Consider the following 57,671-nt stretch of genomic DNA (forward strand, 5'->3'; position numbering starts at 1 on the left):
GGCTACCAGCCAAAGATACACGACGCCAAAGATGAGCGAGATGAAAAACGCACCATCCGCGATCAGGGTCACGCCCATCGCCAGCACGGCAGGCGATGTCGCGGCCTCTGGATGCGGCGGAACGGACAGGCCAAGACCGATGGGCAACGGTCCGTGATCCCTTGGCTGGCCTGCCGATCGGGCACCCCAGACAAACAGGCAGGCCACCACGATGCTGGCGAAGACAGCGAGGGCGTAGTTCTTGAACAGCATCGACAGCACCACGAGTCCGGTGGTCAGTGCCAAAACCAGTGGCAGATATGTCGGGCGGGGCAGGATCACGATCTGATCGGGTTCTCCGGTCGTGATGTTCACGCCCAATGTCTCTTGCCAGCCATTGCGTGCAAAGCCGAGATAGCCCTCGCCAGCCGCCAGTGTCCTGCCGATTTCGCCGGGTGACAACCTGTCGGCCCGTTCGGAGATCCGCGGCAAGGAGGCAAACCCATAGGCCGCCGGTGGCGTTGGCGTGGCCCATTCAAGCGTTCCGGCCCGCCACGGATCACGCCGGAACCGCGGCCCGAAGCGGGCCTGTAGCAGGACATCAATGGCAATCAGCGCAAACCCCATCGCCAGCACAAAGCTGCCGACCGATGACAGCAGGTTGAGCGCGGTCCAACCTTCATGGCCAAGGTAGGTATAGACCCGCCGAGGCATACCTAGAAGGCCGGTCAGATGCATCGTCAGAAAGGTCAGGTTGAAGCCCGCGAAGATCAGCCAGAAGGCAGGAACCGACAGCCGGTGCACCGACAGACGCCCGGTGACATGGGGCATCCAGTAATAGAGCGCCGCAAGGATCGGAAAGACGAATCCACCGACCAGAACATAGTGGAAATGCGCGATCACGAAGTAGCTGTCATGGGCCTGCCAGTTGAACGGGACCATCGCCAGCATCACCCCCGTCAGTCCGCCGCAGACAAAGATGACGATGAATCCGAAGATGTAGAGCATCGGCACGTCCCAGCGGGGGCGTCCATGGGCCAGCGTCGCCAGCCATGCGAACATCTGCACCGCCGTTGGCACCGCCACGATGGCCGAGCCCAGAGAAAAGAACGCCAGCGCCATATGCGGAATTCCGGTCGTGAACATGTGATGCACCCAGATGCCGAAACTGACGAATGCCATTACGATGATCGAGGCCACCACAGCGCGGTACCCGATAAGCGGGCGTTGCGCGAAGGTCGGGATCATCGTCGAAAGGGCCCCTGCGGCGGGCAGGAAGATGATGTAAACCTCCGGGTGACCGAAGAGCCAGAACAGGTGCTGCCACAAAAGCGGATCTCCGCCGCGTTCAGGGTCGAAGAACGGCAGGCCAAAGGCGCGCTCCATCTCGAGCAGGACCGAGCCGAGGATCAGAGGCGGAAACCCCAGGACCATCATCAGCGCGGTCACAAGTATGTACCATGCGAAGATCGGCATCCTCGCCAGCGTCATTCCCGGTGCGCGCAGCTTGAGGATGGAGACGGTCAGTTCCACCGCCATCGTCAAGGCCGAGATTTCGACGAAGGTGACCCCCAAAAGCCAGACATCGGCGTTGATGCCCGGCGAATACACATCCGATGACAGCGGCGTGTACATGAACCATCCGCTCTGCGGTGCAACGCCTGCGAAAAGTGCCCCGATCAGGATCATGCCGCCAAACAGAAAACACCAGTAGCCATATGCGCTCAGGCGCGGGAAGGCCAGATCGCGCGCGCCGAGCATCTTGGGCAGCATGTAGAGTGCCAGCCCCTCGAGCATCGGAATCGCGAACAAAAACATCATGATCGTACCATGCATGGTGAAGATCTGGTTGTAGATCTCGGGCCCAAGGAACGCCGATTCCGGCGTGGCAAGCTGGGCACGGATCAGCATGGCCAGCATGCCGCCGATCCCAAAGAACACCGCCGCGGTGACCATGAATCGCACACCCACCACCGAATGGTTTACCGCAGCCAGCCGCTGCCAGCCCGGACCAGTGGCCCAGATGCGGGTCAACGCCTTGTGCAGGCGGATGGGGTCGATATCGGGCCGCGGCGCAGTCATGGCTCGGGCGCGAAGACGGGCGTTGACAGGGCCGCGGCCAAACCTTCGGGGTCATGTACCTGCACGTCAAAGCGCATGTGGGTGTGATCCAGGCCGCAGAACTCGGCGCAGAGCCCCTCCATGACTCCGGGCGCGCCTCCGATCAGCCGCAAGACATTCTCGCGTCCCGGCACCGCATCCATTTTCCCCGCAAGGCGTGGCACCCAGAAGGAATGGATCACATCGCGGCTTGTGATGACGATATCCACGGCCTGTCCGCTTGGCAGGTGCAGGATATCCTCGGTCTGCGCCCCGCCGTGGTCGGGGTAGTGGAAGGTCCAGGACCACTGTCGCGCCTCGGCCTCGATCCTTGGCACCGGGTCCGATGGCGACAGACGCTCTCCGGCGATCAGGGACACCAAGACCAGCGGTGGCAAGACCAGCGCGGGCAAGACCAGCCCCCCCCAGATGATCCAGGTTCGCCCGGACATCCGCGCGGCCCGGTCCGGTCGCAGGATCACCAGCGCGAACAGTCCGGTGATCAACGCCAACAACACGCCACTGCCCACGATCATGGTCCATCCAAGCTGGGCGAGGGAACGTGCGACGGGGCCTGCGGGTTGTAAGGTGGAAAGCGGGCCGTCGCAGGCACCAAGTGTCAGTGCCACGGCCGCCAAACCTGCATAGCGCCACATTTTGTTCAGATCTGCTCCGAAAGACTTGCCATGCGCGCCGAGAAAGACCCCTCCGCAGCCACCCCCGATCACAGCGCGCAAACGCCCGTACTTGACGCCGTGGCGCTGCACGCAACCGGGTCCGCCGCAGCACTGGTCGGCCACCCGGTGCACGCCATGCTGGTGCATTTTCCCATCGCCTTTGTCGTCGGCAGCCTGGGCGCGGATGTGTGGTGGTGGTTCACCGGAGATGCGTTCTGGGTGCGCGCCGGGCTCTGGGCGTCGGGATTTGCGTTTCTGGGAGGCATCGCTGCTGCTATCGCAGGCACGGCAGAACTGCTGCTCGTCAAAGGCATCCGCATCCGGGTGGCAAGCTGGACCCATGCCACGGCGGCGATGATGCTCATTTCGATCCTCGGCACAAACTGGGGCTTTCGCCTGACCGGGGGAGAGGTCTTGCCGCACGGCCTGGCGCTTTCCGGTCTTGGCGTGCTGTTTGCAGTCTTTGCTGGCTGGCATGGGGGCAAGTTGGTGCTGGATCATGGTGTCAGCGTCATGGCTGCGCCCAAGAGATGACCGGGGCCAGAACCTCAGAGAGCCCGCCAGGATGAAACAGGTCAGGAGCCAGCGCCAGCGCGTCGATCTGTGGCTTCCACAGGACCACCAGCAGCACCCCTGCCACGGCAGCAAGCGTCGCCATGGTCAGGGACATCGCGCCTGCCTTGCCGAAGTGCCCATCGGCATCGAACACCTGCAAGACCAGAAGCCCCAGGCGGACATGCAGGGCCGCCAGAACGCCCACGATGACCAGCTTGATGCTGAACCATTCCACGAAGGTGCCACGCAGGAAGACAAGCGCCGTACCGCTGGCGATCGCCACGAATGCAGCAGGCGACAGGATCGACACGTAAAGTGCCCGCACCAGCCGGTGCAGGCGGTGAAGATCTTCGCCCGTCAGGGAACGCCGCTGGAACAGCAGGAACGGCAAGGCGACAAGACCGCCCAACCAGATCGAGATCATGGTCAGATGCAGCAGCTTCATCATCCAGATCATCGCGCGAGCTCGGTTGCAAACAGGCGGCGCATGACCATCACCAGTGCCGCGCCGAGATAAGGCAGGATCGCAGGTACCCACATGATCAACCCGGCAAGCTGCTGATCCTCGAGCGGGCTGAAACCCCAGATCTCGGTTGTGTAGAAATGCGTGGGGTAGAGTGCTTGGGGGGCAAAGGCGATCAGTGCCCCCAACATCCCCATCTGCGCAACCATTGCAAGCAAGGCGGCAATGCCCGCACCTGGATCGGAATTCCGCCGCAACACCTCGCGCCACAGGGCCAGAGCCGCACCCAGCAGGCTGACCTGCATCAGCCAATATCCTGCAATCGAACCGATGGCCCAAGTGTAGATCCCCGGCACATGCCAGAGCCACAGCACGATCACGTTGATCGCGACCAGAACGCTCAAGGGCAGCGCCCGCCGCGACGGAAACGCCAGCGCCAGCAGCGGCGCCACGCCTGCGATCAAAAGGACATGATGCACAACACGGGCCGAGAACAACGCCGCGCTGAGCGCGCAAAGGGGCGAGAGAAAGACCACCCCGAGCAGTCCCACAGCAACATAGCCGGACCGTTGGGCGTCTCCGACAGTGTGCACCCGAAGTGTCACCGCCAAGGCACACAAGGCCAGCATCACCACCGGATCGAGGTTCCAGCTTGTCCAGACCTCTGCCGGGATCGCAGGCGTCCCGCAATAGGCAGTGACAGGCGCGATCATGTCTCGGCGATCAGGGTCTCGGCCAGCCGCAGGGCCAGTGCTGCGATGGTCAGCCCGGAATTGACCGTACCGCCAGTGCAGAACACCGACGGGCCTCCGATGTAGAGATTGGGGTGGTCATGGCTGCGGCACTCGGCATCCACGACAGAGTTGGCCGGATCCGTTCCCATGATCGTCGTGCCCATGATGTGGTTGTTGCCTCCGTATTCGTCATTCACCTCAACCTCCGTGCCGCCCAGAAGTTCCGCGATGCGGGCATAGTTTTCCAGTGTCGCCGCGGCGGCGCGCGCGACATAGGGTTCGATCTGGTAGGTCAGCAGCGGCTTGGGCAGGCCCATCGCATCCACCTGATCGGGGTGCGGGCGCACGCGGTTGTGCGCCTCGGGCAGTTGTTCGAGGAAACAATTGATCCCGACCTTGCGCACGACGCGGGCGCGGATCTCGGCGTCAAGTTCGGACCCGCGCAGCCCTTGGTCGATCAGTCGTTCGGTGATGCCGTCAAGATCGGACATGTTGCCCAGATGCAGCTTGCGACCCGCCATCTCGCCCCGGAAATCGCCGTCGCGCAGGCTGACGACCGAGGTCATTTCCTGCGGCCCCCGGCCGGGAAACACCGGCTTGTCCCACAGGAAGGAGACGGAGATGCCTGGATGGTCCATCAGGTTGCGCCCGACCTGGTCTGAGCGGTTCGCAAGCCCGTTCGGCAGCGCCTCCGAGGTCGACATCAGCATCAGTTTCGGCGTCTCGATCCCGTTGGCCGCCAGCACGATGCGTCGTGCCGTCATGCGGTGTCGCGATCCGTCGGGGTGAAGGTAATGTACAGCGGTGACCATCAGGCCATCGGCATCGGTTTCCACCGCAAAGGCCACGGCATCCGGGATAAGGCGTGCGCCTGCGTGTTCGGCCTTGAGGGCGTGCACATTACCGGAGTATTGCGCCGCGATAGGACAGATCGGCATGCAGTTGTTGTTGCCGCAACATGCCGCCCGCCCGTCATAGGGGGTCGAGTTGCGCGCGACGGGTTCGGTGACCACCCGAAACTCGCCACTGCCGTTCAACCGCTCGGCGAATTCGCGGTCCATGTAGCTGAGCGGCAAGGCCGCCATCGGGTAGGCGCCAGACCGCGGAGATCCCAGGTCCTCCTCCGACGGATCGGGGCCGGAGACACCGAGCTCGACCTCTGCCTGCGCATACCATGGCTCCAGAACCTCGTAGGACAAAGGCCAGTCACGACCGACGCCATAGAGGCTGAACAGCCGGAAATCATTGGGCAAAAAGCGCCAAGTCGCCGCGGCCCAATGCCATGTCGTTCCGCCCACCGCGCGGATATACTGCACGTTGTAAGGGTCATCACCGTCCTGCACGATGTAATCGCTGCCTGCCTGACCTTGTGGCGCATGGGTCGCGGCGACATAGGGCGCCATGAAATCGCCCTTGTTGGTGGCGTTGCGGTAGGCTTCGACCAAGTGATGTCTCTCGATGCGCGGCCCGGCTTCGAGGATGGTGACCGATAGACCCGCCTGCGCAAGCCGGTGGGCGATCAGGTTGCCCGACAAACCGGACCCGACGACAAGAACATCCGTGTCATGGTCGCTCATGGCCGCGCCTCGCGAAGCGGCAGCGGGCCGACATCGGGCGGGGATGCCCAAAAGCCCATCGTGCCGCCACAAAAGCTGCGCAGCGGAAGGATGTCTGTCGTGACCCGGCCCATCAGGGTGTGTTCATACCCGGTCAGGTGCGTACGACCGTCGATCTCGATCCGCCCCAGATACCAGCCGTGCAGGATACGCCGAAGAAGGTCATCCTGATCCGCCGTCACATCGGGCGTGGCGTCGGAGGCCGTGTCGTAAAGGGCTTGCAGTGCCTGTGACTGGCCTGTGTCTGCAAGCACGGCGAAAATTCGGCCGCCCAGCGTCAGTGACAGGGCATCGTGCCCGGTGAGATGTTGCGACAGGGCCATGAAATCCTCCGGTGCGATCGGTCCCGTTCGGGATGGCAGCGCTGGCTGAGCCTGCGCGATCCGCGCCAGTGCCAGAGCCTGAAGCGCGATCATTCCACCCAGAACGATGCGGCGATTGGGCGTGTGTGTCATTGTGTTGCTCCGGGATCTGGGGGCATCGCACCCGTGACGGGTGATGCGAACCCCGATAGCGGACCGGCCCCTGCCCCGGCCACCGGCCCGCTGGCCCGGAGCCGTGCAACGGTGTCGAGGGTCACAGTGTCGTTGCGCAGGTGGGCGGCAATGGCGGCAATCTGCGCGTCGCTCAGCACCTCGGAGAACCGCGGCATGTAACCTTTCAGAGATCCCGCGTCCGGTCCGATCCCCCACAGGACCACCTGAACGAGATTGCGCGGGTCCGGACCCGCAATGGTCGTGATTTCCGACAGGTCGGGAAAATCCCTGCCACGGGATGGACCACCCTTGTGGTGACAACTTGCGCAATTGGCAGAAAAAAGCTGCGCGCCGTCCTCGAAAACCGTGCTGCCCATCGGCGGGCGGTCTGTGTCCAATGCAGCGCGGGCGAGGCCTTGACCTGCGACTTGCGTCGTCGGTGACTGGGAGGAACGCGCCATCTGGTCCGCAAGGTAATGCGCAAGTGCTGCGCGGTCCGCCTCGGGGGCCAGCGCCAGACTGTCATGCACCACGGATCCCATCGGTCCTGCGGCGACCCCTTGGCCGGACGCACGCCCCGTCTCGAAATACGCGGCTAGCGACATCTCGGTCCAGACGTTCGGTGCGGGATTGGCCGCCGTCAGCGGCGGTGCCCACCAATCATGGGCCTCGCCTCCCTGATCGGCCCGATTTTCCGCAGCGCCACCCAGCAGATTGCGCGGCAGATGGCACGCCCCGCAATGGCCAAGCCCCAGCGTCAGGTAGGCCCCGTCATTCCATTGCTCGGAGTGCGACCTGTCAGCGGCGAAGCGCGTGTCGGAATGGAACAACAATTTCCACCCGGCAAGAAGCAGACGCAGGTTGGCCGGAAAGGTCAGGTCATTCGGCGGTGTCCGGGCGGCACTGGCGGTTTGCGCCATGTTCCAAGCATAGAGATCGGCCAGATCAGCATCGCTGACGCGTGCGAAATATTCGTAAGGAAAGGCCGGATAGAGATGTCGCCCTTCCCGGTCCACGCCTTCGCGCATGGCGCGGACATAGGCCTCAAGCGACCAATCGCCAATGCCGGTGGCACGATCGGGGGTGATGTTTGTACTGTGGATGACGCCAAAGGGTGTGTCGATGGGCAGCCCGCCGGTCAGCGCGTCGCTGCCTTCCACCGTATGACAACTTGCGCAATTGCCCAGCAGGGCAAGTCGCGCGCCTGCCGCGATCCGGTCCGGATCGCCCGGGGCCTCGGTCGGCGAACCTGCGGGCAGCGGCGCAATCTCGCTCCGCCAGGCGAGGATGGCAAAGCCGAGAACCCCGGCAAGCGCCACGCCTGCAATGCTGTAGAGAACCCTCCTCATCCCCCTGTCCGTTTACACAACGGACGGTCCAAGCGCGGACCGGTAACCGATACGGCCCCGTCGCCAAGATGTTTCTTGGCCGAGGCCGGCGGCGCGCGTTTGCGCGGGTTGGAGGAGTGGTGCGCAACCTCGGTCCGCACGCGGCGCAGCGCGCCAAGAAGATCGGCAAACACGAAACGCTGTACATGTGCAATGACCATGGCGGACTGACCACCCGGGTCGCGCAATGTCCGAAACGCCTGTCGCCCGGCGGAGTCCAAAAGCCCTGCTCGGTCCGACATCCGGTCAGGTCGCACTGACTTGTCCTGGTTCATCTCGAGATCCACTTGCATTGCCTATCGGATGGCTCACGCCCGAACGGCAGTCACCGGGACTGTCATCGCCAAGAACGCGGCTTGACCTGCGTGGCCCGTCGTTCAATCATCCGTTCCCCGGCAAAACGGCTTTCAAAGATGCTATGCCACGCCGGATATTCTGTGCAGGGCCGGAATCTACTCAGGCGACCGGCCGGGGGACGATTGGGGCAGATCACCGGGCGCACCCTCTGCAGTTGAAACAAGGGAATGCGGGAAACAGGCCGAAACCTTCGTCAGCGAAGGCAACCCCAACACGCAACCCGTGACGACCGCACCATAACCACCACGGAAACCCCGAAATCCACCGGCGCGATGATGTCCGACATTGGACGAAGGCGGAGTGATGCGCTTCGTCGCTCCGCATAGCGGTGGTGTGTCGTGCAGCAACGACAACCTGCACGCGTCGACGGACCAGATCGCCGGTGCGCCGTCGGTACCGTTCGACACCGTCGCCGTTCTGCCCGGCACGCACAGCCTTGCCGACACTCCCAGCGCCATGGACTTTCTGTCCAATGCCTTCGTTCATTGCCAGTTCGTCGGTTCGACCGAGCAGGCGTCTGACTTGATTAACACTCGATACCTGCCATATACCATCCCCATGGATGGTCAAAAGGATTTTGGCAGTCATGACACAAACAGGCGCAGTGCCCGCAAAGGCACCCGAGTCCGAAAAGATCACCATCAACCTGGGTCATGTCGATCTTGGTCATATCGAGTTGCTGGTGCGAGAAGGGTTCTATTCCAACCGCACCGATTTCATCCGCACCGCGATCCGCAACCAGATCGACCGGCACGCGGACACGGTCCGCCAGATCGTCGTGCGCAAGAGCGTCGATCTGGGCCTGCGCCATATCACGCGAGACGAACTGGCAACTGCACAGTCGGCCGGCCAGATGCTGGACATCCGCGTCCTTGGCCTTGTCGTCATCGCGCAGGATGTCAGCGCCGATTTGGCCAAGGACACGATTGCCGGCCTGTCCGTTCTGGGCACGCTGCATGCCTCCGAGGCGGTCAAAGCAGCGCTTGCCGACCGCATCACCTGACACCCGAACCCCTGAAAGTAGCCAATGACCAATCCCTTCACCCGCGGTATGGCCCGCGCCACCGACCTGACCCGTGCCGGCAAGCTTGATGAGGCAACGGCGTTGATCCAGTCGCTCCTGATGCCGAACGCCACACCTGAGCATCCCACGACGACGGGCGACGACACCGCCATCGAGGGCACGTTCACCCGTCTGGACGACGCAGACCCCGCGCCGCCCAAGGAACCCCCGGCATCCTCCACCGCAAGGACCGCTACGGGCAAGGCCCGCAAGGGGCTGGGCGACACGCTGCGGGGGCTCGCGGCGGGTGGCATGCCGCTCCGCGATGCGTGGGCCTCGACAGCGGTCGCGCTTCCCGACGGGGCGCAATTCCTGTCGCTGACGCATTCCGGCCCACAAGGCAGCCGGGATTACCGCCTATACGTTCCGGCCACGAAGCCAGAGGGGCCCATGCCGCTGATCGTGATGCTGCATGGTTGTACCCAGACGCCCGAGGATTTCGCCATCGGCACCGGCATGAACGCGTTGGCCGAAGAGGTCGGCTGCCTCGTCGCATGGCCCGCACAACCAAGCGGGGCGAACGCGCAGAAATGCTGGAACTGGTTCCGGCCCGAGGATCAGGGACGTGACCGTGGCGAACCGGCGCTGATCGCGGGGATCGTGCGCGACATCCTGCGCGAGCATCCAGCCGATGACGCCCGTGTCTACGCCGCCGGCCTGTCTGCGGGCGGGGCTGCGGCGGCCATCCTTGGCGCGGTCTACCCCGAAATCTTTGCAGCGGTCGGCGTGCATTCCGGCCTGCCGGTCGGCAGTGCGCGGGATATGCCATCGGCCTTTGCCGCCATGCGCAGCGGTGCCATTGGCGGGGGGCGGTACGTGGCGGTTCCGACCATCGTGTTTCACGGATCAGCCGACACAACCGTGCACCCCGGCAACGGCGATGCGGTGCTGGCGCAAGCCCTGCGGGACAAAACCGGTCTGACGCGCGGTCTGGTATCGGGCACGTCGGGGGGCGGGCGCAGTTTCCGCCAAACCCGCCATGACGATGCCGAGGGGCGCAGCGTCGCGGAGCTTTGGGAAATCGAAGGCGCAGGCCACGCCTGGTCCGGGGGGCAATCGGGGGGCAGCTACACCGACCCCAAGGGGCCGGAGGCATCGCGCGAAATGCTGCGGTTCTTCCTTCAGCACCACCTCTCCTGACGGGCGGCCGACACCAAGAACCCGCCCCGGCCGTCCCGATGGAACGCCCCCAAGGTCTGCGGATTGTCTCTGTGACCATCCCCGCAGACAGGGGGCGCGCGTAGAACGTGCAGTATCTGGACAATTGATCCAGGCTTTGCCGCGGGTCTCATCACAAAATTCATGATGCCGCGCTCCGCCGCGCTGGATCCGGGGAATGTCAGATCATGTCCGAGCCCATGCTTCGGGCGCACGACGGTCGCTATGTCGGAAAGACCGACATCTCCGAGATCGGATCGGTCATTCTGCAAACGAATGGCTCCTTGACCGTCGTGCTTTGCGCTCGGTCCTGTGATGTTCATGGCACCCTGCCCACGCTGACCAGAATTCTGCTCGGCCGCAAACGGCGAGATGCGATTGCAAAAGGGCTCCAACTTGAAATCCCCTCCGATCCCGAGGAACGCCGCGCGGCCGTCAGGCGTTGGTGTGATGCAGTGCGCAGAGTGTCCGAAGCAACCCCGCAAACGGACCGCTGTGGCGCTGTTCGAGGAGGGTTCCCATGTCACTCGACAAGGACAGAGTAAAAGGCTCGGCAAAGACCGTGGCCGGCAAGATCAAGGAAGCGTTCGGAAAAGCCACCGGCGACAAGAAGACCCAGGCAGAGGGCAAGGCCGACCAAGCTGAAGGCAAGGCCCAGAACGCGCTCGGCAGCGCAAAGGACAAAGCCAAGGGAAAATAAGCGGCATTGGCCATTTCAGGACAGCGGGTGGCGTGCCGTTATGTGCCATCCGCTGTATCGGCGCAGCAATTCCAGAAACGTCGCTCCATCCTTGGTGCAACATGCCCTCCAGACAAAATCCAGACAAAAGGTGGCTCGAAACCAATCGATTCCGATAGAACGCTCTTGGAAACCACATCTTCCGTCCTCCGGCAGGGTGACACCTGTTGTCGGATTGAGACGGCTGACCGTTTGTCCGTCATCGTCGATGCGGCCGATTACTTCGGCATCCTGCACGAGGTCATGCAGAAAGCGCAGCACAGCGTCATCATGGTCGGCTGGGAATTCGACACGCGGGTCTCTCTTGATCCACGCAAGACCCGTATGGATGCGCCTTTCAAACTCGGAAAGTTTCTCAACTGGCTTGTGCGACGCCGCCCCGACCTCAGGATCTATCTGCTGCAATGGGACGTTGGGCTGTTATCGACGCTCGGACGGGGCTCCACGCCGCTCAGGCTCACCGACTGGCTGATCGGCCGACGCATCCGCCTGAAGCTGGACCATGCGCATGCCAGCGGGGCGGCGCATCATCAGAAGATCATCGTCATCGACGACGCGCTGGCATTTTGCGGCGGCATCGACGCCACGGCCGAACGCTGGGACACGTCCGAACATGTCGATGACAACCCGTTGCGCGTCAGGCCCACGTCGAAGCGTCCCTACCAGCCTTGGCACGATGCGTCGATCATGGTGGATGGTGACGTGGCGCGCGCACTGGGGGAATTGGTACGGACGCGGTGGTCCCATGCCACGGGCGAAACGATCCCGCCACCGCCCGCCGTAGCGCCGATCTGGCCAGAGGCGCTCGAGCCGATGCTAACACAGGCAGAGGTGGCGATTTCCCGAACGGCGGCAGCCTACGCAACGCGCGAGGCGGTTCACGAGATCGAAGCACTCTACCTAGCCGCGATCGCGACCGCGAAACACGCGCTCTATATCGAAAGCCAGTATTTCGCCTCGCGCACGCTGGCCGAGGCGATCGCCGTGCGGCTGAAAGAGCCGGATGGTCCTGAATTCGTCGTGGTCAACCCGCACTCGGTCAAGGGATGGCTCGAGGAAAAGGCGATGGGAGCCGCACGTGCGCAGTTGCTGGACTTGGTACGGCAGGCCGACAGGCACGGCCGGTTTCGACTCTATACACCCGTGTCAAAGGGCGGCACGGATATCTACGTGCACGCAAAGATCGTCATCATGGACGACACGCTGATGCGGGTGGGTTCATCCAATCTCAACAATCGCTCGATGGGGTTCGACACCGAATGCGACCTGTCGGTCGAGGCGAAGCCGGACGAGACAGATCTGAGGTCAAAGATATCGGACCTTCGCACCGAACTGCTGGCCGAGCACCTGGATGTGGCGCCGCACACCGTCGAGCAGGCCATCACTGCCGCCAACGGATCGCTGATCGGCGCGATCGAAGCCTTGCGAGGCGATGGGCGCTCCCTGGTGCCGTTCGAGCCACCGGATTTCAGCGATGTCACAGACATGGTCCTGAAGGAAAACGATCTTCTCGACCCCGAGCGCCGAACCGGCTGGTGGCCCTGGTCCTGACGCGGTGTCGCGGATATCTGGGAAAAAGGCAGGCGGATCCGGCACAGGCCGACCGTTGGCGAAAGCACCAGCCAAGCCGACAGGTGTTTAAGGTGCGGAACGACATCCGCGCTTCAGACGTTCCCCTACCGAAGTCAAAAAGGATTAGACATGGACCGTCTCAGCATCATTCTAACACTCGTCGTGGGCTCGGTCATCACGGGCGGGCTCGTGATCACTGTCTTGTCCCTCGGCTGGTATTCGTGGCTTGCCATCGGCGGGGCTGCCGCAGTCGGCTTTCTGCTGAGTTGGCCCGCCAGCTATCTCGTCTCTCGCCGCATCAAGCGGCAAGACCCGGAGTGGGATGAAACCCGCGTCGACGATGTGGATGGCGTCGTCCCCGACACCTCCGCAAAAGAGGTCTGAGCCCAAATGGTCGCCAAGTCATCGGTGATCGAGAGGGCAATTTGGTACCGGGCGAACATGCGACGCGCCTCGGAGTTGGAGCGGGAAGGGTTCTGCAAAGGTCATGCTGAACCCATCGTCCAGTCTGTTTCGCTTCGGGCAATAGAAGCCATACCCATCGCGATATCCCAAGCAACACTCACCCAAGCGTGACGCAAAGGGCTTGCGACTGCCCGCCCCCCTGCACGGCAAGAGGCACACGCACGATCCCGTCCTCCTGCGGTATGGCCAGACCGTCCAGTGTCACAGACGCAATGCCACGACCCGAGCGGTTGGGGTTGTCGATGGTGATCGACAGACGCGCCCCTCCGATCCTGATCTGTGCCTTGACCTGCGGCCAGTGTTTTGGAAAGCAAGGATCGACGATCAGCGTGTCACCCGCTCGCGTCAACCCGATCAGACCTTCGATCCCGGCGCGGTACATCCAAGCGGCAGACCCCGTGTACCAACTCCAGCCGCCCCGCCCCTCATGCGGCGCTGTCGAATAGACGTCGGCCGCCACCACGTAGGGTTCGACCTTGTAGCGGTCCGCGTCCTGCGGGGTCAGCGCATGGTTGATTGGATTCAGCAGAGCAAACAGAGAACCTGCCGCGTCCCCGTCACCCCCTTTTGCATGGGCAAGGATCGCCCACATCGCCGCATGGCTGTACTGCCCGCCATTCTCGCGCAGACCGGGCGGATAGCCCTTGATATAGCCGGGATCCTGCGACGACGCATCGAAGGGAGGCGTAAAGAGCAGCGCAAGGCCGGGATCCGGACGGATCAGGTGGTCTGCCATGGCGGCCATCGCCATGCGGGCGCGCTCGGGATCGGCGGCACCCGATAGGACGGCCCAGGATTGCGCGATGCTGTCGATCCGGCATTCGTCCGAGCTCGAAGACCCGAGCAGCGCCCCGTCGTCATAGGTCCCGCGCCGATACCACGCGCCGTCCCAGCCATCCCGCTCGATGGCCTGTCGCACCGCCGCCGCATGATCGCGCCAGCGCCGCGCGCGATCCGGATCGCGGCTGTCGGCATGGGGCGCCATGGCGTTGATCGTCGCGATCAGCAGCCAGCCCAGCCAGACCGACGTGCCCTGCCCTGCTTCGCCCACGCGGTTCATGCCGTCGTTCCAGTCGCCCGTACCGATGAGCGGCATGCCATTGGCACCGGTCAGGGCGATGGCCTGATCAAGACCGCGCGCGCAATGTTCGAACAGGCTGGCCGTCTCGTCCGACATGGTTGGCAGGAAGAAGTCGTCATGCGCTCCGGGTGGCACTTCGGGACCGTTCAGGAACGGCACCATCTCGTCCAGAACAAGCGCATCTCCCGAGACGGCAACATAATGCGCCGTGGCATACCCCAGCCAAACCCGGTCATCCGAAATCCGCGTCCGCACGCCCTGCCCAGAATGTGGCAGCCACCAATGTTGCACATCGCCTTCCGGAAACTGGCGCGCGGCGGCACGCAGCAGATGCGCGCGCGTCATCTCTGGACGCAACGCCGCAAGCGCCATCCCGTCCTGCAACTGGTCGCGGAACCCGTAGGCACCGCTGGCCTGGTAGAAGCCGGCCCGCGCCCAAATCCGGCAGACCACCGTCTGATACAGCAGCCAGCCGTTCAGCAGGATGTCGGTGGCACGATCCGGCGTCGTCACCTGCACGGTTTCAAGCAAATCGGCCCAATGCCGTTTCACCAGGTCCAGCGTTGCGTCGGGATCGGCGTCGCGGTGGCGCAGGATCAGCGCTCGCGCGGCGTCGTCGCTCTCGGCCTGCCCCAGAAGCACAAGTATTTCGACCGTTTCGCCGGGCGCGAGCGTCACACACCGTTGCAACGCCGCGCAAGGATCAAGCGCAGGCCCTGTCCGCCCAGAGAGCGCCCCGGCCCCTATGCCTTTGGGCCGCGCCATGCTGCCGCCGATCCCCAAAACTTCCGCCCGGTCGCCGCTTTGGCTGGTGGTCTCGGGACCCAGGTCGGCAAAGGCCGTGCGGCCCTGAAAGGCGGTCGAAAAAGGATTGCGCGCAAAGATCGCGCCGGTGTCCGGGTCAAGGCTGGTGGTGACATGGCGAAGGGTCGCGCCGCGCGATGCCCCCAGAACCCACTCTGCGTAGGCTGTCACCGACAGCCGCCGCGCCCGGTTCGACCTGTTGCACAGCGTCAGGCGCGAAATGCGCAGGGGATCGTCCATCGGCACGAACTGGACCAGCGCGGCATCGATGCCGTGGGCGCTGTGCGCGAAGCGGCTGTAGCCGAAGCCGTGACGCGCGACGTAGAGCCCGCCATCCCGGATCGGCTGGGCGGTTGGGGTCCATGTATCGCCGGTATCAAGGTCATGCAGCCAGATCGCCTCACCCGCCGGGTCAGTGACCGGGTCGTTCGACCATGGCGTCAGCTGGTTTTCGCGGCTGTTTTCCGACCAGACATGACCACTGCCCAAGGCCGAGACCTGGAACCCGAAGCGCGGATTGGCGATCACGTTGATCCACGGCGCAGGCGTGGTCTGACCGTCCCGGAGCACGATGACGTATTCGCGGCCATCCTCGGCAAACCCACCGGTACCGTTGAAAAACTCCAATTCAGAGGTGTCGAAGGGATCGGGTTGAGGCGCAGAGATCGGCTGCGTCGGTCGCGCGCTTTGTGCCAAGGCCCCCGGAACCAAAGGTCGGGACACGGCGTCCATCTGATGGCCCATGCTGCCGCGTGCGGCGACGAGCACGACGCTGGCCATCGCCAGCAGCATGTCCCTCACCTCGGGCAGCAGATCGCTGCGCAGAACATGCACCTTGCCCAACAGTCTGCCCGTGGAGGAATCGGGATGCGAGCGCGCCCCGGCAGAGAGCACGGCTCCTTCGATCAGGGACTGCAGGTCCTGCACATAAGACGCCGCACGGTCGTTCAGGATCACCACGTCAAAGGCGCAACCCCGCATCCACAGGTATTCATACGCGGCCAGCACCTCGCGAAGGCGAGGCGCATCCTGCACGTCCTCGATCCGAAACAGCACGATCGGCAGGTCACCCGATATGCCGTAGGGCCAGAGCGCCGATTGCGGTCCGGCATCGCTCACGATGGTTGGCGCTGGCGCCCGAAGGCGCGCATCGGCGCGCAGCAGCATTCCCCCCAACCGCTGGAAATCGGCGGCTGCGGTCGGGGTGATCCCTGAATGGCGCAACCGTACCTGCGCCTGCGTCCAAGACAGCGTGGCCGCGCGGCCAAAGGCAGAGCTGTCGCGATGGCGGTCCACCAGGTCCAGCAGTTTCTCGGGATCATCCGCAACCATCGTCCAGAAGGTGACAGATGTCCGCCCCCCCGCAGGTACGAGGACCGATCGCCTGATCGAGAACACCGGGTCAAGCACGGTGCCCGTCGTCTGCGACAGGTCGGTACCGTCCATTGCCGCCCGTCCGATGCGACCGCCCTGACCGATGAACCGGGCCCGGTCGGTTTCAAACTGGATCGGGGCGACTTCCGTCCCCTCGACCACCGCGATATGCGCCGCCCAGATTTCGGGGTCGCCCGGTGCGCGGCTGCGGCGCGTGGCAATGAGAACGCCAAGATCAGGCAGGAAATCAGTGACGACAAAGAGCTTGGAAAAGGCCGGGTGCGCCACATCTGACGCCATCGGCGCCAGCACAAGCTCGGCGTAGGAGGTCAGGTCGATCTCGCGCGGCTTGCGACCGGTGTTCGTCAGGGTCACGCGCCGCGCCTCGGCATCGTCTTCGGCCGAGACGACGATTTCGGTCAGCGTCTTGAGCGAGGCGGCCTTATGCGTAAATACAGCCTCATGCTCGCTGAACACGGCCTCGTGCCGGTCTTGCTCCCCATCGCTCGGTTGCACAGCCGTCGACCAGCGTGCCCCCGACAGCCGGTCGCGCGCAAGGATGAACGCACCGTGTGGCGCGGTCGTCGGATCGTCGCGCCAACGGGTCACGGCAAGCCCACGCCAGCGGCTGTACCCGGCGCCGGTGGGCGTCAGCATGATGCCGTAAGATCCGTTTGACAGCAGATGCGCGGTCGGGTCGGCCGTGGCTGGCGACAGGAACTGGCGGACCACCGGTGTGCGGTTTGGCTCGGGATTGGTGACCGTCGCCTCCTCGGCCCGGGGCGGTGCTCCGGCCACGTCACGCGGCACGCGTTCCTGCAACAACAACTCCACCGCCATGATCATCGGCTCGGCATGGAACCGGGCGCGCAGGCGCCCTCCCTGCACGACGTTGGCGATGGCGGTGATGGTCATGCCCTGATGGTGCGCCATGTAGCTGCGGATGATGGCGTATTCTGTATCGGCGGGCAGGCGCGAACCGGTGTAGTCCAGCGCCTCGTAAAAGCCGAACTGCCCCTCGGCCCCAAGCCCAGCGAGCCTGTCGAAATTGCGCATCGCGGCCGCGGGCGCCATCATAGCGGCCAGTCCGGTGGCATAGGGTGCCACGACGCGGTTCTCGCTCAAACCCCTCTTGAGCGCGAGGCCCGGTACACCAAAATTGGAATATTGGTAATTCATATTGAGATCGCGGGCGTTGTAGGCGGATTCCGATATGCCCCATGGAATACCGAAAGCGGCGCCATGCGCCTGATGGCGCCCGACGATGCGGCGGTTGGTCTCGGACAGCAATGATCCTTCGGGCGCGCGCATCACCAGCGACGGCATCAGGTATTCGAACATGCTGCCCGACCACGAGATCAGGGCAGACCCCGCGCCCATCGGCAACGCGGCGCGGCCAAGTTGAAACCAGTGCCGGGTCGCGACATCGCCCTTGGCGATTGCAAACAGGCTGGCCAACCGCGCCTCGGAGGCCAGCAGGTCATAGCAGCTCGGGTCGAGCTGGTTGGTAGTGGTCGAAAAGCCGATCGACAGGAGCTTCTTCTCTTCGTCCAGAAGGAACCCGAACTCCATGCCGGTCGCGAACTCGCGGGCCAGATGTTCGACAACCGTGAGGCGCAGTCCATGGGACAGATTGCGGTCGGCGGCGTGGCTTGCGAGGCAGTCGCGCACGGCCACGACCCAGAACTCGGTCTCGGGGTCGGCTACCTTCATGGCACGAAACCGTGTGACGGCGGCAGAACTCAGGTCAAGAAGCCGGTCGAGCGGAGCGTGTTGCGCAGCGGCATCCGAAAGCTCTGCCCATATGTTGGTCCACGCGGCATCCGCGGCCGGCGCATCCTCCAGGGCGCGGCTGGCCAAGAGCAAGATGTCGGCCAGTCCAGCGCGCCAGTCGGTCTCGGACAGCGGGGTTCGTTGCCATTCCACGCAAGCTTGCGCCACGGCGATCAAGTGTCCTGCCAGGTTGCCGCTGTCCACCGAGGAGACATAAGCGGGTTCCAGCACGCTCAGGTCTTCCGTGGCATACCAGTTGTAGAGATGACCGCGAAAGGTCGGCATCCGCTGGATCGTGGCCAAGGTCCGTTGCAGGCGCGCGGTTGCCTCCGCGCGTCCGATCCAACCCAGATCATGCGCCGCCGTCGTGGCCAGCATGTAAAGCCCGATATTGGTGGGCGAGGTGCGCCGCGCCAGCAGGGGATGCGGGGTCTCTTGAAAGTTGTCGGGCGGCAGGTCGTTGTCAGCAGCCGTCACGTAGGTCTCGAAAAAGCGCCATGTGCGTCGGGCGACCAAGCGCAGATCCCGCCTGTCGGCATCCGACAGCAGGGCTGTCTTGGCCGGCAGACTTGGTCGGCTCACTCGCAAGGCGATCAAGGGGCTCAACACCCAAAGCAGCGCGATGGGCGCGACCAGCGGCCAGACGACCGGGTTCAGGGCAATCGCCCCGCCCACCACAACAAGCCCGAGCACGACACCAGCCGCCATGTCCTTGTATTGGTCCAACAGGCCAAGACGACCCCGCTGAGAAGCATTGGCAGCCGTCATCCATTCGAGCAGGTTGCGCCGGCTGACGCAAAGCCGCCATCCGGTGCGCAGGATGGCATCTGCCATGCGTGCGGCGGTGTCGGGCAGCAAGGCGATCTCAAGCGCGATGCGCTCTGCCGCCATTCGCGCGTCGTCGCCCAGGGCACCAACATGACTGGACGCCGTGATGCCGGCCCGCCCCGGCAGCAGTGCCAAGGGCAAAGGAAGCAGGAAGCGTAGCGCCAGCATGCCCAGCACAAGAGCTGTCCACGTCACAGCGGCGGGCACAGGCATCAACCAGCCAATGCCGAGGGCTGCCAGCGACAGCGGTGCGGTGAGCGAGCGGCGCAGATTGTCGATGATCTTCCAGCGCCCCAGCGCCGAGATCGGTCCACGCCCCGCCACGGCCAGCCCGGTCAGCCAGGGCAGAAGCTGCCAGTCACCCCGCACCCAGCGATGTTGCCGGCGCGCGGCAATGTCATGGCGTACGGGGAAATCCTCGACCAGTTCGATGTCGGACACCAGCGCCGCCCGCGCAAGATCGCCCTCGAACAGGTCATGGCTGAGCATGGTGTTGTCGGGCACCCGACCGACCAGCGCGGCCTCGAACGCATCGACATCATAGATGCCCTTGCCGGTGAAGGACCCTTCACCGAACAGATCCTGATACACATCCGAGATCGCAGCGGCATAGGCGTCGATGCCGCCGTGACTCGCGTTGAGCTGCTGGTAGCGCGTTCCCTCGTCTTCGACCGGCAAGCCGGGCGTCACACGCGGTTGCAGGATACCGTTGCCCCGCGTCACCCGCCCGGCCGCGGCATCGACATGCGGCGCATTCAGCGGATGGGCCATCTTGCCGATCAACCGGCGCACCGTATCGCGCAGCAGCCGAGTGTCGGCATCGAGCGTGATCACGAAACGTACGTCTTGCGGCACCGCGCAGGGGGCGACAAAGCTGGTGTCCGTCGCGCCGCGCAGCAGACGGTTCAACTCGGTCAGCTTGCCGCGCTTGCGCTCCCATCCCATCCAGACGCCCATTGCTGGGTTCCACAGACGGCGGCGCTGCAGAAACAGGAACCGGTCCTCCCCGGGGGACGGATAGGCCTTGTTCAACCGGGCAACGGCGCTGTGGGCATGGGCGATCAGATCGGCATCCTGCGGCAGGTTCTCGGTGGTGGCATCCGGTCCATCGGACAGGATCGCATAGTGGACTGCCCCTTCGGTGCTGGACAGGTGATGCACCTCCAGCCGTTCGATGCAGGCGGCGACATCCTCGACCGTGTTCAGCAGCACGGGCACCGCGACGAGGCAGCGCATGTCGGACGGGATGCCATGCGCAAGCTCCAAACCCGGCAACTTTCGTGGCGGAACGATCCGCGTGATCGCCAGGTTGACGATTGCGCTGCCCACCTCGAAGGCAGGGGCAAGGCCCGCGAGGGCAAGCGGCACCACAAGCCAGCCCTGCGCTCCCGATTGCACCAGCGCCAGCCCGAGAATGCCAAGCGCCACAGCCCATAGCACGGCGAGGTAGCCGCGAAGACCCATGCGCACGAGGGTCCGGGGCAGCTGGAGGCGCAATGACGCGTGGTATCCGATGTCGGCTTCCAGCGCCCGCCGACCCGGCCCGATCAGCCCATATCCGGGGTCACGCGCTGCAGCTGTCGCACCGTCCGCCACGAAAGCCATTGCTGCGTCCGTCACCGCGCCTTCGGTCATCCCCGAACCCCGCGCCAGCGTCTCGATCGCCGTGCGGTACTGGTTGCGCGACGCGAAATCCATCGCTGCGAACTCCGAGCTTGCACGCAGCTGCGCGTCAACCGCGCTGACTTCCTCGAAGACGTCGGGCCAGTCCATCTCGGAAATCAGCCGCATGCTGGTCACGATGTTCCGCATCGTGACGTTCGACGCGCCCTGCTCACTTTGGGCAAGCAGAACGACATCGTCCACCGTCAGGCCCTGCGCGATCAGGCATTCGGTCAGCCAGCCGTGCAAGGGTGTTTCGACCGCATCGAAACCGCGCAGCCGCTGGGCGATGCGGGCAGCAAAGGCATCCGGCAAAGGCCCCCCCTCCAAAGCCTGCGTAGCTTCGGCAAGAGCACGAAACGTGGGATCGGGCGCAACGGTGGCACTTCCGGCCCCGGCCTGGCCCATCACCCGGTCCACCAGATCATCAGCAGCCTGACGGTTGTTTTGCTCTGCCACGATCTGGTCCGTCACCCGGCGCATGTTCTCGATCAGCACGATGCGCAGGGTGATGGCCAGGGCCCAAAGCTCGCCGATCGTCAACGGATCGACGGTCTGATAGGCGCGCACGAAACGGGCAAAGACCGACCCGTTCATCAGGCTGTCGGTATGCGCCACGAAGGCCCAGGCAATGCCCAGAACGCGCGGATACCCCGTGAAGGGTCCGGTAGAGAGCTTCGGCAACTGGCGATAATACCCGGACGGCAGATCGCGCTTGATCTGCCGCAGCTGCTTTTCGACAAGGTGGTAGTTGTCGAGCAGCCACTCTGTCGCGGGGGTGACGGTCAGGCCGGCCTGCGACGCCTGCGTGCAGGAGCGATGGGCCGACAGCAGAACGGTCGCGTTCTCTTGGACGCGCTTGCTCAATGGGGGCACCCGCGCCGCACGGCCGATGACCGGTTGGGCCTGCGCCAGCGAGATGGCGTGGTATTCCAGCCGCTCGGCCCCGAAAAGACCGGCCCGGATCACCGCGCCATCGTTCCAGGGGGGTGCAGGATGTCGAAGCGCATTGAACCAGGCCCGTGCCGACAAAACGCCATGCGTGATAAGTCTTCGACCCCGGCGATCCTGCAGCGTCACCTGTGTGGCGTCAGGTCATGACCATTGTCGGTCGTCTTCACCGAGGTGGTTGGAGGCAATCTGATGCCCGGGGCGCTGTGGGGTCGTGTCGACGCCCCGGAACCGTTCGGTACGGCCTGCATCGGGCGGGCCCCCAGACTGGGTTCACCTTTTTGCCCGTCGTTGCGCAGACGCAAGGTCATCCTGGCCCAGTTGTTCGCGATTTTATCCCATTCCATGCATAGATCCTTCCAGAACCAGCCGCAGACAACATGTCCATGCCGTCGACGCGACGCACCACTTGAAACAACCGCCCAGTCACCGGAACGTTCCGTCCGGGTTCCCGGTCCGTGTCATTGCGCGGCACGCATGCAAACCGCGGCACAGATCCGCCGATGGCGCGACTGCCTGCACCCTTGCGGGCAGCGCTGCTGCGCCCCGGAAAGGGAACGGACTTGGCAGGCCCGAGTTGTCCTGATGTTGGGAGAGCAAGCGATCGGTTTTCGATCCGCCCCTCTCCCCCGGAGGATTTTTCGCATGAATACGCTGCTTTCAACGACCGCGCTGGTCATCGCGCTTGGCGTGCCGTCCCTGACCTTCGCACAAACCGAGGCACCTGCCGCCGACGCGGCAAATCAGAATGACACCACAGGCATGTCCGCCTTTCTCGACCAGCGCAGCCAATCCGACCTCTTCGCGTCGGAACTGATGGGCAAGGAGGTCTACGCACGCCGAACCATGTCCGACGAAACGCAGTCCCAGACTGATGCCAATGCGACCGCAGGCACTCCGCAGCCGGATGACACAGAAACAATGGCGACGATGAACCGGGATGATCTCGAGGACATGGACAACATCGGTGAAATCACAGAGATCGTGCTGTCCAACGACGGTGAGGTCCGCGCGCTGGTGATCGCCGCGGGTGGCTTTCTCGGCATGGGCGAACATGACGTCGCGGTGGCCATGGACCAGATCACCTTTGCATCCGACCCGGAAGACCGGTCCGAGACCTATGTCGTGCTCAACACCCGTGCCGAAATGTTGAAAGAATCCCCGTCTTATGATCGCATGGCGATGGCTCCGGCTGGCGACCAGCAACAGACGACCCAGGAAACCCGTTCAGACAGGACCGGTTTCTCGGCGCCTCAGATGGAGCGGGACGGCTACGATCGGGTTGAAGTCACGGATGTCTCGACCGACATGCTGATCGGAAAATCGGTTTATGATGTCGACGACAACGATGTCGGAGAAGTGACCGACATCATTGTTAACGCCGACGGAGAAGTCTCAAACGTGATCATCGATTTCGGCGGCTTCCTCGGGATCGGCAGCAGCCAGGCGTCGCTGTCATTCGAAGAGCTGACCATCCTGTCGACTGAAGGTTTCGGCGACGTGCGTCTCTATGTGGATGCCACCCGGGACCAGATCCAGAACCTGCCGCAGTACCAGGCATCTAACTGACACCTCCGAAGATCCGGCCTCCGACCCGCTGAACCAGGTCGGACACGTTCAAATTGACGCTGACGATGCAAAAGAGGCCGCACAATATGATTGTGCGGCCTCTTGTCTGTCGGGAGAACAAGGCTGTTCGGATCACGCGTCGTGATGCGGCATCGCCTTGAGCTTTTCCTTGGTCGTGTCGAGATGGACCCGCAGATCGGCGCCATCGGTCTCGCGCAGGACCGTCAGCTGGTCGAACGGCATCACCACGGAATGCGCCGCGATGCCGAGGAATCCCCCGACGTCGATTACGGCATCCGTGATCTTGCCATCCGTGCCGACCTTGAGGGAATGGATCGACCCGATGGTCTCGTCGTCCCGGCCGTAGACCTTGGCGTTCTCGACATCTGCGGTGGTTATGTCGTGCATGTTTTCTTTGGCATAGCCATCTCGTGCGAAACCGTAGGCATTGCCTGTGCCTGTTGCGTGGGTCGTGGTTGCATGATCTGTCATTGCAGTCTCCTTGATCCCGTCAGTCGGGATTTCTGGCAACAGGGGCCCCCTGCAGGGTCGTGACGCATCGTGGATGTTCGTCGGTCGTCCGGTCCCTTGTGGCAGGGTTGGCCTAGTCGACTCCCGATCAGCCACTTGATGAAAACGCGCAGTTGCAACTGGCGTTCCGGCGATCTGAACCGTCAGGCGGATTTCGTCAGGAAGACGCGGATCATCTGTGTCGACGCATCTGGCCCCTTGGGGTCGGTATAGGAACCACACGCACGCCCGCCAGACCAAGCGTGGTCGGATTTCACGATCATCCAGTTCTCGACAAGCGTCGCCCCCGTCGGATCCGGCATACTCGTTGCGCGCATAGTCACGTCCCTTGACCGAACGTGGTGCACCTGGTCGACACTGCGTCGTCGCCAACCACCGCCGCGAGAAGCGCTGCGGCATTGGACGGGTGCACCGTACTGTCATCGGTCCCCTGAAAGATGATCCAGCGGACCGGTCGCTTGTGCGTGGGGCCGACCGACCCCGAGATCTCGGAGGCACCGCTGTGCATCGCCGCCATGGCGCCGCCCGATGACAGCCCCGCCACGAAGACCGCGTTCCGAGCAAGTCCGAACTCCCGCATCAGCTTGCGCATGAGCGCGGCAAGAATGGCCGGTTCGCCCACACAACGGCTCTGGTGCCCAGGTTTGAACCAGTTCCAGCAGGATGCCGCGTTCTGCCGTCGCGTTTGGGCCGGACGGGCAACCGCAAGACCGTGTTTTTTTGACAAACGCGTTCATGTGCATTCCGGTCGCGAAATCATCCGGGGTCTGGTTGCAGCCGTGCAGCATCACGATGAGGCCAGCAGGCTGGCCTGCGGGTTTGCGCGCCTTGGCTGTCTTTGACGTGAAGGCGGCAAGGGGCGCAAACCCGCAGGCGATCGTCAGACCGGTGACCGCATTGTGCAGGGATCGGACAGCCATGGCCGGTTTGGCCGGTTTCTTCGGGCGAGCGGCCCGGCGCAAGGTGGCCAGAAAGGAGCGTGGCCTTGGTTTTCGCATCAAAATGAAGGGCGCGTCTGACCACGCCACGCAAAGAAAGCGGGCGGCAGACGCTATTTCCTGAGAACGCGCCCGTCGGGTTTTCGTTGCGACAGACCTGCCAATCAGGGCGCGGCACCAATGACGGTGTCACATGTCGTGGACGTTTGCCAAAAGCGCCAACCGCACCAGCGCGGGCAAGGAGGGCGCTCCCGTCTTGCGCATCACTGAGGCGCGATGGTTCTCGACCGTGCGTTGATTGATCCCCAGATCGGCGGCGATGATCTTGTTTGGCATGCCTTCAAGAACCTTTGCCATGACCTCGCGTTCGCGCTTGGTAAGACCGTCTAACTTGAGACGCGCGGCCCTGTGGTTCTCGGTCGGGGCGCCACCCTCCGTGTCTGCCTTGCCCGATTTGAGGGCCTGCCGAACACTGGCCAGAAGATCGGAGGCACTTGCCGGTTTCTCGATCAGGTCCGCGGCCCCCGCCTTCATCGCGGCCACGGCAATGGCAGCATCCCCGTGGCCCGTCAGCATGACGATTGGCAGACGTGTCTTCTTTGCGCGCAGCCGATCGATCAAGGTCACGCCATCCATGTTCGGCAAGAGGTTATCGACCAGAAGGCAGGCAGGGTCATCGGGTCTTGGCGCCGCCAGGAATTCTTCTGCCGAGGCATAGGTCACCACACTGTAGCCCTCGGCCTCGAACAAACGCCGCATGGATTCCCGGATCATCGGATCGTCGTCGATGACATGAATGGTCGCTGTAGACATGCGGTGGGTTTGCTCGTTTCGCGCCCTTGCAGCCCTGGCCTTGAGGATGAGATCGGATATCGTCGCCAGCAGGACTTCGGGCATCACCGGTTTGGTGATCTGATGACACGGCGACGCGGCAATGCTCTTGAGCGTCTCTTTCGTGATGTCCCCGGTCAGAATGACGGTTGGCACTGGATCGCCCAGAATGTTCGGCATGTCCTGGGCAAGCTTCAGGCCGTTGATCTCGCCATGCAGGTCGAAATCCGTCAAGAGAAGATCGGGCGCCGCGTGGTCGCCGCTGGCCCAGTCCAGCGCATCCTTCGCATTGCGCATGGCGATGACCGTGTGCCCTTCGTTTTCAAGCACTTCGACCAGAAGCCCCCGAAGCGGCTCTTCATCCTCGACCATCAGGATCGTGCCGGTCTGGCGCACGGCATCGGCCAGCGGAGCAGCGTGCTGCATCTTGTCGGTGCGCGTGGGCGCTGGTTCGATCATCGGCATGGTGATCATGAAGGACGATCCCTTACCGGGGTTCGACAGCACGGTGATCGGGTGCTCCATCAACTCGGCAAGCCGCTTGACGATCGAAAGCCCGAGCCCGAGCCCCGGCCCGGCCAATGCGGCGGCCTTCTTGCCCTGGTGGTAGGCGTCGAAGATCTGATCGGTTTCGGATGCCGCCAGACCGATGCCGGTGTCGCATACGCGGATCGCCAAATACCCGTTGCGTCGTTGGCAGCCAATCAGGATGCCCCCGCTCGGGGTATATTTCAACGCGTTGGACAGAAGATTGCGCAGCATCTGCGTCAAGAGCTGCGGGTCCGTCCTGACCCAGGCCGTGCTCGCCACGACCCGAAGTTTCAGACCCTTCAATTCACAGGCAGTCCGAAACTCATCCGCAAGGGCCTGCATCACCGGACCGATCTGGACCGGCCTCATGTCCGGCCGGACGATGCCGGTTTCGATGCGGTTCACATCCAGCATCGAGTCCAACATCGCAGTCATCGAGGTGAGCGTCAGATCCATCAGCGCCGACAGCCGTGCGCCCTCGGTCGACCGCTTGTTGCGGGACAGAAGGCTGTGCAGCAACGCCATGGATTGCAACGGCTGACGCAGATCATGGCTGGCCGCAGCCAGAAACCGTGACTTGGCGCGGGTTGCCCTGTCTGCCTCGGTCATGGCGGCCATGAGTTCCGCGTTGATGCGGTGGCGTTCGGTGACATCGACATAGGTGATGACAACGCCTTCCACCCGGCCACCTTCGGCACGATAGGGCTGCGCCCGCCGCAGGAACCTCAGATCCCCCTGGCTTTCGATCTCGCGCTCGGCAACCTCCGAAGAGGCCAGCACCTCACGGCAATCGGCTTCGAGGTCGTCGTCCCGTGACACCGAGGCAAGATCGGACAGGGGACGGCCCACATCGGTCTGGATCACGCGGAAGATCTGGCGCGCCGCCGGCGTGAAGAAGCGGATGTTGAGATCAAGATCGAGAAACAACGTGGCGACATCGGTGCTGTAGAGCACGTTCTGCAGGTCATCGGCAGTGGTGCGGTGCCGTTCAAGGGTTTCCTGCAACTGGCTGTTGAGCGCGGTCAGTTCTTCGTTCAGCGATTGCAGTTCCTCTTTCGAGGCCAGCAATTCCTCATTTGTGGACTGGAATTCCTCATTGACCGACAAGGCTTCCGCCGCGTCCGCGCCATGGGCTTCGACCTCCTGCTCCAGATCGCGCAGCGCATCGGACAGATCATTGCGGGTGGCCTCCAGATCGGCCTCCAGATCGCCGGTGTGGCGCGCCTGATCGGCGGCGGCTTCGGACTCGCTCGTTCGTGGCACCGGGCGCTGGGTGTCAATGAAGCACGCCAGCAGCAACGGGTCGGGTCCGGCGCTGACGTTATGCAGGGCGATGTCAAAGCCGACAGCCCCATGGATACGTCCCCCCGAAACGGTGACCAACGGCTTTTGCGGACCGCATTCTGCCGCCGCGCTGCGCACCCGCGCCCGCAGGACCTTGGGCAGCATCCCGATGATGCCGGGATCGGGGTGCCCTTGAGTGATCGTCAGGTATTTCTCGGTTGGCCCCAGAAGGTAGAGAACCTCAAGACGGGTGTTCAGCAACACCGCCGCCGGGGCATAGTGCTCCATCACGATGCGGCGGCACAGATCGGCCAGTGCACTGCGACGGACCGGCGCGTCTTCGGTCGGCACGGTTGGCTCTTCGCGCTTTTCCGTCCCGAAGTGCAGATCGGCGGGCAGGCTTTTGCCGACCCGGCGCCAAAGCCGCAACTCCTTGTCTTCGACGGCGAAGCACCCGTCGCTCGCCCCCGGCATTTCGGCTGCGCCAAGCAACAGCAATCCCCCCGGTCGCAAGGCAAAACAGCAGCGCGCGATGACGCGTTTCTGCGCCTCCGGCCCCAGGTAGATCAACACATTGCGGCAAGACACGAGGTCGATCTTGGAAAACGGCGGGTCCGACAGAAGATCGGCGACTGTAAAGACGATGACGTCGCGCAAGGCCGCGGTGGCTCTCCAGCCCTCGTCCTCGGGAACGAAGAAGCGCGCCAATTGCTCGGGCGGTATCGCAGCGGCGATGTCCCCGGAATAGAATCCCGCGCGCGCCGTCGCGATGGCTTCTGGATCGACGTCGGAGGCCAGGATCTGCAACCGGACACCGGTCCCCTCCATGGCATCGAGGCAGAGCATCGCCAGACTGTAGGCCTCTTCGCCCGTGCTGCATCCCGCCACCCAGACGCGCAACGAGCGATCCGACGGAAGCGTCTTGACCAGGTCCGGAATGACCTTGGCGGAAAGAGCCTCGAAAACACGCTCATCGCGGAAAAAGCTGGTGACATGGATCAGCAGATCAGCTGCCAGATGGTCGCGTTCCGCTCGATCGGACCGCAGCAGGTCGAGGTAGCGGTCGACGTCGTCCTGTCCAAGGCCGACCAGCGCCATCCGCCGGGCGATGCGGCGCTCGAGGGTGCCCCGCTTGTAGAGCGTGAGGTTCTGTTCGGTATAATCCCGCATGAACGACAAGACATCGTCATAGCTTTGAGGGGCCTGCGTCGTCGGCTCGGAGGGAGACTGCGTGTCGTCCGGCGCCGTCGCGGCGTCAGCGTCGGGTTTGGCACAGACAGTGGCGTCAGAAACAAATTTTTCGATCGCTGGGACCATCTGATCGGTGCTCAGAACCCGGGACACCAGGCCGGTTGCCATGGCGCTTTCGGGCATGCCGGGATACCCTGCTTCCTTAGGCTCCTGCGCGATCACAAGACCTCCGGCGGCATGGATGTCCGCAATGCCCAGGGTCCCGTCCGATCCGGTGCCCGACAACACGATACAGGCCGATGACGCGCCTGCGTCCTTGGCCAGCGACCGCAGCAACACATCAAACGGAAGGCGCACGGCCTTGCCGTCCTCGGGTTCGGACAGATGGATGGCCCGCTTGCTGATAGTCAAAAAGACACCGGGCGGAATGACATGGAGGACCCCGGCCCGCAATGCCATGCCGTCGGCAGCCTGGACCACCTTCAGCCCTGAGCGACGGCCAAGCAGATCGACCATCATGCTGTCATGGGTCGGGTCGAGATGCAGGATCAGGACAACCGCGGCAGGCAGATCGTCGGGCATGTGGCCAAGCAAGGCGCGACACGCCTCAAGGCCCCCGGCAGACGCCCCGATGGCGACGACCGGCAGGTGCGTGCTTGACTGGCCTTTCGACACTGGCTGCTCCTTCAGGGAAAACCGCCAAGCCCAAAACCCGGGCCAGAACACGTATCCGGCATCTCGTTTGGTCACCCTGCGGGTAATTACAGTCTCGTGATTAACATATCCCGGTGCGCCTGCACATAGGGGATTCCCTGTGCAAAGCATCTCACCAAAAACCAAGTATTCTCCCAAAGTGAGTAGATTCCGAGTCTACCAGCATCCCAGCCGGAGCCGTAATCTACTAATTCGAAGTGACCCTAATCCCTTCGAACCGTAAGTACAGAGTAAACCCTTTTAACTATCCCTCGTGAATGGCTGGGTGAGCAATTCGACGCGTCGTATATTGTCGAATCGCGGCCGCCCCAACGGCATTTCTTGCGCAAATTCGCATGAGACACCCAGTCAATTCTCAAAAACGCCGAGTGCCGACATGTGAAGTCTACAGTCTGCACTCTTTTTGTCTTTATCGAAACGTTCAACCATTCCCGTGGCTCGGCGACGGGATTGTCATGTTCAACCGAAAGAGAAACTCATGAATCAGATCGTTTATATCGTCGGCGCCGTTGTCATCGTCGTGGCCGTGCTCAGCTTTGTCGGCCTCGCCTGAAGACATGTCCCCATTGAAGGAAGACCTGCGATGATATCTCAAAACGTGCCACCGCGACAGAACACTTCGGACAAAGTCGGAGCCATCACGGTCGACGGGTCCTATCTTGATTGGTCCGCCATCATTGCAGGCGGTGTCCTTGCGCTTGCGATTTCGTTCCTGTTGATCAGTTTTGGCGCCAGTCTCGGACTGTCTCTGACCTCTCCGTATCGCGGCGAAGGCGTATCCGCAGCCTGGTTGACCATCGCCTCCGGCATCTGGTTCGTGTGGGTCATGGTCACGGGCTTCGGGGCGGGTGGCTATCTTGCCGGCCGCATGCGCCGCCGGGTCGGTGACGCGACCGCAGACGAAGTCGAAGTGCGCGATGGCGCCCATGGGCTGATGGTCTGGGCGATCAGCGCACTCGTCAGCGCGGTTCTTGCCACTGCTGGTGTTGGCGGAATGCTGGGTGCGGGCGCATCTGCTGTCGGTTCGGCCGCCGACACTGTCACCGATGTCGCATCAGAGGCGGCCTCGTCGGACTATTTTGCCAACCTGATGCTGCGAGGCAATGGACAGGCTGAAACCAGCACGACCGAGGCCGACGATACGCCTGCCGTCGGCGACACCGAGGGCACCGACAGCAGCCCAATTGCTGGTGATGCGACCGATGACACCACGAACACGGCCAATAGAGGTGGAGCAACGCCGCAGTCCAACGCAGGCGGCAACACGGATCTCCCGGGCATCGACCCCGACATACAGCAACAGGTCGCCAGCATCATCGCACGCAGCCTGTCAACCGGTGACATGGCGGACAGGGACAGCACCTATCTCGCACAGCTCGTCGCCGCCAATACCGACATGACCCCTGACGCCGCACGTGCCCGCGTCGAAGAGATCAACACCGAGATTGCCGACGCCCGTGGGGCAGCGCTCGACGTTGTCGAAAAGGCCCGCGTGGCCGCTGTCGTCTTTGGCTTCATCGCTGCAGCAACGCTGTTGATCGGTGCCCTCGCCGCGTTCTTTTCCGCAACCGCCGGTGGGCATCACAGGGATAAAGGCCTCGGACTGGATGTGCTGATTGCACGGAATTGACGCAACGCCCTCTTCACCTGCCGAAAAGGACAGACCCATGCCCGCACTCTTCGCCTGGCTTCTCGGAGCCCCCCTTCTGGTCGTGATCATCATTGCCGTGCTGCTCTGATCAAGCCCCAAACTCAAGACAAAGCCGCGTGACTTCCAAGGGAAAAACTCACCATGCCCAAGCAGACCCAAGCCGACCTCTTCATACGCATTCTGATAGAAGAACTGGACGCGCACCGACTGGTTGCAAAGTCCGATTTCTCCCGAAATGTCAAAACGCACGCCAAGCGGTTCAAGCAGTTTTGCGCACCGGCTCCCGACACCGCAATGGGCGAGACACAGCCACCTGATTGCCTGCACATCATGTCCACGCCTCTTGCGCAGTGGAGTGGCTGACACCTCTGAAGACGGCGATCCCATCACACATGTACGGTACCGCCCTATTCGCCAATCCTGCCTCATCCATGCAAACAAGTGACGAGGCTGCAGACCCACCAATCGCAGGAGCTGCCCAATGACCATCGAAACCCTTGACGATTTGTTCCTTCATACCCTGAAGGACATACTCTACGCCGAACGCCAAATTCTCAAGACGTTGCCGAAAATGGCGCGCAAGGCGACAGACTCAAAGTTGAAAACGGCCCTGTCGTCGCACAAGGACGAAACAGAGGACCATGTCACGCGCCTGGAAGAGGTGTTCGAGATTCTGGGCAAGCCTGCCCGGGGCGCGAAATGCGATGCGATGATCGGTCTTGTCGAGGAAGCCGAAGGCCTGATGGACGAGATCGACGACAAGGAAACCATGGACGCGGCCCTCATTTCGCTTGCTCAGGCTGTCGAGCATTACGAGATTGCCCGCTACGGCACCCTCGTGGCCTGGGCCACGCAGCTCGGACATCCGGAAGCCGCCACCTTGCTCAAGAAGACACTCGATCAGGAATACGGCGCCGACAAGACTCTGACGAAACTGGCCGAGACGCGTCTGAACGCCGAAGCCACGGCCTGACCTGCGACGCGTCCGGATGGTGCGACCCCCACCGAGAACCACCGGGTGGCGCCACCCTCGGTGGCCGGGCTGGTCGACTCAAGGCCGGCCAAAACAAGACCTCCTCTCTTACCCTAAATGGATCCAGCGGTGTCATGCCGGTGTCCCCTCTGGTCCGTGTTCAACTCAAGGCGTGTTTTCCATGAACGATGACAACCACCCGTTCCACGACCTCTTGCCGCGTCAGTTTGCGCCGCTGCGACGACGTGCCCTTTCGCTGACATCCAACGAGCATCGCGCGCATGATCTGGTTCAGACAACCCTGCTGAAGGCTTGGACCAGTCGCGCAAGCTACAGCCCGGAGACCAATCTGCGCGCGTGGCTTTTTACAATCATGCGCAACACGTTCTTCTCGGAGCTGCGCAAGCTTCGCCGCGAGGTGGAGGATGTGGATGAGGTCTGGGCACATGCGCTTGCCGAGCTGCCGCGCCAGGAAGACGCGCTCGCGCTCAAGGAACTGATCGCTGCCATAGCAGACCTGCCCCGCGCTCAACGTCAACCGCTGGTGCTCATGGGCGCTTACGGGTTCTCCCAACTGGAAGCTGCCGATGCCTGCGGCTGCACCATTGGCACGATCAAAAGCCGGGTCAGCCGCAGCAGGGCAACACTGAGCCAGGTTTTCGCCCAGGACGATCGGACATCGGGTTCACGGGCACCGCGGGTGAGCACGCAGGAGCGACAGCGCGACATGCGCCGCAAGGACACGGTCACGATGGACGCGGAAGCCTCATCGAACTGAGGCGCAGACATCCGTCTGCCGGCCCGGCACGTTATTGGCACAGCGCGCATTCGCGAGGACCACGTTGAACCCGTGTTGCTCGAGAGTCTCGAAGGTCGGTATCCAGCAGACGCCAGTCGACGCCATCGTGACACTGGTCACGCCACAGGACCGGAACCGCACCGCCAGTGCATGCAGATCGCACGTGAACGTGCCAAACGCGCGCACAGGGGTATCCGTGCTGTCGGGATCACCGCAGCCATGTGCATCGTCGATCCGGTATCGATGGCCGCCGCGGCAGGATTGACCAACTGCACATCCGTGTGGTCGCCGGTCGACGTCTTTGCCATGGCATATCCTGCATGCAGTCGACAGGGCGTGGGTCATGCAAGTCCGTCATCTTCCCAACCGGGATCACCGCCAAGGCGGTGTCACCACTCTCACGTGCGCATCAGCCCATATGCCACATCTTTTAACGGGGTCAGTCTCTCCAAGAAGCGATCGGCAACTGAACTCAACTCGAGATGATAGCACAGGCTTTTTCTACCGCGCACAGGCGGTCGGCGCGCCGGGACGCTTTTATAAGACGTCCCTGTCCTCCTTGAGGATGCGGTTCGCGCGCCAAAGCAGTTCATTCTGCTTTCGTGTATTCCAATGCGCGCATTGCACGATGAATGGCCAAGAGAAAGTCCACCTCATGCCCGCGCATCGCAGAAGTACCGGCAATGCTCAATTGCAGTCTAGCAGTATCCTTTTTTGGACCATCCTCTGCGCGTTGATACGCCATCAGTGCGTCTCGGTGAAACGTAGCATGTCTGGAAATCAAGTCATTCGAAACGCTCACTTGAAAGCTCGCACTTGAACATGGCGCATAACCCAAGGATGCAGATGTTATCTTCATAACCTCTCCCGGCATTTTTGCGCCGCCCTGTACCACCAGCCTGCACATGCTTTGAGGGCAAACAATCGGCAACTGATCGATCTTGGTGACTGAGCCATTCAAGCCGCTCCTGATCCTGCAAGCCGTGCAAGACAATATGCATCGGGCTTTCAAAAGTAACATTCCCCTAAACTCTCTCTCAAGGACCGGAAAATACTCACGGACCGCCGCGTTCATGGCTCTCGCTGGCCGAGCGTCCGTGCGCGTTTCGCGTCACCGCGGGCAGTGATTTCGCAGGAGCGTGGGCAGAACTCGTCGACGAACTGAGGGGCAATGGCCATGTCGACATGGAGTCCACCCTCGTCGAGAACGCGATCATAAGCCTGGCCATGAGACGCCGAAACCTGCTTTTGCCGGACACGATGATGGGGCTCGTAGCCGGGCTCCTGTGCCAGCCTAATCGGAACCTGCCGAATGAATGCCGTCGAGCCATTCGCCTACCTCGTCGACCTGTTTACCAAAGCGGCCATCTCGACAAAGACATCGATGCCCTGACCCCTTGGGGCTACGCCGCCAAATCGGAAGACGTGAGCTTTCCAGTGACCCCTTGATGAGTTCACAAACCAACTCCTCGGAAACCGGTCAGCTGGCCAGGACCAAACATTTCAATGGGACAGAAACTGCGCATATAGTGAACCGTTCTCCGGTCGCGGTTCTAGCCCGTTGCATCGCGGTCTGACCACGCGGCTTGGTAAAGCATGGCACGTCGGCCTCGGTGGCGTGCTGACGATTGAGGAACCACTCCGTCCCTGCCCACGTTGGGTGCGCAGGAGAGTGAAACATGACGAACTCACGCGCCCGGCTGTTGACCAAGCCGATACACAAGTGGGCACAGCGGGCATTGCCTCGGTTGTCGGAAACCGAAAGTGAGGCCATGGAAGCCGGCGAGGTCTGGTGGGAGGCCGAGTTGTTTTCGGGCAATCCCGACTGGTCGAAACTCCGCAACATTCGCGCGCCGGCCCTCAGCGAAAGGGAACAAGCCTTTCTGGACGGACCATGTACGGAGCTGTGCACGTTGCTCGATGATTGGTCGATCAACCAGACCGACGCCGATCTGTCCCCCGAGGTCTGGGCGTTTCTTCGCAAGAACAAGTTCTTTGGGATGATCATCCCGGAAAAGCACGGCGGACTGGACTTCTCAGCATATGCCCACTCCGAGATCGTGCGCTTCATCGCCACCCGCTCGGTGGCGGCGGCTGTCACGGTCATGGTCCCGAATTCCTTGGGCCCAGGTGAATTGCTTCACATGTTCGGCACGCAGGAACAACAGGATCACTGGCTGCCGCGTCTGGCGCGCGGTGAGGAACTGCCGGCGTTCGGGCTAACCAGTGACAAGGCCGGATCAGACGCCAGCGCAATGACGGATGAGGGTGTCATAGAAAAAGGCACGTGGAACGGTGAAGAGGTTCTGGGCATTCGACTGAACTGGTCCAAGCGCTACATTACGCTCTCCCCAGCATGCACGATCCTTGGACTTGCATTCAAGCTGCGCGATCCCGACGGACTTCTGGGAGACAAGCAGGATATCGGGATCACCTGCGCGCTTGTTCCGTCCGACCTGCCTGGCGTCGAAACCGGACGCCGCCATATACCCTCTGCCACCATGTTCCTGAACGGACCGACCACCGGGACTGACGTCTTCATTCCCCTTGATCACATTATCGGCGGACCGGAATATGCGGGGCGCGGCTGGATGATGCTGATGAGCGCGCTTGCCGCAGGACGGGGGATTTCGCTGCCTTCAATGGGCTGCGCCGCAATCGCATTGTCTGCACACACTGCCGGCGCCTACTCGCGCATTCGCCAGCAGTTCGGATTGCCCATCGGCAAATTCGGCGGAATCCAGGAGCGGCTCGGCAGGCTTGCAGCCGACAGCTATGCGATGGATGCCGCACGGCGACTGACCTGTGCGGGTCTGGACGAGGGGAAATCCTTGTCCGTCATTTCGGCGATCATGAAGGCGCACGCCACCTTCCGGATGCGCGAGGCGGTGAATGATGCGATGGATGTGCATTCCGGCAAGGCAGTTATCGACGGACCCTCGAACTATCTTCAGGCACTCTATCGTGCCGTTCCCATCGGGATCACAGTCGAAGGGGCAAACATCGTCACCCGGTCGCTGATCATCTTCGGCCAAGGCGCCATTCGCGCACACCCACATATTCTCGACGAAATGAAAGCCTTGGGCATCGAGGATCAATCCGAGAGTCTCGAGGCCTTCGATCAGCACTTCTGGGCGCATGTCGGGCATACCTTGCGCACGACGACCCGAGCTTTCGTTCGCGGCTGGAGCGGTGGACGCATCGGTCCCGCGCCTGCCGCCGGTCCCCTTACAGATATCTATCGCCAGATGTCGCGCTGGTCCGCCGCCTATGCGCTCACGGCCGACATGGCCTTTCTGACCATGGGTGGCGCGCTCAAGCGCAAGGAGATGATTTCGGGACGTATGGGCGACATCCTGTCGGAAATGTACATTCTCAGCGCCACGCTGAAGCGATGGGAAGACGAAGGGCGACAACAGGCCGACCTGCCGGTTGTGCGGTACGCTGCGGATCGTGCCCTGGCGCGCATCCAACTGTCCCTTAACGAGGTTCTGGACAACTTCCCGAACCGCTGGTCCGCGCGGCTGTTGCGCGCCATAATGCGTCCGGGTGGTCGCGCATCGGGACGCGACGACGAGATCACCAAGGCCTGCTCCGATCTGATCTATGACCCGTCGGAGGCGCGGGACAGGATTGTCGGGCGGATTTATGGTGGGTGCAATCGCGACGGCGTGGCGCTGCTGAACGACTGTTACGACAAGGTCATCGCATGCGCGCCGGTGATGAAACGGCTGCGCGAGGCAGATGAGGATCCCGATGCCGGTCTGGACGCGGGGACCATCACGCGCGACGAGCGCGACCTTATTGCCGAAATGCATGAATTGGTGGCCGAGGTGGTCGCAGTCGACGATTTCACTCCCGAGGAGCTTGGCCGTCTCTATCCCGGTCTGACCGCAGACCGCAATCGAATGGAGGCCGCCGAATGACCCGTCCCGTTTATCTGGTGGATGGCGCAAGAACGCCGTTTCTCAAGGCAAGGGGAACGCCGGGACCCTTCACGCCTGTCGATCTGGCGGTAGAATGCGGGCGACCCCTGCTGACACGTCAGCCCTTCGACCGCCGCGCGTTGGACTTGGTGATCCTTGGCTGTGTCAATGTCCTTCAGGACGAGATGAACCCGGCGAGGGTCGCCGCACTGCGGCTGGGATTGGGGGCGGACATGGTCGCCTTTACCATGCAGATCAACTGTGGGTCAGGCATGCAGTCGATCGACACCGCATACCGCTATGTCCGCGACGGCAGCCACGACATGATCCTTGCCGGCGGAACCGAAGCGTTGAGCCATGCACCCCTCGTGCTGCGACAATCGGCGGTCGAATGGTTCGGGGAAATGGCGCAAGCCAAGGATATAATGGACAAGGCCAAAGCCTTGACTGGCCTGCGCCCTGAATTTTTCAAACCGATACTGGGCCTGGAACGTGGCCTGACCGATCCGATCACCACCTTGAACATGGGTCAGACCGCCGAAATTCTGGCACATCGGTTCGGGATCGACCGCACGGCCGCCGACACCTACGCGATGCAAAGCCATCATCGCCTGGCACAGGCCCAGAAGAAGAATTGGCTGGACGACGAGGTGATGCCGGCTTTCTCAAAGGATGGCACGGTGCACGAGCACGATGACGGAGTGCGCCCCGACAGCGATCTTGACGGGCTGGCCAAACCGAAACCAGCCTTCGAGCCGCCCTATGGCAAGGTCACGGCCGGCAATTCCAGCCAGATCACCGATGGAGCTTCCTGGGTGATCGTGGCGTCCGAGGCGGCGGTAGAAAAATACGGTCTGACACCGCTCGCCCGGATCGTGGACAGCCAGTGGGCGGCTCTTGATCCATCTGTGATGGGCCTCGGTCCCGTTCTGGCATCGACGCCGATCGTGGCCCGTCACGATCTGGGTCTGGACGATATCGACCTGTGGGAAATCAACGAGGCCTTTGCCGCGCAGGTGCTGGCCTGTCTCGCGGCGTGGGAAGACGACGCATTCTGCCGGGATGTTCTGGAGCTCGACGGCGCCTTCGGGCGGATTGACCGTGATCGACTGAACATCGATGGCGGCGCGATCTCGCTGGGCCATCCTGTCGGCACAAGCGGCAACCGCATCGTGTTGCACTTGGCGAACGCGTTGAAAAGACGGGGCAAGGTCCGTGGCATCGCCACCGAATGCATCGGCGGAGGCCAGGGTGGCGCATTATTACTGGAGGCGGCGTGATGTTCGGATCAAACACGGGACCGGTCCTGCGCAATCTCGGCGAGACCAGACTTGAATGCGGTCCGGTGCGCCCGGGCGCAGGGGATACAGCGTGGCACCAAGGCCGCGATGACGACATCGTCTGGTTGGTGCTGGACCAAGCAGACACGTCTATCAACAAGGTATCACGTGATGTGATCCAAGCTCTGGCAGCCGAAGTGGACAAACTTGAACGCGATCCCCCACGGGCGCTGGTGATCCGGTCGGGCAAGCCCGCCGGGTTCGCCGCAGGGGCCGATATCAAGGGTTTCAACGACATGAGCCGGGATCAAATGTCCGATCTGCTCCGACAGGGGCACGAGGTGCTGGATCGCCTCGCAGCGCTCGAGTGTCCGACGATCTGTGTCGTACACGGTGCTGCCCTCGGGGCCGGGTTGGAGATTGCGCTGGCCTGCGATTGGCGGATCGCAGTGCAGGGTGCGTCATTCGGATTCCCCGAGGTAAAGCTTGGCCTGCATCCCGGGCTCGGTGGCACCTTCCGATTGCCCGCGCTGATCGATCCGACCGAAGCGATGACACTGATGCTGACTGGCAAGACAGCCCATACGGACAAAGCCGAAAAGCTGGGGCTGGCGGATGTCATCACCCAAGAGCGCCACGTTCGCGCCGCGATCGAGGCCATCGTGGCGGATAAGATCGACCGAGACCAGCCGGGGTTGAAGGCACGCGCGTTCAACCTCGCATCGGCCCGCACATTGGCAGCGCAGCGGATGCGTTCGGAAACTCAAAAAAAGGCCCCGAAGGATCATTATCCCGCTCCACATGCCTTGATCGACCTTTGGGAAAAGCACGGTGATGATCCAGCAGCGATGCAATCCGCCGAAATCGAGAGTTTCGCGGCACTGCTGGACACCGAAACCTCCAAGAACCTGCGTCGCGTCTTCTTTCTGCAGCAGGACCTGAAAAACGACGGACGCGAGGAGGATGGGATCAGGCAGGTCCATGTCATCGGTGCCGGGGCCATGGGAGCCGAAATCGCCGCATGGGCCGCGCTCAAGGGCAAGAGCGTGACCTTGGGGGATGTCGAACTCGAACCCCTCGGCAAGACCGTCAGCTTGGCGCGCAAAATCTGCAAGGATCAACATCTGAGCAGCATCGAGACGCGTAACGCCCTTGATCGACTGATGCCGGATCCGAAGGGCTATGGCATCGCGCAAGCTGATCTGATCGTGGAGGCCGCCCCCGAGACGGCGGATCTGAAGGAAAAGATCTACTCCGCCTTGTCGGACAAGATGAAAGAGGGGGCGATCCTTGCGTCGAACACGTCAAGCCTGCGCCTGAAGGATTTGCGCGGTGCCGCACCCGATGCTGGCCGTTTCGCAGGTCTTCATTTCTTCAACCCTGTCAGCAAGATGAAGCTGGTCGAAGTGGTGCGCCACGACGGCACCGAAGACGAGGTGGTCGACCGACTGGCCAGGTTCTGTGGAGCCATCGACCGGCTCCCGGTGCGTGTGACCGATTATCCCGGCTTCTTGGTGAACCGGGCGCTGACGCCGTACCTGATGGAGGCAATGGTTCTCATGGACGAGGGCGTAGAAAAGGAAAAGATCGATGCCGCAGCCATTGCCTTCGGTATGCCGATGGGGCCAGTTACGCTCAGTGATCAGGTTGGACTGGATATCTGCCTGCATGTCGCCGAGAGCCTGACGTCGCACCTCGACAAGTCCATGCCCGCAATTTCCGATCGCCTTCGCGAAAAAGTCGAGGCCGGCGACACTGGCAAGAAGGCGGGGCGGGGCTTTTATGACTGGTCCAAGGGCACTCCTCACCCGGACGCGGCAGGCGGGCCGGATGATCTGACAGATCGCATGATCCTTCCCATGCTGAATGCCTGCGTTGAATGTCTGCGCCAGAACGTCGTGGGCTCGGTTGACGAAACGGATGCCGCGATGATCTTCGCCACTGGCTTTGCCCCGTTCCGAGGTGGTCCGATGCATTATGCCCGCACACGCGGCGTCGATGCCATTCTCCAACGGCTAGACGATTTGCAGGATCGCCACGGGGACCGCTTTGTTCCGGACCCCGGCTGGCAGGACCTGTAAGCCATGCAGCGGAGCCAGGATGTAGACGCCATCATCCGCGAAATCGTGATCCGGACCCAAGGTGATATCCGCCTCGCCCTCCCTTTGGGTCTGGGAAAGCCGGTTTCCTTGGTCAACGCGCTGGTCGAGGCGGCCTGCACCGATCCCGCCATCCGGTTGACGATCTTCACCGCGTTGACGCTGGAGCGACCCAGCACATCTTCCGAGGTCAAGCGCAGGTTTCTCGAACCCGCCTTGGACCGGCTTTTTGGGGCTTATCCCGAAATTCTCTATGCCAAGCTGATCCGCGACGGAAAGCTGCCCTCCAACATCATGGTGCACGAATTTTTTTTGATGGCGGGACGTTGGTTGGGCGTGGACGCCGCGCAACAGAGCTATATCTCGGCCAATTACACCCATGCCCGCGACATGTTGCTTGCACGGCGGCCCAATGTGCTGATGCAGCTTGTGTCTGAAGAGAATGGCCGTTTCAGCCTGTCTTGCAACACCGATATCTCGACAGACCTGTTCCGCGCCCGCGACGCGGGACAGGCGGATTTCATCGCCGTGTTCGAGACCAATCCCGAGTTGCCTTTTCTGGAAGGACCCGGCGCGATCTTGGGTCAGGAAAGTGTGGATCTGGTTCACGATCCGCAAGATCCGTTCGAGCTGTTCTCCGCGCCGCGCCGTCCACTGGCCCTGAGTGACCATGCGATCGGTCTGCATGTATCGCGCCTGATCCGGGACGGGGGAACCCTGCAGATCGGTATCGGAACTCTCGGCGATACCGTGGCGCATTCCCTCATCTTGCGCGAGCAGGGCAAGGCCGCGCAGATCCATGCCGATTGCCCATTTCCTGTCGAACCGAACGAGGAAGGTGCGTTCCAGACCGGCATCTATTGCGTGACCGAGATGCTGGTGGGGGGCGTTCTGGAACTGTTCGAGGCAGGTGTGATACGGCGCGAGGTGGAGGGCGTCGCAGTTCACGCGGGATTTTTCGTCGAAACACGAGCGGTCTATTCCCGGTTGCGCGGCTTGCCTGACGAACGCCGCAGGAAGATCGCGATGGTGCCGGTCAGCTTTACCAACACGCTTTACGGCGATGAGCCGGCAAAACGCGCGGCCCGGACGGATGCACGTTTCGTCAATGGGGCGATGAAGGTCTCTGCGCTGGGGGACGTGATGTCAGACAGTGTCGAGGACGGTCAGGTTGTCAGTGGCGTGGGTGGTCAGTTCAACTTCGTCGATCAGGCCTTTGCGCTTGAAGGCGCTCGGGCGATCATCACGCTGCCTGCGACCCGGATCAATGGGGGCACAGTGGAAAGCAATATTGTGTGGGATGTGCCGAGTGTCACCGTGCCGCGCCACCTGCGCGATATCGTCGTTACCGAATACGGCATTGCCGACCTGCGGGGCCTGCCGGACGCAAAGGTCATCGCCGCATTGCTGGACATCACGGACAGTCGGTTTCAAGACGACCTCTCGGAGCGCGCCAAGTCCGCAGGCAAATTGCCTTCGGATCATGAGATCGCGCCGGCTCATCGTCACAACCTTCCGGAAACGCTCTCTGCCTGGCTGGGCGCGCATCGCGATCTGCTGCCCGATTTTCCGTTCGGGTCCGATTTCGATACAATCGAACGGATGCTGCTGCCTGCGCTGACGGAACTCGAGGTACACTCGCACACCCTTTCCGGAAAGGTGCGCCTGATGGCGGCGTCCCTGCGCGGGCCGGCCCATCCCCACGAAGGCGAGGCGATGGCGCGGATGGGATATGAAAACGCCCGTGGGCTGACGGCACGCGGGCTGCGGGGCGCGCTGCGGCGGGTGGTCTTGCAGCGTTCCTCCGGTTCTGATCCGTGAATGTGGCCCCCGAAACGCCTCGCCCGGGACCGCAGGCGGAAGCCGGGCGAGGCCGAGGCCAAAAGCACCGACATTCCGCCAGTGACCAAACATCAACTTGAGGATCAGAATGACGGATCTGACAAGAGCATCGCCCGTTTCGTCTTTTGCGTCACAGGTCTCACAGCAAGAAGATCACCCCCAGACCGACGGGCAAGGCCGGCACGCGGAGTAGCTCCCACAGGCGCACCCGCGCGCCACCAATCACCGCGAAGCTGATGAGCCAGAGGCCCAGTGCGATTTGCGCCATCGTGGCCAGCGCAGCCAAGGGTTCGGTCGCCAGTTGCAACAAGGCGGGGTTCGCGATGAAACCCAGCGGCACAACGAAAAGACCCACCCCCAGCCGCATGGAGTTGCCTGCCACAGGCAACCACGGCGTCTGCGCGATGGCGGCGGCAATGAAGACATTGCCGCAGACAGGTGGCGTAATCGTGCACAAAAGAGCGTACCAGAAGACGAAGAGATGCGCATACAGATCGGGTACGCCAAGACCCACAAGGGCCGGCACCGCAACCGAGGCGCAGATCACGTAGGCCGCAGTCGTCGGCAGCTCCATCCCCAGCACAAGGGCCGCGAGTGCAGTAAGAAGCAGCGCCATCCACAGATGCCCGCCGCTGGCCGAGAGGATCAGCGAGGTGAGCTTGACGCCAAGGCCGGTCATGTTGAACACACCCACCACGATGCCCGCGCAGATGATCACGGCAGCAATGATGGAGACCTGTTGCGCGGCGGTGATGATCGCCACCAGCGTGCGGCGATACCAGCCCGCAAGCGACAGCCGCCCGTCGGGCTCGAAGATCAGGGTAGCCCAGGTGACCACCGTCGCGAATACCGCCGCATAGGCCAGGGTGTAACTGGTGAAGGCAAGCGTGCCGACCAGGATCGAGAAGGGCAGCAGGAAGAAGGGCACCGAGCGCGACACAGCTGCCCAGCCGGGCATGGCACTGCGAGGCAGAGCGGGAAGATCGATGCGCAATGCATAGACATGTACCCCGAACCACGCCGCAAGGAAGAACAGGATCGCGGGCAGCAAGGCCGCAACCATGATATCGGTGTAAGGCATGCGCACCAGTTCGGCCATGACGAAGATACCCGCGCCCATGACGGGCGGCAGGATCTGGCCACCGGTCGACGCCACGGCCTCGGTCGCGGCGGCCAGTTGCGGCGGGTAGCCAAGGCGCTTCATCGCGGGAATGGTGATCATGCCGGTCGTTGCGGTGTTGGCCGCGGCAACACCCGAGATCGACCCATAGAAGGCCGAGGACAGGATGGCCACCTTGGCCGCGCCCGCCCGCGTGCGCCCGGCCAGTTGCGTGGCAAAGGCCATGAAGCCCGTGCCCGCCTGGCCTGCCGAAATGAATCCGCCGAGGATCACGAACATGGCGATGGTATCGACCGAGGTGCCTGTCAGCGTCCCCCAAAGCCCGCCCTCGGTGATGGTCAGAGTGCCAAGGAGGTAATCGACCGGCATTCCTCCATGACCGAAGCGCCCCGGGATCTGATCGCCCAGGAAGGCATAGGCCAACACCAGCGCGGCAACGGTCGGCAACACGATCTTGATCGCGCGGCGCGCCATTTCCAGCACCACCACGATCAGCGTCAGCGCGAGCACGATCTGTACCGTTCCATCAAGCGCGCCGTATTGCAGCACCAGATCGCGGCGGTTGAGCATGATCCAGCCACAAACGCTGAGCCCCATGGCGAGGAAGAACCAGCCCGTGAGCCGCGCGCTGCGGCCAGCCTGTGCCGCCGCGCCAAGGACGAAGATCCAGGGCAGGGCGAGGGCCAGATGCGCGGGTCGGGTGATGAGGTTGGGGATCAGCCCGGCAAAGGCGTTCCACATATGAAACCCCACCAGCAGCAGCGCCAGAGCAATGGCCACGGCGCCGTAGCGCTGACCGTCCATCTCGACCGAGAGCCAGCTTTGTGACTCGCCCTCAGCCGTATTCCGGGTTTCGTTCATGTTGTCATCAGCCCCAAAGGCAGGAAGGGAGGCACAAAGCCCCCCTCCCCTAGTCACTGTTCCAGGCTTCGTTCAGGGCAACGTCACGCCGCGTTCGGCGTAGAAAGCCGTGACGCCTTCATGAAGCGGCGCGCCCAGTTGCGGCACCAGCTCGGGCGACACGCCCGCCCACCAGGGGTTGGTTTCAGCCATGTCCTCGCGCTGCTCCCAGAAGGCCGCGACGATGGCGAGCGCGGTGTCATCGTCCATGTTCACCGCGAAGGCGCCGACGGGGACGGCCATGGTGTCGATGGCCGCGTCGATGCCCGCATAGGTGCCGCCCGCGATGCTGACCGCGCCCGCGCTCGGGTTGGCGGCGATGATCGCGGCCTGTTCCTCGGGCGTGAAGGACAAGATCCGCACGGGCAAGGTCGCGGCCAGTTCCTGAACCTGCGGAGTGGGGTGCGAGGAACAGGTCGCATAGCCATCGACCTGGTTGTTGCGCAGGGCTGCGGGGGCACCGGAGAGTTCCATCTCGGGCGCGGTCACGCTGTCGGCGATGCCGAGTGTCTCGAAGATCGAGGCCACCTGTCGCTGGCAGAAGGTGCCGGTGCCGCCCGAGATGAAGCTGCGCCCGGCAAGATCTGCCACCGTGGTGATGTCGCTGTCGGCGCGAACAACCATGTGAATGGTGATGAAGGGCATTGGAAAGAGCGTGCGCAGCCCGTCGTAATTGCCGCCGGTGAAGGGATCGGCACCAGCCAGCGCATCCGCGATCAGGTTCGGCGGCGAGGTGAAGAGAAACGCACCGGAGCGGCGCCCGGCCTCTGTCACGTTCTGCACTGAGCCCTGGCTTTCCTCGACAGTCGGCAAGATCTCACCATCTGACTGCGTCTGGAGCATCTCACCCAGCTGCACCATCATCACGTAATACGAACTTGAAGAGGACGCCGATTTCAGCGTCACGCGGGTTTCGGCGCTTGCCGCCGTGCCGCCGATGGCCAATGCTGCCGCGAGCGCGGCCGTGAGTGCGCCCTTGCGCAAGGGGGTATGAAACATGGGTATCCTCCGCTACCGTGTCGGGAGGCTGTATGCTGTACAGCCCCTGATGCACACAAGACCAGCACGCATGGCCAACGGCAAGAGTTTTGCACGACCTGCGCGTCCGCCAAAACTTCCGACCACCAAATGCCCGGCTGGCCTTCAAGTTGATCGTCCATGCGACGCATTTACTCCTTGGACGACGTGACCTGAATACCGGCTGGAGGTCAAAGCGCTGCCGTCACGGCGGTTTCGGCGTTCAGCTGGCAGATGATCCGCGCCGCACGCCTCATCTGGCGACGCGTGCATCGGCGGCAGTGCCGTAGCGCGGCAAATCGGCGGTGCTATGGCCACGGGCGTCCATCAAAGTGTCGCGGACTTAAGCGATATGGGCCGTTTCCTCTATGATCTCAGAAAGGTATTGCGCTGCCCTCAGGGTCGGGCCGACGCGGATCGTGCCGTGATTGGCGAGCACCGCCGGACGGATCACGGGATCGCGAAAGACATGTCTGATCTCTCCCTAGGTCTGTGAGCCACCTTTGGCCGAGAGCGGGATCAGCGGCATGCGCCCAATACTGTGGCGCCGGGTTCACCAGCAAGGCGATCCTGAAGCGCGCCAGGCGATTGAGCATTCTGAGGACCCCGCGCCGGGCGCGCTTGCCCAACCCGAAACCGACCACTATCACCCCCAAGGTCTCTCGTTATGAACGAAGGACGACCGGGGGAAGGTCACCGGCTCGAGGGTTTCCGGGTGTTCAACACAGGATGACTGCGTTTTGGGTGGTTCGTTCCACCAATCCCTTGGAAAAGCCGGTGGGTCCATGTCGTAGGTGTAGTAATCGGTCAGGACCAGCAGGACATCGGCTTTCTGCGGGATTTCCATGGGTAATCCCCCCTTTTTAACGGGGTGCATCCGTAGAACTTACACGGCCATTTTCAGTTTCATTGAGCGTGTGATGCCGCCAATGCCAATGTTGGGGCGGTCTTTGTTATGAGATGCCGTAACGGGTCCTGCGTTGCGCATCACCATTACCGCTTGCAAGATCACCACTGCGCTGTCGCCATTCCCGTATCAAACCTGATTGGAGGAAAAGGGGATGAGACTGTTTATCGGATTGGATGTGTCACTGGCCAAGACGGCGATATGCGTGGTTAGCGAGCATGGAAAAATCGTTCAGGAAGCTGAGGTCGCCAGCGAACCAGAGCCGCTTCTTGCGTGGCTTCACACCTTGGACGGCACCATTGCCGCCTTGGGCCTTGAGGCTGGTCCCTTGTCACAGTGGCTACATCGTGGGCTGACAGATGCCGGGCTGGATGCTGTTCTGATGGAGACACGACAGGTGAAGGGCGCCTTGAAGGCCATGCCCATCAAGACAGATCGGAGAGATGCTGAGGGGATTGCCCGTCTACTCCACCTCGGTTGGTTCCGCCCCGTCCACTGCAAGTCAGTTTCAGCACAGGAAGTTCGCGCCATTCTCAGCGCTCGGAAGGCGATCCAGCAGAACATGATCGCTCTGGAGATGTCACTGCGCGGGCTCTTGCGTAACTTTGGTTTGAAAGTCGGTGCGATTTCCCGAGGAAGGTTCGAGCATCGCATTCGAGAACTCGCTGAGGGCAATGCCATGCTCGATACAGCGACAGCTCCCATGTTGCGTGCAAGAGCGTCGTTGCGCCAGGAACTTGCGGGCCTCGAAAAACTGGTTCGGCAGATGGCCCAGGACGACCCGGTTTGTGTGCGACTGATGACGATGCCGGGAGTTGGTGCAGTCGTCGCCCTGACTTACCGGTCTGCCGTCGACGACCCTGCGCGCTTCACCTCTTCGAAGAACGTTGGCCCCTGGGCTGGCCTAACACCATCACGCAACCAGTCTGGCGAACGCGATGTCTCAGGCGGCATAACCAAGGCCGGCGACGTGAACTTGAGGCGCGCGTTATGCCAGGCCGCAACCGTAATGATGAACCGTGGTCGATCGACATGGCTGAGAACATGGGGCGCTCAACTCGCAAAGCGCCGGGGCCGGAAGCGAGCCATGGTCGCGTTAGCGCGCAGGATCGCAGTGATACTGCATCGCATGTGGGTCGACGGCTCAACATTCCAGTTTGAAGCGGCACCGACGCATTAACATCAAACCCGTTGCTCGCTTGATCGCAGGCCCCAAGGTCCGGCAGGGACGTGGTTCCGATGATGTCGTGCTCAGGACAGTCGCTGGCTGATAACAGTCAAGCACGCCTATGAGATTGGCACATTGGGATTGCACCGAACCAGCATCATGTTGGCAGCCTGCGCGCTGACCACGGACCGAAGCATGAGCCCCAAGGACCCAATTACGGGCTGGTGTGAAGAACGGCAGCGGACAGGTCGGAAAACAAAACTCCTGCTTGTGCGGGCTCTGAAGTTTTGTGAAAAAAGCCTTGACTAGGACGGACCCGTTACCGAAGTCCATAGCCATTGCGTGGCCTGATCCTGTGCCTCCTCGATACTTTCGCATGATGTATTGATCCACCCACTCATGCCTAACCGTCCGGTTGTAGCGCTCGACATAAGCGTTCTGCAGTGGCCGGCCGAGTTGGATGTGCTGGATCGTAACCCCATGTTTCTCTGCCCGTTTTCTCAGCAATTCACTGATGTATTCGGCCCCGTAGCACGTCGGGAAGAAGGGTTGTTGGTCGGTTATGGCCGCCTGCGCAGCCCCTAAACTGCGCAACGGGTGGCCATAACCGGCTCTCAGGTCTCAACAGTGGTTTTGCACAACCACACTGCTGAGGAGACCGGCTATGACCGCTGTGGCGTTGGCTTGGCTGGCATACCAACAAAGTGCCGGATGAACCGGCGGCTCTTTCTCTCGCGCGAGCCGCCGGTCGGTCACTCAGATTCGAACTGCGGTCAGAAAGAGTGTCCGACCGCAGCAAGATGTTCAGAAGCAGATTTTCGATTATAAACCGTTGATCGCTTCCAGCATGCCTTCCGGCCAGCTCTCGGACAAGGGCGAGTTCAGATACTGCTCTTGTGCGTAGGATTGGAAGGCCTCCAGATCGGGTTCATAGACCGTCAAGCCCTCACCTTCAAAGAAGGCGACAAGCTCGGCTTCCTGATCAAGATATTGCTGATCGGACCATGCGGTCGCCTTGTCGGCCGCGGCCTGCATTGTGGCTTTCTGGTCGTCGCTTAGCGCATCCCAAACCTGCGAGGACACCAGGAGCATGCCGAAGCCGACATTGTGACCTGTGAGGACGATTTGATCGGTCACTTCATGGAACTTCATCTGGCGGTTATTTGGCAGAGGGTTGTCCTGGCCGTCCACCACACCAGACTGCAGCGCGGTATAAAGCTCGGTATAGGGGATCGGCACCGGGTTGGCGCCCAGGGACTTGCCCAGGAACTGCCAACTTTCGCCGCCCGGCATGCGCAACTTGACGCCCGACAGGTCGGCGGGGGTCATGAATTGGGCGTCTCCCTTGAGGTTCAGATGACGGGTGCCGTAGTAGAATGTGCCCAGGATCTCGACGCCCAGCTCTTCACGGGCAAGCGCCTTCAGCTGCTCACCGACTTCACTGTCAAAGATCGCCTTGAGGTGGGCCTGATCCCGCACGACGTAAGCCGCGCCCAGAATGTCGAAGGCAGGCACCTGCTGTGCCAGGTCCGACGGCGGAAGGCCCGCCATCTGGATGTTGCCGCGCTGCAGACCGATCAATTCGGTGCCTTGCTTCATCAGCGTGGCTCCGAAATAGGGCTGGAAGGAAAAATCATCGCCAAGCTCTTTGGCGAAAATTTCGGTCATCGCCTTGGAACGCGGCACTTCGGCCGGGTTCACATCCGAAAAGATCAGTTCGACCTGAGCGGAAGCGGTTCCAGCGATGGAGATCGTTGCCACGGCGGCAGCGATCAGGTTGCGTAGACTTCTGTAGTGCATGGTTTCCTCCCTAGAGAAACGTCAGAGTGCAAATAGGTTTTCCGCCACGCCCTGCCCGGCACCTTCGATGGCGAAGACGGATCCGGCCAGAGGCTCGGCCGCCAGTTCCTCATCGGAGAGGAACTTGAAGGCAGTTGTGACGAAAAGTGTCTTCAGATCCCGCCCGCCGAAGCAGAGGCAGGTGGGATTCGTGACCGGCAGAGCAATCTGCCGGTCCAAACGGCCGTCTGGCGCATAGCGCACCACTTGACCGCCCGCGAAGAAGGCCTGCCAAAGACAGCCATCGGCATCCACGCATGCCCCGTCGGGGCGGATGCCAGTGCTGCTGTAATCGGCAAGGACCTCGCGGTAGGTGATCTCTCGGCCAGTCTCATCGAGACCAAGCCGCCAGGTCACATGTCGGCGGGTATCCGTGAAATACATGCTGCGCCCGTCAGGCGCGAAGGCGATGCCGTTGGCGACGATCACATCGTCGAGCATCCGGGTCATCGTGCTGTCGGGATCGACACGATACAATCCGCCCAGACCTCGGGTCAGCCCGTTATCCATAGTGCCGATCCAGAGGCTGCCATTGGCATCAACGCGCCCGTCGTTCAGCCGTGTGGCTGGCATCGCTTCATCCGGCGTTGTCGCGAAAGGCAGCCAGTCGCTGGTCTTTGGGGCGCGGTGAAGCAGTTTCAGATCGCGCGCTGCCAAAAGGCCACCCGACCGTGTCATGGCAATGGAGCCCAGATAGGTGCAGGGATGCGCCTCGGCCTCGGTCACGCCGCTTTCGGGGTCAAGCCGCCAAAGAGTTGGTTGCTCGATGTCAATCCACCAAAGCACTCCACGAGCAAGGTCCCATAGGGGCGTTTCGCCAAGTCGAGCATCCACTTTCTGGATCAGCTCCACCTTGCAGTCGGACATCCTGTTTCCTGTTCTTGTCCTCGGGGCGGGTTTGGGACCAGTCATATGCGGGGAATTCCGGACGGTCGCGCCAGCCGCCGTTGGGCAGCGATGCGGAAGGGTGCATTGGCAGCGCCATAACCAGTGTAGCCGTCCTTGCGCTGGCAGATCTCTAGAAAAATCCCATCTCCGACAGACCGGGTATAGACTTGAAAGAAAGATCCGGAGGCGTCCTCGTCATAAAGGATGTGATCGGCCTTGAGCCGGCCCGTGACGTCGGGCGACAGCGACAACCGCGCGGCAAGGTCGTCATAGTAGTTCTCGGGCATCGGCAGCGGCTCGAACCCGCATTTGCGCATCTTGGCAACGCAGGCAAAGATGTCATCGGTGGCAAAGGCCACGTGCTGCACGGAAGACCCGAAGCTGTCGGCAATGAACCGCCCGGCAAAGGTACGATGGGTCTCGGCCCCGTTCAGAGTGACGCGCAGAGCCGCGTCGGGGCTTTCGATTGCCTGGCTGCGCACCAGCCCGCCGGGATCAACCACATCAACTGTGGCCTGTTTTTTCGTCTCGAAAAGGGACAGGTAGAAAAGCGACCAGGTCAGCATCTCCTCATAGTTCATGGTCTGACCGATATGGTCGATGCGCGTCAGCCCGGCCTCATGTGCGGCACCGCCTTCTGCGGGTGCGAACTCGATCTCCCAGACCTTGCCAAGATCAGAGTTGCGGTCGATGAAATGCAGCAGGCCCGAGCCGACGCCACGGATGGCAGGGATCTGCATCTCTCCTGGTCCGACAGACTGGCTGAAGGGCGTGGCCCCCAGAGCGCGGGCACGGGTCACCGTATCCTCGGCGCTGTCCACCAGCAAACCCACGTCGCAAATGTTCAACCCATGTGCGATATGGGCAGTGTGCGCGAAACCCTCCTGGTCGGTGTTCAGGACGATGCGGATTTCGCCTTGCTGCCAGACCTCGACCTGCTTGGAGATATGCTTGCCCGCGCGATGAAATCCAAGTGATCCTAGCAGCTTGCGCAACCCTTCGGCTTCGGCTTCCGACGCTGCGAATTCCACGAAAGCCACACCCTCTGTCGTGACGCGGGGTGGGATATCGAGCGAATCCAGACGCAACTCGGGCTCCGCGCGTCTGACCTGATCCATCAGGTATATGAGCGATCGGTGTCCGTCCCGCGCGATGGCCTTGGCGCTCCCCCCGCGAAACTGATCATTGAAGACCTCAAGGCTGATTGGCCCGGCATACCCGGTGGCGGCCACGGCGCGCATGAAGCCTGTCACGTCCAGATCGCCTTGTCCCGGCATGTTGCGGAAGTGCCGCGACCAATAAAGTAGGTCCATCTCGATCATCGGTGCATCGGCAAGCTGGACAAAGAATATCTTGTCACCCGGAATGGCGCGGATCGACTCCGGGTCCAGCTTGCGGCCCAGCGTATGGAAACTGTCGACGACCAGTCCGATGTTCGGATGATCGGCGCGGCGCACCACCTCCCATGCATCGCGGTGGTCCCAGACATGACGTCCCCATGCCAGCGCTTCGTAACCCACGCGCAGGTTGCGGGCGGCGGCACGCTCTCCCAGTTCGGCGAAATCACGGGACATGCGATCGATACCGCCAAGCGCCTTGGGATGCACGGATGAGCACACCAGAATGAGGTCGGTGCCCAGCTCCTGCATCAGATCGAACTTGCGCTCCATCCGCTCGAACGCCCGGCTTCTTTCGGGATCAGGCAGCCCTTCAAAGTCGCGGAACGGCTGAAACAAAGAGATCTCCAGCCCGTGGTCCCGCACCATCGCTCCGACCTCACGCGGAGAGGCATCGAAGGTGATGAAGTCCTGCTCGAAGATTTCAATACCGTCAAAGCCGGCCGCCGCGATGGCGGCGAGCTTTTCCCGAAGGTCTCCTGCGATGCAGACGGTGGCAATCGAGGTTTTCATGGTGCTTTAGCCTCCGTAACCCAGCAAACGCGGCAGCCAGAGCACGAAGTCCGGTACGAAGGTGATCACTCCGAGTGCGACGAAAAGCGCGAAAAGAAACGGCATCAGGTCGCGAATGATGCGGCCGAGAGGCTCCTTGGTGATTGATGAAACGATGAACAACAACAATCCGTAGGGCGGCGTGATCAGGCCCAGCATCGCATTTACCACACAGACAACACCAAAGTGGACCAGGTCGATGCCAAGGGCCTGTGCCGTGGGGATGAAGATCGGCACGATGATCAGCAGGATAGCGCCGGATTCCAGGATGCAGCCCAAGGCGATGAACAGTATGTTGATCGCGATCAGGAAACCCACTGGCCCCAGATCATACTGCGCCAGAAACGCGGCCAGCTGATCCGGCACGTTTTCCCGCGTGATGACATACTGAAAGGTCAGAGCACCGGCGATCAGGATACCGACGGTGGCGGTGGAGCGGGCTGACGCCAACAATGTCTCGAAGAATTGCCCGGCAGTTACCGAGCGGTAGAACACGACCGAAATTGAGAGCGCATAGAAGGCCGCCACGGCAGCTGCCTCGGTCGGGGTCATGACCCCTCCGTAGATTCCACCCAGTAGGATCACCGGCAGCAGCAATGCGGGGATGGCGCGGAAGGTGACGCCGGGCATGTCGCGCAGCGGTATGGCCTCGTCCACGTCGAAACCGCGACTGTGGGCGATGATCATGTTCATGGTGATCAACACCACCCCCATCAGCAGGCCGGGCATCATGCCGGCGGCAAAGAGGTAGCCGACCGATTGGTCCGACACGAGCGCATAGAGCACCATGGGGATCGACGGCGGGATGATGGGTCCGATGGTCGCCGAAGCCGCGGTGATCGCGGCGGCATAGGACTTGGTATACTTCCCGTCCTTGGTCATCATGTTGATGATGATCTTGCCCATGCCCACCGCATCGGCCACGGCAGACCCGGACATGCCCGAGAAGATCAGCGAGGATACGACATTGACGTGACCCAGCCCGCCCTTGAAGCGTCCGACCAAGGCTTGGCTGAACCGCAGCAGGCGGTCAGCCAGCGAGCCGATGTTCATGATGTCAGCGGCCAGGATGAACAATGGAATCGCCAGCAGCGTGTAGCTGTTGAACAGGCCTTGCAGCAGGGTTTCCGCGGCGATCGACGGATCGAAACCCCGCATGATCAGGTAGACGGAAGACCCGCAGATCATCGCCAGCCCCATCGACAGGCCGCCGAAGGCAAGAAAGGCGATCAGGACAATAGAGACTGTAAAGGGATCACTCATAGTCGTGTGTGCCTGCAGTTTTGGGCGTTTCGAACGCTGGGCCGGCGCCGGTGAGCCCGCGCCAAATGGACATGCCGCAACGGATGACAACAGAAAGTGCGAAGGGAACGTAGATCGCGAAGACATAATCGAAGCGGATCTTCATGTATGAGGTCTTCTCGATCGACATGAAGTCGATGTAGCCCCAGACCTGCGGCAGCGTCCAAAGGAAGATCCCCGCGCAGATTGTCCCGGTAATGACGTCGAGCGCGCGACGCGCCCAGCTGGGCAGCGCCGCATAGATGATGTCCAGCCGGATCACGTCGCTTTCGCGCACCACGAAGGCATAGCCAAAGAGGATTCCCCAGAGCCAGGCAATCGAGACGAACTCGACCGTCCAGCCCAGCGGGAGGTTCAGCAGATAACGGAACACGATCTGGATCAGGAAGCTCACGAACAGCGATCCGAGGATCAGACCGAGGATCACCTCGGCGCCGCGTTCACCCCATCCGGCGAGTGTTTTCAAACGCTCCATTCTCAACCCGTTCCCCTTGCCTTTTTCGGTGTGTCTGTTCAGAGGCTCGGCGGTATTGTCCCGCCGGAAGCCTTGCTGCACGACTTAAAGACCATTGATTCCGTCAAGCACACCATCCGGCCAAGACTCGGAGAAACGCGAGCTCTGGAAGACCTGCAGCACATGGGTGCGGAAAGCTTCCTTGTCGGGCTCGTAGACCTCAAGGCCTTCGCTTTTGAAGAAATCGACCAACTCGGCTTCCTGGCTGATCGTGTCGGCATCCATCGCATCCTGAAACGAAATCGCGCAGTCCTGCACCCTGGCCTGCTGTGCCTCGTCCAGGCTGTCCCACTTGGACCCGGACATTGAGAACACGTTTGAGGCGATCAGGTGACCTGTCAGGATGATCTGGTCCGTCACTTCATGAAATTTCATCTGCTTGTTTGCGGTAAGCGGATTGTCCTGGCCGTCGATGGCGCCTGTCTGCAGCGCGGTATAGACTTCGGTGAAAGCCAGCGGCGTCGGGTTTGCACCAAGAGCCTCGCCAACGAATTGCCAGCCTTCGCCGCCGGGCATGCGCAGCTTGACACCGTTGAGATCGGCGGGCCTCATGACTTTGCGTTCGCCGCGAATGTTGACATGGCGTGTGCCGATATAGGGCCAGGCAAGCACCTTGATTCCGGTGGCCTCCTCCATCGTGTCGATCAAGCCGTCAAGCACGTCGCTGTTGAACGTCGCGCGCATGTGCTCGTAGTCACGCCACAGGTAGGCCGTGCCGAGGATCGACGTCGCGGGCACCTGGTTGTAGAAATCAAAGATCGCCAGGTTGGCCATGTCCAGGTTAGCCCGTTGCATTGCTGTGAGCTCGGTCCCCTGCTTGAACAGGGTCGCACCAAAATAAGGTGTGAACTGAAATCCCTCACCCAGACAGTCGCCGAAGTGTTCTCTCAGCAAGGTGGAGCGGCGGTCACCTTCCTGCACGGTATCCGAATAGATGATCTCGACCGTGTCGGCAGAGACGGCACTGGCGCTCATTCCGGCAACCAGGGCGAGAACCAGCGCGCTTGCGGTTCCTTTGGTTGAAATGGTCATGATTTCCTCCCTATGACGCATTGAACGAGGATGGCGAACCGTCCTCAAGTGAAGGAGTCGAATGCTTCGCGCATCCGATCCACGTCTGGTTCACAGCCCGTGAAAAGCTCGAAGGCCCGAACAGCCTGATAAAGCGCCATCCCCGACCCAGGCAGCACCGCGCAACCCTTGGCACGCGCGGTGGACAACAGATCCGTCTCCAATGGGAAATAGACGATGTCAGCAACCCAGTGATCGGGGCGGATCGCCTCTTCTGGCAGCGGCATTCCCGGTAGCTTATCCATCCCCACGGGGCTCGCGTTGACAATGCCCTGAGCCTGATCGGCAGCCTCGTATACGTCGGTGGCGACCTCAGCCCGGTGTGGACCGTAATGTTCAGTCAACAGCGCCACGAGCTCGATTGCGACCTGATCATTCACATCACGTATCGCCAAGCGTGCGACACCCGCATCCAGCAACGCATGTGCGACAGCACCACCTGCCCCGCCGGCGCCCAACAAGAGCACGCGGTCGCGCGGAGCACCGGGCAGCCCTTGGCGCAGGCTCTCGCTGAACCCCCAGTGATCAGTGTTATGCCCCGAACGGCGCCCGTCGCGGAAAACGACTGTATTCACAGCGCCCACATTGCGCGCCGCTTGCGAGAGTTCGTCCATGAGCGGCAGCACCGCACGCTTGTAAGGATAGGTAACGTTCAGACCATCGAAACCCTCGGCCTCCAGCAACGCCAGAATCTCGGCGGGGTCCTCGGGAAGGCTGCGCACTTGGGAATCGACCAGATAATAGTCGTAAGAAACCCCTGCCGACGTGGCTGCCGCCATATGCATGCGCGGCGTCCGCGTCCCGGCGATGCCACTTCCAAGAAGTCCGATCTTCAAGGCGCGGGCCGGGCTTTCGCCTGCCTGCGCCGCGATTGTGCTGTTCACTGCGGTTCTCCTCCCAGACGCCGCATCCCTTGACGAGACAATGGACTAGGTGGTTAATTCAGTCAACACTATGTTCGCTACGGTTAAAAAAGATCCCGCAGCACATGAGGATTGCCTTGGTTTCCTGCAGGTAGGCCAATAGGTTACAAGCGGGTAGAACCGGGCGAGAGGGGGCGCAAGACATGGGAGAGACGGGCGAGAGCGGGGAACAGCAACGCGGGGGGTGGAAGCAGAACCCGGACGCGGTGCGTGACAACATCCTTCATGCGGCCCGAGAAGTCTTCGCCCGTCACGGCCTCTCGGGCGCTCGCATCGACGAAATCGCCCGGCGCACCCGCACGTCAAAACGGATGATCTATTACTACTTTTCCGACAAGGAGACACTCTATCAAGCCGTCCTGGAAGATGCCTACACGCGCATGCGCCGTGAAGAAGACGCGCTGGATTTGGGCAAGCTTCATCCTGTCGCGGCCCTTCGTGAATTGGCCGAATTCACATTCGAACACCACCGCCACGACACCGACTTCGTGCGTTTGGTGATGATCGAGAACATCCATGAGGGAGAGCATATGTCCCGGATCAAGTCGATCTCGGGGCAAAACAGTTCGGCCATCGCGTTGCTGGAAGACATCTACCAGCGCGGGGTCGAAATGGGGCTGTTCCGTCGCGGACTCTCGGCGCTTGAATTGCATTGGCATATTTCGGCGGCCTCGGTCTTCAACGTCTCCAACCGCGCGACGTTCTCGCACATTTTCGGAGACGACATTTTCACGGAACGCGGCCAGCAAAAGCTACGCCGACAGGTTGGCGACATGATCCTGGGTATCGCAATGAAACCGGGCCTGTCCGCCGAAACCGACATGCCCCGCGCAAGAGAGGAAGCACGCATGATCAATCCAGATATTTTCCGGTTCCTGGAGGTGTGGGACGCAAAATGGGCCACTCTGACACCCGAGGCCACAGCCGCCGATCGCCGAGTGCATTTCGAAAGCATCGCGCGTGACATGCGCCTGCCCACCCCACCGGATGTCGAAACAGATGAGGAACATTGGATCGATAGTGACGGCGGTCCCGTGCGCGTGCGCATCTTCCGCCATGCCTCGGGCGGCAGCCAGCCCGCGCTGATCTACATGCACGGCGGCGCATGGATGCAAGGCAGCCCCGAGACGCATTGGGACATCACCGCACGGATCGCTGCCTGGAACAAGCAGACGGTGATTTCAGTCGACTATGCGCTGGCTCCGGAACACCCGTTCCCAGCAGGCTACTTGCAAGTCCTTGCAGTAGCCCGCTGGGCCCATGAAAAGGCCGCCGAACTGGGCATTGATCGCACCCGCATCGCGATCGGCGGTGACAGTGCCGGCGGCAATCTGGCCGCCGCCGTCGCGCTGACAGCCCGCGATGAAGGGATTCCCATGGCCGGGCAGCTCCTGATTTACCCGGCTTGCGACTTTGACCGGTCACGTCCCTCCTACACCGAAAACGCCGAGGGCCCGCTGCTGAAGGTTGCCGGGATGGCGGCAACAAACGCGCTCTATTGTGCCGATGTCGCGCAACTCAACACCGATCCCCGCATCGCGCCCTTGGCCGCGCAAACCCATGCAGGCCTGCCGCCTGCCTATGTGGCCGTGGCCCAGAATGACCCGCTACGCGATTCTGGCAATGCCTATGCCGAGGCCATGAAAAACGCCGGTGTCCCAGTCACGATCGAGCCGGGCGAGGGCCTCATCCACGGATATCTGCGCGCGATGGAGTACTGTCCAGAGGCGGAAATCCGGTTAAAGGAAATGGCAGCGTGGCTCGACAAAACTGTGAATCAAAATCAGAGATCATGAGAGATCCATTTTGCGCTTTGAGCGCGCGATGATCTCTTTGTCCCGTCAGACAACGGCGAAGATACCTTGAACCATCAATCAAGCCGGATCGCGCTCGATCCATGGCAATAGGCGGGACATATCGTCGAAGGCGGCGATATTGGCTTTCGAGCGCGTATCCTTCAACGCCGTTTGGTGTGAAATACTGTGTCGGACGCTTGTCACGGGAAGATTTTGCAATGGCATAAAGGTGTCTGCGCGATGCGTCGCGAATGCGCGGTCACACTGCCCTATCTTTGAGCGTGTTCGGCGAAAAAGCAGACG

The 57,671-nt window shown here is 62.1% G+C and carries 42 protein-coding genes and 2 pseudogenes (1 of these 44 cut by a window edge); 18 read left to right on the forward strand and 26 right to left on the reverse strand.

The annotated features are described in order from the left end of the window. Together ctaD and IEV82_RS15115 are read right to left on the reverse strand one after the other, a co-directional pair. Positions 1-2,061, reverse strand: partial view of a cytochrome c oxidase subunit I gene (ctaD, locus tag IEV82_RS15110; protein WP_188482864.1) — the 5' portion only. 450 nt of this gene lie to the left of the window's left edge; the window shows 2,061 of its 2,511 coding nt (coding positions 1-2,061); it begins with the start codon at positions 2,059-2,061; the stop codon falls past the left edge of the window. After that, positions 2,058-2,615: a cytochrome c oxidase subunit II gene (locus tag IEV82_RS15115; RefSeq protein WP_229747843.1), complete on the reverse strand. Its 558-nt coding sequence runs from the start codon at positions 2,613-2,615 to the stop codon at positions 2,058-2,060. Before IEV82_RS15115 ends, ctaD begins: the two co-directional genes overlap by 4 nt. Before the next feature lie 150 nt (positions 2,616-2,765). On the opposite strand from IEV82_RS15115, the gene IEV82_RS15120 reads away from it, so the two are divergent. After that, positions 2,766-3,290, forward strand: coding sequence for a DUF2231 domain-containing protein (locus IEV82_RS15120; protein WP_188482866.1), 525 nt, complete (start codon positions 2,766-2,768; stop codon positions 3,288-3,290). Here IEV82_RS15120 and IEV82_RS15125 read toward each other — a convergent pair. Genes IEV82_RS15125 through IEV82_RS15145 form a run of 5 tightly spaced genes read right to left on the reverse strand, consistent with a single transcriptional unit; the run spans position 3,268 to position 7,949 of the window. Further along, on the reverse strand, positions 3,268-3,768 hold the full coding sequence (locus IEV82_RS15125; protein ID WP_188482867.1) for a CopD family protein: 501 nt from the start codon (positions 3,766-3,768) through the stop codon (positions 3,268-3,270). The two genes, IEV82_RS15120 and IEV82_RS15125, sit on opposite strands and share 23 nt — an antisense overlap. Then, positions 3,765-4,487 carry a cytochrome c oxidase assembly protein gene (locus IEV82_RS15130; protein WP_188482868.1) on the reverse strand — a complete coding sequence of 241 codons (723 nt, stop codon included), beginning with the start codon at positions 4,485-4,487 and terminating at the stop codon, positions 3,765-3,767. Before IEV82_RS15130 ends, IEV82_RS15125 begins: the two co-directional genes overlap by 4 nt. Beyond that, positions 4,484-6,085: a GMC family oxidoreductase gene (locus tag IEV82_RS15135; protein ID WP_188482869.1), complete on the reverse strand. Its 1,602-nt coding sequence runs from the start codon at positions 6,083-6,085 to the stop codon at positions 4,484-4,486. Before IEV82_RS15135 ends, IEV82_RS15130 begins: the two co-directional genes overlap by 4 nt. Beyond that, entirely contained in the window at positions 6,082-6,579 is a 498-nt protein-coding gene (locus IEV82_RS15140) for a sugar dehydrogenase complex small subunit (protein WP_188482870.1), read from the reverse strand. The genes IEV82_RS15135 and IEV82_RS15140 overlap by 4 nt, the downstream gene beginning before the upstream one ends. Continuing rightward, a complete protein-coding gene (locus IEV82_RS15145) occupies positions 6,576-7,949 on the reverse strand; it encodes a cytochrome c (RefSeq protein WP_188482871.1) in 1,374 nt (457 codons plus the stop codon). Before IEV82_RS15145 ends, IEV82_RS15140 begins: the two co-directional genes overlap by 4 nt. A 982-nt stretch (positions 7,950-8,931) precedes the next feature. On the opposite strand from IEV82_RS15145, the gene IEV82_RS15155 reads away from it, so the two are divergent. The 5 genes from IEV82_RS15155 to IEV82_RS15175 all read left to right on the forward strand — a co-directional run bounded on the left by IEV82_RS15155 (position 8,932) and on the right by IEV82_RS15175 (position 13,261). Beyond that, complete coding sequence (locus IEV82_RS15155) at positions 8,932-9,348, forward strand: ribbon-helix-helix domain-containing protein (RefSeq protein ID WP_188482873.1); 417 nt, start codon at positions 8,932-8,934, stop codon at positions 9,346-9,348. 24 nt (positions 9,349-9,372) lie between these two features. Further along, entirely contained in the window at positions 9,373-10,548 is a 1,176-nt protein-coding gene (locus IEV82_RS15160) for an extracellular catalytic domain type 1 short-chain-length polyhydroxyalkanoate depolymerase (RefSeq protein ID WP_188482874.1), read from the forward strand. 538 nt (positions 10,549-11,086) lie between these two features. Then, positions 11,087-11,266 carry a CsbD family protein gene (locus IEV82_RS15165; RefSeq protein WP_188482875.1) on the forward strand — a complete coding sequence of 60 codons (180 nt, stop codon included), beginning with the start codon at positions 11,087-11,089 and terminating at the stop codon, positions 11,264-11,266. A gap of 231 nt (positions 11,267-11,497) precedes the next feature. Beyond that, positions 11,498-12,856 (forward strand): phospholipase D-like domain-containing protein, encoded by a 1,359-nt coding sequence (locus IEV82_RS15170; protein ID WP_229747844.1) that lies wholly within the window; start codon positions 11,498-11,500, stop codon positions 12,854-12,856. 150 nt (positions 12,857-13,006) lie between these two features. After that, positions 13,007-13,261 carry a hypothetical protein gene (locus IEV82_RS15175; protein WP_188482877.1) on the forward strand — a complete coding sequence of 85 codons (255 nt, stop codon included), beginning with the start codon at positions 13,007-13,009 and terminating at the stop codon, positions 13,259-13,261. 178 nt (positions 13,262-13,439) lie between these two features. Here the strand turns inward: IEV82_RS15175 and IEV82_RS15180 are convergent, their stop codons facing one another. Continuing rightward, entirely contained in the window at positions 13,440-21,833 is an 8,394-nt protein-coding gene (locus IEV82_RS15180) for a glycoside hydrolase family 94 protein (RefSeq protein ID WP_229747845.1), read from the reverse strand. 627 nt (positions 21,834-22,460) lie between these two features. Here IEV82_RS15180 and IEV82_RS15185 point away from each other — a divergent pair. Next, complete coding sequence (locus IEV82_RS15185) at positions 22,461-23,384, forward strand: PRC-barrel domain-containing protein (RefSeq protein ID WP_188482879.1); 924 nt, start codon at positions 22,461-22,463, stop codon at positions 23,382-23,384. 132 nt (positions 23,385-23,516) lie between these two features. Here the strand turns inward: IEV82_RS15185 and IEV82_RS15190 are convergent, their stop codons facing one another. From IEV82_RS15190 to IEV82_RS15210, 4 genes are all read right to left on the reverse strand, one after another. After that, positions 23,517-23,876: a PRC-barrel domain-containing protein gene (locus tag IEV82_RS15190; protein ID WP_188482880.1), complete on the reverse strand. Its 360-nt coding sequence runs from the start codon at positions 23,874-23,876 to the stop codon at positions 23,517-23,519. Positions 23,877-24,058: 182 nt separating this feature from the next. Then, positions 24,059-24,232 (reverse strand): hypothetical protein, encoded by a 174-nt coding sequence (locus tag IEV82_RS15195; protein ID WP_188482881.1) that lies wholly within the window; start codon positions 24,230-24,232, stop codon positions 24,059-24,061. A gap of 2 nt (positions 24,233-24,234) precedes the next feature. Next, positions 24,235-24,642 carry a CE1 family esterase gene (locus tag IEV82_RS15200; protein WP_188482882.1) on the reverse strand — a complete coding sequence of 136 codons (408 nt, stop codon included), beginning with the start codon at positions 24,640-24,642 and terminating at the stop codon, positions 24,235-24,237. Between the two features lie 400 nt (positions 24,643-25,042). Continuing rightward, on the reverse strand, positions 25,043-29,365 hold the full coding sequence (locus IEV82_RS15210; protein ID WP_188482883.1) for a chemotaxis protein CheB: 4,323 nt from the start codon (positions 29,363-29,365) through the stop codon (positions 25,043-25,045). A 622-nt stretch (positions 29,366-29,987) separates the two neighbouring features. Here IEV82_RS15210 and IEV82_RS15215 point away from each other — a divergent pair. The 4 genes from IEV82_RS15215 to IEV82_RS15230 all read left to right on the forward strand — a co-directional run bounded on the left by IEV82_RS15215 (position 29,988) and on the right by IEV82_RS15230 (position 32,806). Next, positions 29,988-31,034, forward strand: coding sequence for a hypothetical protein (locus IEV82_RS15215; protein WP_188482884.1), 1,047 nt, complete (start codon positions 29,988-29,990; stop codon positions 31,032-31,034). Between the two features lie 162 nt (positions 31,035-31,196). Next, positions 31,197-31,418 (forward strand): hypothetical protein, encoded by a 222-nt coding sequence (locus IEV82_RS15220; RefSeq protein ID WP_188482885.1) that lies wholly within the window; start codon positions 31,197-31,199, stop codon positions 31,416-31,418. Between the two features lie 118 nt (positions 31,419-31,536). After that, positions 31,537-32,028 (forward strand): YciE/YciF ferroxidase family protein, encoded by a 492-nt coding sequence (locus tag IEV82_RS15225; RefSeq protein ID WP_188482886.1) that lies wholly within the window; start codon positions 31,537-31,539, stop codon positions 32,026-32,028. A 181-nt stretch (positions 32,029-32,209) separates the two neighbouring features. Continuing rightward, positions 32,210-32,806: a sigma-70 family RNA polymerase sigma factor gene (locus IEV82_RS15230; RefSeq protein WP_188482887.1), complete on the forward strand. Its 597-nt coding sequence runs from the start codon at positions 32,210-32,212 to the stop codon at positions 32,804-32,806. 137 nt (positions 32,807-32,943) lie between these two features. Here the strand turns inward: IEV82_RS15230 and IEV82_RS23655 are convergent, their stop codons facing one another. Continuing rightward, complete coding sequence (locus IEV82_RS23655) at positions 32,944-33,135, reverse strand: hypothetical protein (protein WP_229747846.1); 192 nt, start codon at positions 33,133-33,135, stop codon at positions 32,944-32,946. 281 nt (positions 33,136-33,416) lie between these two features. Continuing rightward, positions 33,417-33,788, reverse strand: coding sequence for a hypothetical protein (locus tag IEV82_RS15240; RefSeq protein WP_188482888.1), 372 nt, complete (start codon positions 33,786-33,788; stop codon positions 33,417-33,419). 209 nt (positions 33,789-33,997) lie between these two features. Here IEV82_RS15240 and IEV82_RS15245 point away from each other — a divergent pair. The 5 genes and pseudogenes from IEV82_RS15245 to IEV82_RS15265 all read left to right on the forward strand — a co-directional run. Next, a pseudogene (locus IEV82_RS15245) lies at positions 33,998-34,276 on the forward strand (transposase domain-containing protein); the annotation flags it as partial. A 230-nt stretch (positions 34,277-34,506) separates the two neighbouring features. Next, a complete protein-coding gene (locus tag IEV82_RS15250) occupies positions 34,507-36,753 on the forward strand; it encodes an acyl-CoA dehydrogenase (RefSeq protein ID WP_188482889.1) in 2,247 nt (748 codons plus the stop codon). Then, positions 36,750-38,033, forward strand: coding sequence for an acetyl-CoA C-acetyltransferase (locus tag IEV82_RS15255; protein ID WP_188482890.1), 1,284 nt, complete (start codon positions 36,750-36,752; stop codon positions 38,031-38,033). Before IEV82_RS15250 ends, IEV82_RS15255 begins: the two co-directional genes overlap by 4 nt. Further along, positions 38,033-40,114, forward strand: coding sequence for a 3-hydroxyacyl-CoA dehydrogenase NAD-binding domain-containing protein (locus tag IEV82_RS15260; protein WP_188482891.1), 2,082 nt, complete (start codon positions 38,033-38,035; stop codon positions 40,112-40,114). Before IEV82_RS15255 ends, IEV82_RS15260 begins: the two co-directional genes overlap by 1 nt. A 3-nt stretch (positions 40,115-40,117) precedes the next feature. Continuing rightward, a complete protein-coding gene (locus IEV82_RS15265) occupies positions 40,118-41,953 on the forward strand; it encodes an acetyl-CoA hydrolase/transferase C-terminal domain-containing protein (protein ID WP_229747847.1) in 1,836 nt (611 codons plus the stop codon). 160 nt (positions 41,954-42,113) lie between these two features. On the opposite strand, the gene IEV82_RS15270 is transcribed toward IEV82_RS15265, so the two are convergent. The 4 genes from IEV82_RS15270 to IEV82_RS15280 form a co-directional block, all read right to left on the reverse strand. Then, positions 42,114-43,955 (reverse strand): TRAP transporter permease, encoded by a 1,842-nt coding sequence (locus IEV82_RS15270; protein ID WP_229747848.1) that lies wholly within the window; start codon positions 43,953-43,955, stop codon positions 42,114-42,116. A 72-nt stretch (positions 43,956-44,027) separates the two neighbouring features. Next, a complete protein-coding gene (locus tag IEV82_RS15275; protein ID WP_188482892.1) occupies positions 44,028-44,993 on the reverse strand; it encodes a TAXI family TRAP transporter solute-binding subunit in 966 nt (321 codons plus the stop codon). Between the two features lie 361 nt (positions 44,994-45,354). Further along, the gene (locus IEV82_RS24045) at positions 45,355-45,465 is read right to left on the reverse strand and encodes a class II aldolase/adducin family protein (RefSeq protein ID WP_373285235.1); all 111 of its coding nucleotides are present in this window, start codon (positions 45,463-45,465) and stop codon (positions 45,355-45,357) included. Positions 45,466-45,657: 192 nt separating this feature from the next. Beyond that, a complete protein-coding gene (locus IEV82_RS15280) occupies positions 45,658-45,858 on the reverse strand; it encodes a hypothetical protein (protein WP_188482893.1) in 201 nt (66 codons plus the stop codon). A 214-nt stretch (positions 45,859-46,072) separates the two neighbouring features. On the opposite strand from IEV82_RS15280, the gene IEV82_RS15285 reads away from it, so the two are divergent. Then, positions 46,073-47,098 (forward strand): IS110 family RNA-guided transposase, encoded by a 1,026-nt coding sequence (locus tag IEV82_RS15285; RefSeq protein WP_188482894.1) that lies wholly within the window; start codon positions 46,073-46,075, stop codon positions 47,096-47,098. 314 nt (positions 47,099-47,412) lie between these two features. Here IEV82_RS15285 and IEV82_RS15290 read toward each other — a convergent pair. The 8 genes and pseudogenes from IEV82_RS15290 to IEV82_RS15325 all read right to left on the reverse strand — a co-directional run. Beyond that, positions 47,413-47,614 (reverse strand): annotated as a pseudogene (locus tag IEV82_RS15290) (integrase core domain-containing protein); the annotation flags it as partial. 294 nt (positions 47,615-47,908) lie between these two features. Next, positions 47,909-48,886, reverse strand: a complete 978-nt coding sequence (locus IEV82_RS15295) for a sialic acid TRAP transporter substrate-binding protein SiaP (RefSeq protein ID WP_188482895.1) — start codon at positions 48,884-48,886, stop codon at positions 47,909-47,911. Between the two features lie 21 nt (positions 48,887-48,907). Then, entirely contained in the window at positions 48,908-49,792 is an 885-nt protein-coding gene (locus IEV82_RS15300) for an SMP-30/gluconolactonase/LRE family protein (protein WP_188482896.1), read from the reverse strand. 41 nt (positions 49,793-49,833) lie between these two features. Then, positions 49,834-51,723, reverse strand: a complete 1,890-nt coding sequence (locus IEV82_RS15305; RefSeq protein ID WP_188482897.1) for a bifunctional sugar phosphate isomerase/epimerase/4-hydroxyphenylpyruvate dioxygenase family protein — start codon at positions 51,721-51,723, stop codon at positions 49,834-49,836. Between the two features lie 6 nt (positions 51,724-51,729). Next, entirely contained in the window at positions 51,730-53,025 is a 1,296-nt protein-coding gene (locus tag IEV82_RS15310) for a TRAP transporter large permease (protein WP_188482898.1), read from the reverse strand. Next, positions 53,018-53,620: a TRAP transporter small permease gene (locus IEV82_RS15315; protein ID WP_229747849.1), complete on the reverse strand. Its 603-nt coding sequence runs from the start codon at positions 53,618-53,620 to the stop codon at positions 53,018-53,020. Before IEV82_RS15315 ends, IEV82_RS15310 begins: the two co-directional genes overlap by 8 nt. A gap of 3 nt (positions 53,621-53,623) precedes the next feature. Next, a complete protein-coding gene (dctP, locus tag IEV82_RS15320) occupies positions 53,624-54,658 on the reverse strand; it encodes a TRAP transporter substrate-binding protein DctP (protein ID WP_188482899.1) in 1,035 nt (344 codons plus the stop codon). After that, the gene (locus IEV82_RS15325; protein ID WP_188482900.1) at positions 54,655-55,533 is read right to left on the reverse strand and encodes a shikimate dehydrogenase; all 879 of its coding nucleotides are present in this window, start codon (positions 55,531-55,533) and stop codon (positions 54,655-54,657) included. Before IEV82_RS15325 ends, dctP begins: the two co-directional genes overlap by 4 nt. 245 nt (positions 55,534-55,778) lie before the next feature. Here IEV82_RS15325 and IEV82_RS15330 point away from each other — a divergent pair, with 245 nt between their 5' ends. Beyond that, positions 55,779-57,368, forward strand: coding sequence for an alpha/beta hydrolase fold domain-containing protein (locus IEV82_RS15330; protein ID WP_229747850.1), 1,590 nt, complete (start codon positions 55,779-55,781; stop codon positions 57,366-57,368). The last annotated feature ends 303 nt before the right edge of the window (positions 57,369-57,671 follow it).

The sequence above is a fragment of the Marivita lacus genome, assembly GCF_014637725.1.
Lineage (GTDB): Bacteria > Pseudomonadota > Alphaproteobacteria > Rhodobacterales > Rhodobacteraceae > Marivita > Marivita lacus.

Excerpts from the sequence above, each read along its gene's own strand:
- IEV82_RS15115 (WP_229747843.1), bottom strand. The coding sequence starts at position 2,615 with ATGATCGTGGGCAGTGGCGTGTTGTTGGCGTTGATCACCGGACTGTTC.
- IEV82_RS15120 (WP_188482866.1), top strand. The coding sequence starts at position 2,766 with ATGCGCGCCGAGAAAGACCCCTCCGCAGCCACCCCCGATCACAGCGCG.
- IEV82_RS15125 (WP_188482867.1), bottom strand. The coding sequence starts at position 3,768 with ATGATCTGGATGATGAAGCTGCTGCATCTGACCATGATCTCGATCTGG.
- IEV82_RS15130 (WP_188482868.1), bottom strand. The coding sequence starts at position 4,487 with ATGATCGCGCCTGTCACTGCCTATTGCGGGACGCCTGCGATCCCGGCA.
- IEV82_RS15135 (WP_188482869.1), bottom strand. The coding sequence starts at position 6,085 with ATGAGCGACCATGACACGGATGTTCTTGTCGTCGGGTCCGGTTTGTCG.
- IEV82_RS15140 (WP_188482870.1), bottom strand. The coding sequence starts at position 6,579 with ATGACACACACGCCCAATCGCCGCATCGTTCTGGGTGGAATGATCGCG.
- IEV82_RS15145 (WP_188482871.1), bottom strand. The coding sequence starts at position 7,949 with ATGAGGAGGGTTCTCTACAGCATTGCAGGCGTGGCGCTTGCCGGGGTT.
- IEV82_RS15155 (WP_188482873.1), top strand. The coding sequence starts at position 8,932 with ATGACACAAACAGGCGCAGTGCCCGCAAAGGCACCCGAGTCCGAAAAG.
- IEV82_RS15160 (WP_188482874.1), top strand. The coding sequence starts at position 9,373 with ATGACCAATCCCTTCACCCGCGGTATGGCCCGCGCCACCGACCTGACC.
- IEV82_RS15165 (WP_188482875.1), top strand. The coding sequence starts at position 11,087 with ATGTCACTCGACAAGGACAGAGTAAAAGGCTCGGCAAAGACCGTGGCC.
- IEV82_RS15175 (WP_188482877.1), top strand. The coding sequence starts at position 13,007 with ATGGACCGTCTCAGCATCATTCTAACACTCGTCGTGGGCTCGGTCATC.
- IEV82_RS15185 (WP_188482879.1), top strand. The coding sequence starts at position 22,461 with ATGAATACGCTGCTTTCAACGACCGCGCTGGTCATCGCGCTTGGCGTG.
- IEV82_RS15190 (WP_188482880.1), bottom strand. The coding sequence starts at position 23,876 with ATGACAGATCATGCAACCACGACCCACGCAACAGGCACAGGCAATGCC.
- IEV82_RS15195 (WP_188482881.1), bottom strand. The coding sequence starts at position 24,232 with ATGCGCGCAACGAGTATGCCGGATCCGACGGGGGCGACGCTTGTCGAG.
- IEV82_RS15215 (WP_188482884.1), top strand. The coding sequence starts at position 29,988 with ATGATATCTCAAAACGTGCCACCGCGACAGAACACTTCGGACAAAGTC.
- IEV82_RS15220 (WP_188482885.1), top strand. The coding sequence starts at position 31,197 with ATGCCCAAGCAGACCCAAGCCGACCTCTTCATACGCATTCTGATAGAA.
- IEV82_RS15225 (WP_188482886.1), top strand. The coding sequence starts at position 31,537 with ATGACCATCGAAACCCTTGACGATTTGTTCCTTCATACCCTGAAGGAC.
- IEV82_RS15230 (WP_188482887.1), top strand. The coding sequence starts at position 32,210 with ATGAACGATGACAACCACCCGTTCCACGACCTCTTGCCGCGTCAGTTT.
- IEV82_RS23655 (WP_229747846.1), bottom strand. The coding sequence starts at position 33,135 with ATGGCAAAGACGTCGACCGGCGACCACACGGATGTGCAGTTGGTCAAT.
- IEV82_RS15250 (WP_188482889.1), top strand. The coding sequence starts at position 34,507 with ATGACGAACTCACGCGCCCGGCTGTTGACCAAGCCGATACACAAGTGG.
- IEV82_RS15255 (WP_188482890.1), top strand. The coding sequence starts at position 36,750 with ATGACCCGTCCCGTTTATCTGGTGGATGGCGCAAGAACGCCGTTTCTC.
- IEV82_RS15260 (WP_188482891.1), top strand. The coding sequence starts at position 38,033 with ATGTTCGGATCAAACACGGGACCGGTCCTGCGCAATCTCGGCGAGACC.
- IEV82_RS15265 (WP_229747847.1), top strand. The coding sequence starts at position 40,118 with ATGCAGCGGAGCCAGGATGTAGACGCCATCATCCGCGAAATCGTGATC.
- IEV82_RS15270 (WP_229747848.1), bottom strand. The coding sequence starts at position 43,955 with ATGAACGAAACCCGGAATACGGCTGAGGGCGAGTCACAAAGCTGGCTC.
- IEV82_RS15275 (WP_188482892.1), bottom strand. The coding sequence starts at position 44,993 with ATGTTTCATACCCCCTTGCGCAAGGGCGCACTCACGGCCGCGCTCGCG.
- IEV82_RS15280 (WP_188482893.1), bottom strand. The coding sequence starts at position 45,858 with ATGGAAATCCCGCAGAAAGCCGATGTCCTGCTGGTCCTGACCGATTAC.
- IEV82_RS15285 (WP_188482894.1), top strand. The coding sequence starts at position 46,073 with ATGAGACTGTTTATCGGATTGGATGTGTCACTGGCCAAGACGGCGATA.
- IEV82_RS15295 (WP_188482895.1), bottom strand. The coding sequence starts at position 48,886 with ATGCACTACAGAAGTCTACGCAACCTGATCGCTGCCGCCGTGGCAACG.
- IEV82_RS15300 (WP_188482896.1), bottom strand. The coding sequence starts at position 49,792 with ATGTCCGACTGCAAGGTGGAGCTGATCCAGAAAGTGGATGCTCGACTT.
- IEV82_RS15305 (WP_188482897.1), bottom strand. The coding sequence starts at position 51,723 with ATGAAAACCTCGATTGCCACCGTCTGCATCGCAGGAGACCTTCGGGAA.
- IEV82_RS15310 (WP_188482898.1), bottom strand. The coding sequence starts at position 53,025 with ATGAGTGATCCCTTTACAGTCTCTATTGTCCTGATCGCCTTTCTTGCC.